Source organism: Citrifermentans bremense R1, assembly GCF_000426865.1.
GTDB lineage: Bacteria > Desulfobacterota > Desulfuromonadia > Geobacterales > Geobacteraceae > Geomonas > Geomonas bremensis.
Genome location: NZ_AUGE01000013.1, coordinates 57,672 through 111,297, shown reverse-complemented (window position 1 = coordinate 111,297; position 53,626 = coordinate 57,672). Strand labels below are relative to the sequence as shown.

Genomic DNA, 53,626 nt, shown 5'->3' with positions numbered 1-53,626 from the left:
ATACCTTATGTCTATTTATCATAGTAAAGCTCCTCAAATGGCTATTGTTTTATGTGGCAGTCATCGCACGTTCTGCCGGCAAACGGAGGATGCACGACGTCCTTGAAAAACTTGGGATCGTTCGAAGCATGCGGGCTGTGGCAGCTGATGCAATCCATGTCGGCGGCCTTGATGCCTATATGAGCTTTGACGAAAGCAGGCTTTTCGACTTCATGGCATTCCGCGCACATCGTCTGCAACGGCTCGACCAGAAGAGACTTCTGCTTGGAGAGATGCGGCAGGTGGCAAGTCGAGCAATCTTTCTGCGCGGGGGGGTGGGGCCTTTGCCGGGCGATCTTATCCTTGATGTCCTTATGGCAGTTGACGCAGAGGTCGGGACTCTGCGCAAGAAGCAGCTTGTTGAGTTTCGCCTTGTGCGGGCTGTGGCACTTGGTGCAGTCCCCCTTGGTGAAGGGAGCATGGTTGCTCTTGGCATCCTTCGCGTTTTTGTTGAGATCGCTGTGGCAGTTAACGCACAGTTCGCTTTGGTTGCTGGTGATCATCCCCTGGATGTTGCTGGCATGGGGATCATGGCAGCCAAGGCAGTCCCCATCGGTGAAGGGCTGGTGGTTGATCCCTTGGCTTATAGGCTTCATGAGTTCGGCGTGGCATGACGAGCACAACTGTGCACCCACACCCTTCAGGAGCTTCTTCTGATCGGAGGAGTGCGGCTTGTGACAGGCAGCACAGTTGGAATCCTGGACCGGCTTGTGGGTGTAATTCTTCTTGAACCGGGTTTCCGCGTCGCTGTGGCAATTGAAGCAGACGGTATCCATGCGGTCCTTCATCATGCCGGTGAAGTTGGAGCCGTGTGCATCGTGGCAACTGCTGCACTCCCCGCCGGAGAAGGGCTCGTGCACGTCCTTACCTTTCAGCGCCTCCTTGGTCTTCGCATGGCAGGTGTAGCAAAGGTCGGCACCCTCAGCGACTAGAAGCTTCTTCTTGGTGGCAGCGTGCGGTTTGTGGCAGGACAGGCACCCCTTGCCATCGGTCACAGCCTTGTGCTTGAAAAGGTGCGATGCCGTTTCCGATGCATGACAGACCTTGCAGAGATCGTTGCCTTCCTGCACCAACAGCTTTGTCTGCTCAGAAGCGTGCGGGTTATGGCACAACAGACAGTCACCTTCCTTGAATGGCATATGCTCGACGGTACCGCCCCCTTTGAGGGAGGCGCTTTCGTGGCACTGGGCGCACAGCTCCCCCTTCTTCAGAGAAACACCGAAGGGATTGGCCGAATTGGGAGGGTTGTGACAGCCGTCGCATCCGGCGGAGGCAACAGGGTTGTGCACGCTGCCTTTGAGCAGCTTGGGTTGATCCGAGGAGTGCGGGTTGTGGCATACAGTGCAGTTTTTCTGGTCGACTGGGTAGTTGCCGTGCGCCTTCTTGAAGGACGCGCTACCCTTGTCGTGGCAGTTCAGGCAAAGTTTCGGCACCTCGGAGGAGAGCAGGTTGTTGTAATCCGAGCTATGGGCCACATGACAGGCACTGCAGCCTTTGTCGACGAGCACCTTGTGCACAATCTTCTTCTCAAACACCGATTTCTTGTGGCACTGGAAGCAGGCTTCGTTCCCGGCGGACTTCATGAAATAACGGAAATCAGACCCATGGGGGTTGTGACAGGTCGTACATTTACCCTTCACAATGGGGGTATGCACCTTGGGCTTGTTCAAACCTATCTTGTTGGCGGGATGGCAGTTCAGGCAGAGTTGGTTACCATCGTGCTTGAGAAGCAGTTTGGGGATAATGCCGTGACGCAGGTGGCAGTCCTCACACTTCTTGTCGTGCACCATCGGGTGCACATACTTCACTGAGGAAAATTTGTCGTCGAATTTTTTGTGACAGTCTGAACAATCCTTACGGACAAACGCCTTTGCGGCGAGGGCTGTCCTGCTACCGGTGAACGAAATCATCACCGTCAGCAGCGCCGTCAGCATAAAAACCAATAATCTCCTGCCCTTACGCATATCGTGCATTTTCATACCATCCCCTTGGCCTAATTTTGGCATTTTAACCAATCCGGCATTACCGCGACTCAAGATAAATCTTCACGGGATAGGCTTCCCTCAGCTTCTTGAACCATTTTTCTATGTCCTGCGTCAGGTTCAGCCAGGCGACTTTCTGGCCGACTTCATCTTTCACCTCTTCCAAAGGACGCGCTTTCGCCTCTACTTTCTCTTTGATAAACAGGGCATAGGCGTACCCTTCCGGACTTTCATACAGCCTGTAGTCTCCTTTGCGGGCATCTTTCACAACCTTCTGCATCGGTTCCGGCATGCTCTGCAGCGTCAGTGACTCCTCGTTAAACTGGAGCAGGCCGCGTGCGTTCTTGGCCACCTGGCCGTCCGCGTTATTTTTTAGCCAGGCGAAATCCACCCCTTCCCTCAACTTGTCGATCGCTTTCTGTGCATCATCCTTCTTCGTGAAAGCGATGCCGGCGATCTGCAAAGTTTCCGGCCCGACGTAATCGGACAGATGCTTCTCGTAATAATCCTTGACCTCGGCCACCGTGAAGGTCACGTCAGGCTTGATGACCTTTTCTATAAACGCCCCGAACAGCACCGAAGTCATATGGTCCTCGATCCTCTTCAGATACTCTTCAGACTTGTCCAATCCTTTATCCAGGGCCGCCTTCTTGAAGACCCGCACCGACTCGAGTTCGTCGAGCGCCAGCAGTTTCTCCCGGTTGAGCTTCTTCTCCTTGACCGCATTCTCGATACCGTGAAAAAACTTGGAGTTCATAGCATCGGCCAGGTCGCTGACGCGAATCGGTTCCTCCCCCTTGATGGACATCACCACCCGCTTATCGGTGAGGAGTTTCTCGAACCCCGGTTTTTTGGCCTCGAAGTCAAGGGACTTCACCAGCTTGGTGTCTTCCTTGGCGTATTTCTTGATTAGTTCGGCCTTATATCCCTTCAGGCTATCGAGCTTCATCTGGCTAAGTACCTTGCTGCGCGCCTGCTCCACGGCTTCAGGATTGTCGACATAGCGGATCTCTTCGACCTTGGCGATGATGAAGCCGTTCGTGATCTCGATGATGGGGCTGATGCCCCCGGCCTTGACGTCGGCGAGCCCGGCGCTGACGACGGGCCCAAGGGCTGCGTTGGTGGCGAACTGCCGCTCGTCCTGCCCTACCGCTTCCGCCCTTCCTTCCTTCAGGACCTTGTCGCGCAGCTCGTCGAACTTCTTGCCGTGCTTAAGTTCATCGAGGAAGGTCTTGGCGTCCTTCTCTTTCAGAAACATTACGCTTTTCAGCTTTGTTTCCTTAATCGCGTCGCGGTATTCCTTTTGGACCTTCTTCTCGTCAGGCTTGATGTCCTTCACCCTTTCAAGGAAAAGAACCTGCCTCAGCTGCTGATCTGCGAACTTTTGGAGGTTACTCTTTATTTCATCCTGCTTGTCGAGTTCCATGTTTTTCGCTTCTTGCACCACAAGTTTGACGTTGATCAGGCGCTCCAGCGGCTCCATGAAATTTTTCTTCGCCGAGACCTCCTTCTCCTCGGTAATCTTTTCATGCAAAGACATCAGTGCTTTTTGCAGATCCCCAAGAGTGATTTTCTCGTCATTCACCGAGGCAAGAGGCACATCGAAGAAAAGCGGGGAGTAAAACGGCGCCTTCAGGTGAATGTAGACCCCCTCGGCCCTGGTCTGGTCGTTAACCGGCTGGCTGACTGCGGCCGCTTCCGTTTTAGCCGTACCAGCCTTGCCAGCTTCCGGCGTTACGCCTTTCGCTTCAGGTACCTGAACCGGCTGCACAACTGCCTGAGGTGCGGGCTGCTCCGAGGCGAAGCCCGAGACCTCCATGCACAATACCATGCCGGCCATAACTGCAACGGTTCCAGTAGTAAGTAACTTAGCTTTCATTGCTCCTCACTTTCAACATTAGTTGAGTAACTTATGACTCCAAAACGGACGATGAATCCTAGATAAATTCGGTACGAATATCAACCTCAAAAATGGCCCTCTACTTCCAGCGGAAAGCCGTGGGACCTATTTCGCCCGCACCACGTTCCGCACCACGCTACGCGCCATCCCCTCAGCCATGACATTGGCATTGTTCTGTTTGCCGTGGTCGAAAAAGTAAACACCGTCTGTCCCCTTATTCGAACTCTTGGATTTGAAGACGACCTTGCGGTCCGACTTCCGCATCAGCAAGGTGGTGAAGTCGACCACAGGGGTTCCACTGCCGCCTTGCGGATCGTAGTAGTCGAACACCGTCCCCGAAAGCACGTACTCAGCCCCAAGGATATAGGTAAGGATGTCAACATCCCTCGCCGAGATGCCTTCGCGCATTATCATGCGGGAATTGAGCATCTTCTCTCGAACCACGCCGGGCTCGATGGGTTCGACGCTCCCCGTCGCCAGCAACTGGCCGATGAAATGGAGCTGCATTATCTCGCCGGAGCGTTTTCTTTGGCTGGCGTTGTACAGGGGGACGACGGCAACCGTCGCTTTTTCCGCCTCCCGCATAGGTGATTCGTTGTACATCAGTTTGGGGCTAAAGCGCCCCTCAACACCGTCGACAGCGACGTGACGCCGCTGCTCGTCAAGCCAATTGCCGAAGGAATCGGCCAAACGCTCCAAAGCCAGCTCCTGCAGCGTCTCGTAATCCCTGACGAGGCCGAGGTCGAGCAGGCCCGGCGTATCGTCGCCTGCCATCCCGACGCTGTCCATCCAGAGGATCCTAGGCGTGTCCTCGGTCGAGACCAGCCTCGCGAACACGGCAAGCTTGGGCGGATACATGTCGCGATAATATTCGAGAGAGGTGATGAATATGGCACCGGCACCGGCCTCCTCCCGAAAGGCTTTCGCGGAGACGGAATCAACGCCAGAGATCGAGCGCAGTCGGTGCTCAGTCAGGATCTTTTCCCGCGTCGTATCGGCGATGAAAGAAATCTCGAACTCCTGAAGCTTCCTAAGCCACGCCTTGCCGAATTCCCTGGTCGGGGCATAGGCTCCGGTCAGGTTGTCGACAGGAAATACGACAAACTTAAACCCGGGAGCGGTCGCGGAACCCGCCGGTTGTACGGCCTGGTGGGCGGCGCACCCTGGCAGGCAGATCAGGGCCGCCGACGCCAGGATGGCGATCTTTCTAAAAAAGTTTGCCCAGGAGATCATAAACCGCCTTTTCCGTTATGACGTTGAGCGGCTGGCCGCCGCCTCCGAACAGGCGGTCAGTCATGCTGATCCCCCCCTGGGTTGTGTCCCCCGACCAGATGACCTTACCTGTCTGCCCTTCGATCATCTGCATGCTCATCGAAAGAACATTGGCGGTGGCTGTCCCCGACCGCAGGTCGCCATATTCACGGATCACCCCGGTAAAAACGGCATCGGTCTTGGTCGCCTTGCAGAACTTGACCACCTCGTCAGCCGTGGGGCTGCTGGGGTTGGCGATGCCGGAATTGACGATACCTCGCATGACTTCGCCGGGGGGGATCACATAGATGCCGCTCTTGGCCATGAGCGCGGTGCTGAAGACGTCACGGATCCTGTCGGCAGCCTGTTGCTCCCTGGTGAGGTTGGCAAGCGGCATGACGGCCACGGAGCGCACCGCACCGAAGTCCATGGCGGAGTCCAGGTAAACACCGGTTTTGCCGCCGCAGCCGGGGAGCAGCAGTGCCGACACTGCCAGCAGCATGCAAAGTACGAGGTTCCAGGCGGTCGTCTTTCTAGGGTTTGTCATATTGTGGAGCTCCTATAAGGCTAGAGTGCTATCCGCAAATGGGCGCTGAGGGCTCTGGAATCGGTTGAGCCGGACAAATCGCTGGTCGTCTGCTGTACGCTGTAGGATATATCCAGGGTGGCGCCCGGGCGGATATTCCACCTGAGGCTGGGCAACATGCTTTTCGTCTTCTGGTTGCCTGTGGAGTCGAGAGCTTCGTTATACCCGAATGCGAACTGCAAGTCGCCGCCCCGGAAGGGGGCCCAGCCGATGCTGTAATTTTGCAGTGTGACGTCAGACCTGTTGTCTTGCATCGTCAGGCCGTACCCGCCGGTAAGATAGAGAGCATCGAAGGGTCGATAGGTCACGTTCGCGGCTGCGGTTCGCGTATACGTTTTGCTTTCGGGCTTCCCGCCACCGCTCTGCTGCCCGGTCTGGTCCTGGTAGCTGAGGGTCATGGTCACGTACCTGTTCGGCACGATATCGGCGCCGAAGGTGAAGGAGACCGAGTCCGACACCTCACCTGTGGACCGGCTGGTGGTGCTGAACCCTGCGGCAAGGACGGATGAGAGCCCCTGGTAGAGTTGGGCCGAGTTATTCAGAAAAATCGAGTTGCTGATTACCGTCCCCTCGGGCGCGAATTCGGTCCTGCCGCCATAGACCAGCGAGTGCGTCAGGGTCGGCAGCGACATCAACGAAAAGGCTGCATTGTACGTCAGCATGTTCCGGACTTCGCCCTCAGGGTCGAGGCTGAACTCCTCGGTCAGACGGCCGTTCAGGGAGGCGGCGTCGCTGACGCGGTAGACCAGGGAAAGCCCGTTGTTGACCAGCGTGGTCGTGCTGAGTGACGCCTGATCTGTCTTGCTGTGGGTAAAGACCAGCCCGAGGTCATAGGAGACGTTGGGCGAAAGCTGCGCCCTGGCGTTGAAGTTGAAAACACCGGCGGAACTGCTGGAAGAAGCGGATTTCCCCGGGGCAGCCTGCAGGACAGTGGACGCCTGCAGACTCACAGCCACGATACTGTCCGGGTTGATGTCCGCGGGAAACGGCGCCGTCAACGGGACCGGTGTCTCGACGATCTTGATGTACCTGGTTCGCACCCCAGGTTTGAAGTCGAAAACGAAACCTGTCTGGTCGCCTACAGTTGCGGGGTTGCTGCCTACCGCGACCGTCGGTTCCATCCCTGCCGGGAGGATCGACCAGTTCACTCCATCTTTGCTGGTGTAGATCTGCCAGGTGAACAGGCGCTCGTAATTCTTAAGACTAGTGACGCTCGGGTGCGTACCACCAAGCGTCGCAGATGTCACGGCGAGGAACAGCGTGTTCACCTCTGTGTCCACCGCGAACGACATCCCGATGTTGTTCTGCTTGGGAACAGCGGGAGGAAGCTCGCTCTGGGGCCTTACCAGGTTGAGAGGCTGGAAGGTTCCCAACTGTCCCTCGGTAACAGTCGGACTGACGTTGCCGGTGATCAGGGCCAACTGCTGTCCAACCTGGGACACGTACGCGCTCCCCGAGGAGACCTGCGAATTCTGGATATTGAAGTTGTAGCTGGTCTGATAGGTGACACTTCGCCACGGGATCTTACCCGAGTAGGCGGCACGTACGGCATTGCTGAGCGAGGTGTTCTCCGACTGGAGCAGACGGTCTTGCATCAAGCTGTAGCCGCCGCCGTAGTTAAGTTCGAGTCCCTGCGTCGATCTGTAGTTGCTGGACCAGGTGAAGTCGTCGAGCGCGATATTCCGCATGGTGCGGTTTTCATCGTACAGATCCCTGTGCCCGTAATTGAAGGACAGTGTGGGCAGGTCCGACGGGTTCAGGCTGAAGTCGAAGGTGTAGAGATCCTGAATTTCCTTGGGAGCGGAGACGCCATTGGCGCTGGACATGTCCTCCCTGCGCCGGTAGCCGATGCCTGAACCGACAAAAGGGGTTCTAAGACTCAGTTCCAGATATGGGCTGAGGCGCTCAGCTGTGGACCTGCTGTCCCGCCCCTCGAAGCTGCCATGCTGGGTGGTTCCTTCAAAAAGCCCCCCCCCCTTGAGCAGCAAAGACGGGTACAGTGACCGGTCGAAAGCCAAGTTGTAGCGTTGCAGGAAGTTGCTGCTACTGCTGTTAGAGGTTGCCCCAGATATGTCTCGGACCTTGTTGGTGCCACTGCCGAAGCCGTACTCCAGGAAGCCGCTGAGGCCATCGGCCAGCGCGGCGCGGGGCGCGCCCAACAGCATCAAGACAAACGCCAAGGGCACGCCGTTCTTCACCACAGGGGGCATCGCCGTCACTTTATGACACCGAATCAGCACTCCCGGTTACCTCGCGCCCATTATGGCAGACCAGTAGGGTGCGCTGCCGGTGTCCATGAGAAAACGGTTTCTCTTGCTAATCAGGTTGATGCTCTGAAGGGCGTTCCTCTCCGGCAGCACCAACAAAAGGTTGTTTTCATCCGCGTCTATGAGCATGTAGGACGCCCACCCTCCCGCTTCAAGGAAATCGATCGGTATTAGGGAAAAAGGATCATAGACCTCGATGATGGCGCTGTCTTTCTTGGCTACGTACAGGCGATCTGTAGCGCGGTCCACCTTGACGGCGCTCACCCCCAGTCCCGTGTAAATCCTCTTCAGCACCGCGAAGGACGCGGTATCGTAAACCAGCAAGGTGGGAGACCATTGGTGAAAGACGTAGAGCTTGTCGCCCTGTCTGTTGAAATCGCCCCGGACCGGCACCGATTCGGTCGACACGGTGGCAAGGACCACCCGCGCATTTACGTCCAGCACGGAAAAATTGCTGGAAAGGGTGTTGAAGACGTAGGCCCTTTTCCCTTGGGGGTCGAGGATTATGCTAGCGGGGCTGTTGCCGACCTTGACCCGGGTCGACTCGAAATTGGAGTTGGGGTCGATGAAGCTCACCGAGTTGGTGCCCTGGTTGACCACCACCAGAGTGGTCCCGTCGGGGGTGAGGAGCGCGTCGCTAGGCTGGTCGCCGTTGTTGAGGCGTATGGTGTTGACGGGCCGACCGGACCGGATGTCAATGACCTCAACGGCATCGTCTGCCGAGGCCACAACGTAGGCGCGCAACTGCTCCTTGTCGAAAACAACCGTCCTAGGGGCACGCCCCGTTGCTATAACTTCGAGAGCGTCGCCCGATCTCTTATCGAAAACGGTGATATTGCCGGAGGCATAATTGGTGACATAGCCGGTCAGGTTCGTCAACGGTTTGGGCAAGGCGCCGAGGACGAAGACAGGGATGAACCCCGGGACTCTCCGCAGTGATTCCCCCACCTTGAAGGACAGGGAAAAAAGCTCCGCCTGTCTACGTTTCACGGTGAAAGGGAATACCTGCATCTCCCGCTTCTCGTCGATGGTCAACTCATTCTCGCCCTTTTCCCCAGCCAGAAACGCCTGTTCCGCCTGGAAGTAAAACCCCTGGTAGGAGCCCGGAGGCAGAAAGCCGTGAGCCAGCAGCCGCTGCCGGTCCGAAGTCCCGGGCCTCACGTCCGCAAGCGTCACGGAGAGCGGCACCTCGGTGCCGTCTCCTTTTACCGCGACCACCTGTTTGAGGCGGAAACGCAGGCCTGTCGCCTCTTGCGGCAGCGGCTGCGCGTACAGGTAGACTTCACCGTCTTCGGTCGACACCGGCTTGAGCCTGGTCACCTGCGATGTGCACGCGCTGCAGAGCATAAGGACCAGAAGTATCGCAAACGTCTTGATAGGCATTCTCATCTCTCTCCACACCGGCGAAAGGGCTTTTCCGGACGTGCACCGATCATTGCGGAAGCGTCGAATGACACTTGTAGCAAAGCTTCTGCTGGTTGGGGTCGAACTTCGTTTCGGGCAACTGGTAGTATCCCTGCAGCGCCTCCGCCTCGGAACGTCCCTGCCCGTAAGGCTGGTAAAGCGCCCCCTCCTCGGAATACTTGCCATTACGTTCGATTTGCGTCGTTTTCGTATTCCACCTGGCGCTCCTGTCCCAGCCGCTCGCATGAGCGCGGTGGCAGGAAAGACACATGACCGAAGGTGTGCCGTCGGCGCTGTCCGGCCCCTTGGTCGGGGCATTCCCCAGGATGCTCGCTAACACGAAATAGCTGCTGGTACCGATCTCGAAGGGAACCAGTGACAGGTAGGCTGTGGCTTGAATTCCCGTCAAGTCGCCGGTCTTGACATAGCTGTTGTAGTAGGCGCTCATTACCGAGTCGAGCGTGCCGGTGGAAGTCCCGGAGGCGGATCCCGATGTGGGATGCTTAAAACCAACGACGCCGTTGTGGATGTTGCCGGTGTGGCAGTTTCGGCACCAGTCCGACATCCCGGAACCGTAGGCCACGCGGGTTTGGGAAGTCGCCTCGGAACGATTGGCGATCAATGGCGCCAACGTGACCGGCGGAGGGTAGATAAATGCCAGGGAGCCCCCGATCCCCTTGGGGGCGTAGCCTGAACCGGCCAGCATGCGATAGGAACCGACCGAAGTCTGGCCGTCCGGTGCGGGACTGACATCAAACGATCCCGAGGACTTGATGGGGCGTCCTCCTGTGGTGACTGTCCCATCCAGGTTACGGCGGTACTTGCCATGCGGATCGTGGCAACTGATGCAGGAGAACGACTGTGATGGGTACCCCCCGCCCGGAGCGGTGAGGTTGGTACCGTCCGGTTGGTATCCGAAATCCAGCGAAACCACGTTGTGGCCGTGGCGTTCGCCGGGGCTGGTGTTGAGCGGTGACACCATGTCCGGATACCAGGTGAAGGTTTTCTTGAGCCAGGCGAAGTCACCTCCGGGGCTTAGCTGCTTTGGGGGGATACCGGCCGGAATTTCGCCATCGGGAGTGCTTACATAGTAGGTGCTCGGGCCGGTGGCGTTATTGACCTGGTGGCACAATAGACAGGTAGAGGTCGGGTCGCTTCCCTTGAGCAGCGACGAGCCGCCTATCCCGACAACCGCCCCCTCCTTTGAGTTATGAACGGAATGGCACCCTTCGCACTCCCCCACCCCACCAGAGTGAAAGCCCAGTACCGGTCGGGAGTACACAAAGCTGCCACATACGGCAAAGATCAGCAGCAGGGCTGGAAGTTTCGATGTCCTCAATGGCGACCTCAGGTTGAAAAGCATAACCACTAGCCTCCCACGCGCGCCTGGCTAAGTCTTTTGGCTGGGTATTGCGCCGCAGCATCCGCCATAAGACCATGTCCGTATGAAGGGACAGAATGAAGGGAGCTCGGTCCAGCCGCTTCGGCGGCCTTTACCGCGACATGAAAAGCGTTGTTTTTCTGTTTGTTGCGGAAACCGGCGCCGAGAAGGAAATCTGCGCCGGCTCCACCGGGAATGAATGGAGGCCGGTATTGGAGCGGCGACATCTGGGTTTTGCAATTTGCATTCCGCCAGAGCAAGCGGCTCGACTTCGCCGAAGACGACGGGCCACAGGTGAGCAGGGACGCCATGTTAGCGGCAACACGCCACAAAGTCAAAGGATTATGGTAAAGAAAAAGCAAAAAAAGGGCCGGCATTGAGCCGGCCCTTCATGGCATGACAGAGCGTCAGACTGAAGTACTAGTCTTTAGCGTGGCACTTGTTGCAGTAGTCGCGTGCGTAGGGTCCGAAGAGGGTTGCCGGACGGCCGTTGTAAGCGTTGGTCTGCTGTGTGATGGAGTAGCCGGTGTTGATCTTGTTCTCGGTGGTGCTGCTGTCGTAGACAGCGGCGTTGGCTGCGTCAGCAACGGTCATGAACTCGTTGCCCAGGTAGTAGCGGGCCATGCTCTCGAAGCCGGAAGCATGAGCGCGGTGGCAGGAGAGGCAGAGCACGTTGTTGGTGGTACCAGCGGCGGCCGGAGCAGTCTGGAACGCCTTGAGGGCCGTGTAGGAAGCCGGGGTCCTGTCGGTCATGCCTACTTCGAACGGAGCCAGGGCGCTGTAGCCGCCGTCGACCGGCGTTATGGTGGTGACGCCGGAAGAAAGGTAGGCGTTGTAGTTGGCAGCGATGGCTGCGGTCAGCTTAGCGGTGTTGCCAGCCGGGTGAACCGAGCCCTTAGCGCCGGAGACATAGGCGCCGTTGTGCATTTTGGCGTGGCAGTTAGCGCACCACTCGGACATGCCCTGACCGTATGCGACGCGGTCAAACGTACCAGCGATGGTGGTGTTGACGCCGTTGTAGCTGCCCGGAGCGACTGCATCCGGGGCCGGGTTGGCGAAGCCGAAGGTGCCGGCAAGCGATTTCGGCTGGTAGCCGACACCTGCGAGGAGGCGGTATACGCCGACTGCGGAAACGCCGGCGATCGGATCTTTGCTGGTTGCGTAAGAGCCGGAGTTGAAGATCGGCAGGCCGGTCGTAGCCTGGGTGCCGTCAGCAAGACGACGGTACTTGCCGTGGGGATCATGGCAGGAGGAGCAGGCCAGGCTGGCTGCCGGGTAGGAGCCGCCAGGAGCCGCGGTCAGAGTTTTGTCCGCAGTGAAGCCGTAGTCGGTTGCGATGACGTTGTGACCGTGGCGGTCGCCTTCAAAGCCAACCGCTTTGCCGCGGATGGAGCCGCTCATGGTCTTCTTCAGCCAGGCGAAGTCGCCGCCCGGGGTCATCTCGACCGGGGTGGTGCTGTCTACCGGGTTTACGCCAGCAGTGGAGATGTGGTAGCCGGTAGGAGCGGTGTCGGCAGACTGGTGGCAGTTCAGGCAGGCGCCGGACTGATCCTGAGCTTTCAGGAGGTACGGGCCGGACGCGTATTGCGCCATGCCGGTTACGTTGGCGGAACCTTCAAACGAGTTGTGCATGGAGTGGCAACCTTCGCACTCGGCGACGCCGCCGGAGTGGAAAGCAAGGGCGCTACCAGCGGTAGCAAGACAGAGGACTGCGGTTGTTGCGAGGATCTTGGTCAGTTTCATCTTTCTCTCCTTTTTTAGTTTGTACTGCCAGTGGATTGGAACTGCATTACATGATGCTACTCGAAACTTTGCTGCTCGACTGTTCTTGCCATCCATATAGCACGTCACATGCCAAGCGTGAAAAAAAATCATATTTCACGTATTTTCATGCACTTAGCACGAAGCGACATTCCACCTCCCCGGGCAGCCCCGCGTTTTACCCGTGCTTTGGCCGGAAGTCACCGGCTATTTCGCCGACCCCAGCCGTACCACCGCTCCCAGGCAGTGCCCCACACCTCCGGGACCCAGCCTACCGAGGGCCGCTGCATCCCCAAACAGGAAAAGCCCCGCCTTTTGGGGCGGGGCTTTTCAGTGTTGAAACGGCGAGAAGTCCGTGATATCAGTCGCTGTAGCTCAACTGATAGATATTCACGCCTCGACGCCTCATCTGGCTGACGTAAACCCTGTTGCTCACGGGGTCCACCGTGATCTCGCTGGGCACGATCACATTACCGGGTTGGGTGCCGCGGAAACCGAACTCTTTAACGAATTGGAACTCCTTGTTAAAGATCATGATCACGGCGCGCAGCTTGTCGGTAACGAGCAGATTGCCGTTGCGGTCCGAGGCGATCCCCCCGGGGACGCCGAACTTGCCCGCGGAGCTCCCCCTCCTGCCGAAAACATCCAGTTCGCCATCGAGGGTACCTCGGCATGCCTTGCCGTAAGTGGACGTAACGAAGAGCATGTGTCCGTCGCGGTCAACGGTGAAGCCCTCCATCCCTGCGTCGGGACGGTGATCATCGGACACACGCATCGATGCCCCGAGATCGTAGCCCCTGACGAATTCACCATCCGCATCAACTACGATGACGTACATCCCTCCCTGATCCACGAGGAAGATCTCGCCTTTGCGCGCAACCATACGGCCGGGGCGGGCGTCAGCGAAATCAGGGGGGACATGTCGCAACGGTACGGAAGAAATGGGCTCACCGCGGTAGTTGCAGGTCACGATGCCATAGGTTCCGTTCTTGAAGGTAAGGAGCATTATGTTGCCACTTTCGGTCATGGCGGCGTCGTACACCCCCCCCAGTTCGCGGTCATAGTCGACATGAAAGGTCAGCATCCCGCTGGGATTGTAGATGTCCAGTCCTCCACTGGTGGAGACGTAGATCTCGCCGCGCACCTCATCCACGAAAGTCCTGGCGGCGTTGTATGGGATAACCCCATCGAAGTCCGACAGGTTGAAGAGATAGGCGGCATTGACGTCCGCAGCCAGAGAAGGCGCCGCGCCAAGTAACAGCAGCGACACCGCCGTCCTGAAGGACCGTGCTAAACGAGATAGTGTGTAGTCCATAACCGTTCCCTTTTCAGGTGAAATCTCCGCGCACCGATGCGGAGTCTAAGCCGACATCCTTCCCTGTGTCAACCACAGAGCTGTTTTAGCCCAGCCGTTACTTCCTGCCGATCCTCTCCAGCCAGTTGCGGGCCGCTACTGTCTCGGGGCGGATGGCGAGAACCCTTTTGAATTCCAGGGCAGCCTCGTCAGGACGGCCCAACCCCGCCAGGGCGACCCCCCTGTTGAAATGGGCCTCCATCGAGGCCGGATCGATGGCGACGGCACGGGTGAATGAATCGAGTGCCTCCGCCAGGCGTCCCTGTTTCGCGAGCGCCACTCCCAGGTTGATCGCCGTCTGGGGCGAAATGGGCTGCAACTGCCGGGCAGCCTCCTCGTGCTCCAGCGCCTCCTCCGGCCTGCCGGCCTTGGCAAGCTCGGCGGCGAGCGCCAGGTGGACCTCGGGAAGCCTCGGGTCGACGACAAGGGCCTGCCGGAACTTGGCAATGGCCTCTTCACTACGGCCAAGCCCCGCCAGGGCCTTCCCCATCCCTTGCAGGGCGACGGCGCTATTGGGCGCGATGTCCAGGGCTTTGTCGTAATACATCAGTCCGTCCTGGTACTTCCCCCAGCGGACGCTGAGCGCACCCAGGTTGCTGTAGGCCATCGCCGAGCGGGGATTGATGCGCAGGGTTTCCTGGAACTGCCGGTAGGCCCCGGCGAGATCCCCCTTCGCGTCGAGTGCTATGCCGTAGTTGTTGGCGATGAGGTAGTTGTCATGGGTGACCGCGAGGGCATGTCGGCAGATGGCAATGCTGTCCTTCCAGTAGTCCAGTTGCCGGATGGTCACCGTGGTCAGCGCGGTAAGGGACACAGCTCCAGCGGCGAAAAGAAACGCTCGCTGCGCATGCCACCCTTTAGTCAGGTCGGCGACGAGACAGCAGATGGCGAGGAAAATCCCGATCAGTGGGATGTAGGTGTACCGGTCCGCCGTGGACTGTCCACCGACCTGGATCAGGCCGATCACGGGGAGCAGGGTCACCAAGTACCACAGCCAGCCAGTAACCAGATAGGGGTAGCTACGGCGCAAGATGAAAACGGCCGCGGTGAGCACCGCAAGGATGAGTAGCGCGGCGGCCGGCTGCCACAATGGTACCGACTGCGGGAAGGGGTACAGGATGGCCAACCCCCGGGGCCAGACCATGAGACCCAGGTATTTCACGTAGGCGACCAGCGAATTTTCCACGCGCAGGTAAATGGGCGCCTTGGCCAGGGTCGCCATAGCCCCGCCATGTTGCTGTCCGTAGATGGTGATGATGGAGGAGAGCGCGGAGAAAAGGAAAAAGGGGATCTTCTCCTTCACCAGCACGGCGAGCGGGGTCACCCTTGCGCTCCCGACGCCCGCCCCGCCCGTTTCCACCTCGGAGAAGAGGCGGCGAAAGGGCCAGTAATCGAGCAGAAGGAGTACCACGGGAAGGGTCACCAGCATCGGCTTCGCCATCAGCCCCGCCACGAAGGCGAGCAGGGCGCCGAGGTACGGACGCGGGGCCGGTCTTTTCACGTAGCTCACCCAAAAATGAAGCGACACCAGCATGAGAAGGCAGCTCAGCACTTCCTTGCGCTCGGCTACCCATGCGACCGACTCCACGTGAAGCGGATGAAGGGCGAAGAGCGCGGCAACGGAGAAGCCGATCCAGACCCCTCCGACGGCCCGGACCAGGAACAGGAACAAAAGGAGCGCCGCCGCGGCATGGAGTACGACGTTCATCAGGTGATGCCCGGCGGGGTGCAAGCCGAAAAGTTGCACGTCGAGCATGTGGGACAGCCAGGTCAAAGGGTGCCAGTTCGACATGGCGGTTGCGGTGAACGCCCAGGAGATGCCGGCGGCGCTGAGCCCTTGCTGGACCACAGGGTTCTTGGTGACGTAGCCCGGGTCGTCGAAGTTTATGAAATCGTTGCCGGCGGTCTTGGCGAAGACCGCGAAGGTGACGACGACGAGGATAACTGCAAGAAGGATCTTTTTGTTCGCATCGTTTTTCAGCATAGGTGCGTCTCCATCAGGGAGCGAGAGTCCGCTCGATCCATGTGCGGTAGGGTTTAAGACTCGTGTAAAGGCCGATATCCTCGCAGATGCCGTATTCGAATCGACCGTCGGCTGCACGCTGGACCGCCTGGGACTGAACGCCCATGACCTGGTAGCGCTCTTTGCCGGAAGCGTCCGGCGTGGTCTTGAAGAGTGGGCTCCCCGAATCGCCGCTGCAGGGGCCAGCCCCCAGGTGCTGCATCTCAATCACCCGCCCGCCTTCCTTCATGACGAGTTTCGCCCAGGGCAGCACCAGTTTGCGCAGCACCCCCGGGTCGTTGCGAAGAAACTTCGAGACCCCGTAGCCCGCGGCTAGGAAGCTGTCCCCCTCGGTGATGGCGTAGTCACTGTCTTCTGCGAACTCCGCGGGAAGGTAACCCGGAGGGGCGGGTTCCGCGAGCCGCACGATGGCAATGTCGAAGCTACTCCGCTCCCGGTTCTGCTCGGGGACGTACTGCTCAGGAATCTTGATTGAGGAAATGTGCAAGACGCGGTCGCCGTGTCCGGGCAGCAGGTTTGTGCCGAAAACCGCAAGGTACTTTTCGGGGTTACGGGAACCGTCGAAGCAGTGGGCGGCGGTGAGGACCGCATCCTGGCGCACGAGTATGCCGGTACAGACCCCATCGGCGGCCGGATTCACGATGCCGACCATGCTTTTCCGGAAGGGCTCGTCGCTGCCGACGAGAGTCCCCCCCACTATGGCGTGGCAGGCACCCGGCCAAATGACGGCCAGCGCCGCCAATGATGCTGTGAGGATCGCTGCACGCTTCATGTGCTCCACCCTGCTGCTTATAGAGATTCGATGTCGGGAAGGCCGACCGCCGACCCCGGTGGTCTAGGACCGGTGGCGCCCGCCGCGATTAGCTTTGCTCCAGAAGCTTGATCCTGCGTTCGGTATCGCCCTTATACTCCATGTAGGTAACGGGAACCGTCTTCATGAACAGACGGTAGTGCTGCAGCGCCTGCTTCAGGTCTCCCCGTTTCTCGCAGATCTTGCCCAGATTCAGGTGGGCCATGGATTTGTTCGGGTCGGTCTGGCCTGGAGGCGTCTGCAGGGCGGCCCGGTAGTAGGCCTCGGCGGTGCGGAGGTCCCCGCCTATGGCAGCCAGCGTCCCCATCTGCATCATCGCCTCGCCATGCCTGGCGTTGAGCGTCAGGGTCCGCTCCCATTCGCGCCGGGCGGCGGCCAAGTCGCCGTTCTCCATGTGGGCGGTCCCAAGGTTGTAGTGGGCGCCAGGGGACTCGGGATCGTTGCGCACGCCGCTGGTGAAAAGCGACAGGGCGTTGCGCCAGTCGAGATTGCGGTGCACGGTGACCGCCGAGGCGGCGACGAGGAGAACCACGACCGCAGCCTTGGCAAAGCGCAGGTTTGCCCGCGCCGAAATCCAGGAGAGCACGGCGCCGAGACCGAAGAAAAATCCGACGGCGGGCATATAGAGATACCGCTCGGTGATCTGGTCGCTCGGTATGGGTACGATATTGGAAATGGGAGCGTAGTTGATCACGAACCAGACAAGTCCGAAAAGCGCAACCCGGTTGCGGCTGCTAAGCGCGAGCCAGACCATCCAGGTCAGGAAAAGCAGCGCGGCGAGGTGCCAGGGAGGGGAGAAAAGCCCGCCCTGCGGCACCTTGTGGAACAGGGTGAGATCCGCCGGGTAGAGAAGCAGGGCCAGGTACTGCGGGATGATGTGGTAATTCTGGGCCACTCTCTCCAGCAACCCCGAAGCTGGGACCGGGGTGCCTACGACCCCCTGCAGCGAATAGAAGCGCATCCCGAAGTACACCAAGGTGAGGATGAAGTACGGGGAAAGCAGGATGATCCGGTCCTTCCAGGAAAGCCGCGCCTCCCCCTCCTGCATGGGGAAAAAGGTGAGCACGAAGAACACGGCGGACATCATGAGCCCCGTCTCCTTGCTGAGCAGACCGCAGAAGTAAAGCAAAGGGGAGACGACCAGCAGCGTATTCCCCTTCATCCTCCCCTCCAGGTAGGCCAAGAGGGAAGCGAGGCTGAAGAAGAGCGCCATGAGGGTGTTGCGTGCGGAGACCCAGTTCACCGCCTCGCTGTTGGCGGGGTGCACCGCGAAGAGCAGCCCCACGGCAAGAGCGGCCCATCGGTCCGACAAAAGGCGCCGGCAGACCAGATAAAGAAGCAGCGCGTTGCCGAGGTGTATGACGATGTTCACGCCGTGATACCAGGCGGGGTTCAACCCGGCGACCTGGTAGTCGAACAGGTAGGTGGCCCGGTTCAGCGGACGATAGTAGGGCTTGATCAGGTCGGGCGCGAACAGCACGTCGGGCACATTGCTCAGGCTGAGCGTCTGCGGGTTGTTTACGATGATCATCTCGTCGTCGAGAACGAAACCGTTGAAAAAGCTGACTGAGTAGACCAGCAGCGTCGCCGCGGCCAGTACCAGGAGAGGGAGCCAAAACCGCCTGTTGGGGCGGCGGGTGCCGATAGTTGCCTCGGTCATTTTGTCTGGTCCTGTGGCGATTGGGTCCCGCCGGCGACTACGATCAGGGTGCCGCCGCGCCCAAGCATTGTGCTAACGGCAAGAGCCGGAAGAGACAAGAAGGTGAGGACGGTGCCGGCGGCCATGGCAAAGAAGCGGCTCGCCGGCCCCGCATCGCACCGCTTACCGGTGAGCAGGTAAAAGAAGAGGTTTGGATGTTTCTGTAGCCGGTTCAGCGCGCTCTGCGACCATCCGAGCAGGTCGTACTCAAACTCCTGGTGACGCCAGACGTGCGGAGTCAGGCCGGCGACGGCAAGGCTGTACTCCAGCGCCTTTCGGTTGAAATGGTAGAGGTGCCTCGGAACGTCGGCATGGAGCCAGGCAGGACCGAAGAGCCGGGCCTGCAGTCCCCCGAAATCGGGAACCGCAACGATCAGTCGTCCCTCGGGTTTGAGCAGTCCCGCCACCTGCGCCAGCATGGAGGGAATGTCGCGCATATGCTCCAGCGTGTGCCACATGGTTATGCAGTCAAACTGCGCGGCCCCGCCGTACTCCTCAACCGCTTCGCGCACATCGAGCCCGGCGGCGCGGGCGGGAGCCGGGTTGAGCTCGGTACCGGCCACCTGCCAGCCGACGGCACGGGCCGCCACCAGAAAAGAGCCGTCGCCGCAGCCGATATCCAGCAGTCTGCCAGGGCTGCCGGGAAGGGCTTGCCGTACGAGCCTCAGACGGCGCGCCGTGCAATAGCCGCCGGTAGCCCCGTGCCGTTTGCCGTAATACTGCGCCGTGTAATAGGGAGCCAAGTCCTGGGGTTGCGGCAGGGTATGCCCCAGTTCGCAGCGGGGACAGGTCGCGATGGCAAACCGTTCACCGGTCATCGGATCCGGCACTTGGGGCATCAGGGGATGCAGAGTTTCGCCGCAGGCATTACATGTGTCCGGCATGTTCATCTCACTTTTCATAAAGAAAATCATCTCATCGGCGGCAGCGCTCACTAGAGGGGCAGAAACATCTCGCAATGTACCTCAAGACGCCAGAAACAGGCAAGTGTTTACCGCCTCTGGAACCAGCCAGGGCTCCAATGAAAAATTCTTCCCTTGCTGGGCGCTTATACAGTATGATGCTTCCCGCGCCGGCCACGCCAGCTATTAGACGCTTCCAAACCCGCATCCGCGAGGCGCAACCGGACATCAACCAGCAAGGAGCCCTTCGCATGAAACTGTCGGTCGTCATTCCGATTTACAACGAAAAGGAAACCATCAGAGCCATTCATGCCGCCGTACAGGCTGTGCCTATGGACAAGGAGATCATCCTTGTAGACGACTATTCAACCGACGGCACCCGCGAAATCCTGAACGAACTCGCCGGCCCTTCCACCCGGGTGCTGCTGCACGAGCGGAATATGGGGAAGGGAGCCGCGCTCAGAACCGGATTCCAGAATGTCCTCGGAGACATCGTAATAATCCAGGATGCGGACCTGGAATACGACCCCCAGGAATACGCCAAGCTGACACGGCCGATACTGGAGGGGAAGGCCGATGTCGTGTACGGTTCCAGGTTTGTCACTGGCGAGTACCGCAGAGTCCTGTTCTTCTGGCACATGCTGGGCAACAAGTTCCTCACCCTTCTCTCCAACATGATGACCAATATGAACCTCACCGACATGGAAACCTGCTACAAGGTGTTCCGGCGAGAGGTCTTGGAAAACATCATCATCGAGGAAAACCGTTTCGGCTTTGAGCCCGAGATCACTGCGAAGATCGCCAAGATGAACGTGCGCATCTACGAAGTCGGCATCTCCTACTCCGGAAGGACCTACAAGGAAGGGAAGAAAATCGGTTGGAAGGATGGGGTTGCCGCGCTCAAGTGCATCCTGAAATACAACCTGCTGCGCTAACGGCTCACGTTAGCCTGCTCCGACCGCTGCGCCATTCCCGAAAAAGCAGCGCGAACATAGCTGCCAATCCGCAAACAAAGAGCGCTCCCCCCAACCTCACTTCGGGATGCGAACCGCCTCCCCCCCCTTTTAAGCTGAGCCAAAGGCGCCTCGTCGCACGCATCGGTTGCAAATCTCTTGGCTCAGGGTTCGACGTCCAGGACTTCGACGTCAAAGACCAATGTGGCTTTTGGTGGGATCTTGCTGCCGCTCCCCTTGTCTCCGTAGGCGAGCAGCGGGGGGATGATGAGCCTGCGCTTGCCGCCCGCCCTCATCGTCTGTATGCCCTCATCCCAGCCGCGGATCACTTCCCCCTTGCCGAGCGTGAAGGTGATGGGTTTGTTGCGGTCCAGGGAACTGTCGAACTTGGTGCCGTCCTGAAGCCACCCGGTATACTGCACCAGGACCTTTTTGCCGTTTACGACCTTCGCCCCGTGCCCCGCCTTCAGATCCTGGTAGGAAAGGCCCGAAGCGGTCTTGACCGTCCTGATCGTCTTGCTGCTGCGCATCTCCGCGAGGAAGGCCTCTTTTTCCTTTGCCTTGCCGGTCTCGTTGAAGGCCTTGAAATCGATTGTGGTCTTGTCAAGGATGCGATACAGCAACGAGGACGGGAGGATTTTTTTCCGCGAGAGCTCTGTCTTCTCGCTGTAAGGCCGCCCCTCGATGATCTTGCCGGCCTCCTCCTCGCCGATCCCAGGCAGGGTCATCAACTGCTCCTTGCTCGCCAAGTTGAGATCAACCAGCCCGGATGCGGCTTCCGCCGCCGACGCAGGGCCCGCCGCCGACGCCCAAACTGCTCCGCAGGAAAAACAAACAGCTATAATCGCAACGATCCATGCTCTCTTCATCTATTCCCCCGTCAAATTACCTCAGCTTCACCAAAGCCTCGCGGGCCTCGGGAACTCCGTTGGCAGCGGCTTTTTCCATGAACGCCAGCCCCATGTTCCGATCGGTGCGGCCTAACTCCCCATTCAGGTACATGACCGCGATGTTGTACTGTGCTTGGCCGTTTCCGCCACGAGCCGCGGCAAGATACCACATGGCGGCAGCGAACTTGTCACGCGGAACGCACCAGCCGTTGTCGTAAAGAAAGCCCAGCAAACCTTGAGCGGCCGAATCTCCGCGCCGCGCCGTGAAGTCGAACAAGCGCGCGGCTTTGCAGTAATCCTGGCCGACCCCGTCGCCGTGGTAGTACATGACGCCTAGACTGTAGGCGGCATTGACGTCTCCCTGCGCCGCAGCCCTTGTATAAAGCCTTGCCGCCTCGGCCTTGTCCTGAGTGACTCCTTCGCCCCTGTAGTTCAGGAGGGCAAGGGTGGTGAGGGCCTTCACATCGTCGCCGTCGGCAGCCCGGTGCAGCCAGGACAGCGCCAGGCCAGGGTCCTTCTTCCCCCCGATCCCGTTGGAGTAAAACTCATACAGACCGCACTGGGCTGGGGCATAATCGTTCTGCGCAGCCTCCAGCAGCCACTGTTCCGCCTGTTGGGCGTCCTTTTTGACTCCATCGCCCTCAAGGTACATTTCGGCAATCCGGGCTTGGCTCGATGCGTCACCCCGCTCAGCGGCGGATAGGTACCACCGAAACTTCACCCCTTGGCTCGCGGAACCGGTAAAGCCCCCGCCCCTGGCGATGCCGTAGTAGCGAGCCGCCAGGTCCGGGTCCCGTGGCACCCCCTGTCCCAGATCGAAGATACGGCCGAGGTAGAAGGAAGCCTCGGGGCTGTCGTCCGCGGCGAACTCACGCCGCGCCGCTTCGAAGTCACCCCTGACGTACGCCGCCACGCCTGCTTCAAAGTCGGCCGCCGCCGGCGACACCCCATAAAGCGGGAACGTGAGTAAAAAGAGGAACCACACAGGCAGAACCAGCCCCCACGCGGCTCCCCCACTTCTCATTTTCCCACCTCTTTCAATTCAGCCACCGCTGTCGGCTCTCCCTGTGCCGCGGCTTTTCGCAGCCACAGGACGGCCTCCTCACTGTCGCGTCGCACTCCAATACCCTGCAGCAAGCATCGGCCCATCTGGTATTGGGCTTCCCGATGACCGGAGGAGGCGGCTTTTCGCAGCCAGGCGACTCCTTCAGCCGGAGCGTTTTGCACGCCGTCTCCTTGCAACAGCATGAGCCCCAGCATGTACTGCGCCGGAACGTTCCCCTGCTCCGCAGCCTTTAGGTACCACTTCGCCGCCTCGCGCTTGTCCTGAGGCACTTCTTCGCCATGATAGTAGGCGTCGGCAAGGTTATACTGGGCCGTGACATGACCGAGTTGGGCATCCTTGCGGTACCAGCGGATCCTTCTCGGCTCACTCTCCGCGCGCAGGCGGTCAAAATCGTGCTGGGCGTCGGGGTCCCCGCCAGCGGCAGCTTTGCCGTACCACTTCATGGCTTCCGCAAGGTCCCTGGTGACGCCATCGCCGGTTTCGTACAGTTGGCCGAGATTGGCCTGCGCTTCCGCACTCCCCAGATCCGCCGCCCGGCGAAACCAATGCAGCGCCTCACTCATGTTCCTGCCGACGCCGAGGCCATTGTAGTAAAGCACGCCTAGTTTGTTAAACGACTCTGGTGTCTCATCGGCCCGGTATAAGGCGAGAGCGGAGGGGTAATCACCCTTGTCGAATGCCCTCTCGGCCTCCTGAAAATCCGCATAGCACGAGCCGCTCCAGCAAACCAATAATGCGATGATGATTGCCCGTAATCGTCTTTTCATTGGCAGCTCCCGTTTTATTTACCGACGCTTCCCCGCAGGGGTTCGGGCGCCAAAGCTTACGCCATAAGCGGAACTTTTACAATTCAAACTTTATATGGTACATTTGGCGCCCTATCCGCCCTTGACTGATTTCGCCTCAGCCAATAACCACTTCCTCACGACAAAGGTATCTACCGGCATGACGTACACGCGCTCCACCCAAAAGCACCTCCTGGTGTTTCTGATTTTGGCCCTCGTGGGCCTCGCCGCTTACGGCAATACCTTCTCCGTCCCGTTCCAGTTCGACGACGACGCCTACATCGTTAACAACCCCGCCATCAGGGATTTCAACGCCTTCATTTCACCGGGCGCCGTCACTGGAGGAGCAGAGCTCTCACCGACCGCCATCCCGCCTGCACTGCGGGTCGCTTTCATGACGCGCATCGTGGGTTACCTTTCGCTCGCAGTCGACTACCACATACACGGCCTGCAGGTCGCCGGGTACCATATCGTCAATCTTGCACTGCATATCATTAACGCATGGCTCGTGTACCTGGTGCTGGGGCACCTGTTCGGGGTCAGGGGGAAGGACGGGCTCGAAGAAGGGTCCGCCGGGATAAGGCCACTGCCACTGCCACTGATCGGGGCAATACTGTTTCTTTGCCATCCGATCCAGACCCACGCGGTCACCTACGTCACGTCGCGCTTCGTCCTCCTGGCCTCATTCTTCTCATTGCTCGCCTTGACCTCCTACCTCGGCTTTCGCAAGGCCCACAATGGTTCCCGAGCGAAGTTCTACCTCGCCCTTTGCGTCGTCTCCGCCTCGCTGGGCATGCTGACCAAGGAATTCACCTTCACCCTCCCCTTCGTCATCGCGCTTTACGAGTTCTCCTTCTTCCCCGGCACCTTTCGCGACCATCTGCGGAAGGTCTGGCCGGTTGCGCTTGCCCTTCCCATCATCCCCGGTCTCATCTTCCTCCAGAAAGGGCAATTCACCGCCCTCAGCGGCACCATGCGAACCCTCACCGCCGCGGACTCGTCCGGCATCGGAAGGCTCGACTACCTGCTAACCCAGTTCAACGTGGTGGCAGGCTACCTGCGCTTATTGCTCTTCCCTTTGGGGCAAAACGTCGACCACGACATCGCGGTGCAGCACAGCCTTGCCGCTCCAGCCGTCCTTCTCCCGCTTCTGCTGCTGCTATGCCTGTTCGGCTGGGCTGCCATCGGGTACGTCCGTTCCCTGCGCGCCGGGGACGCCGCAGCGAGGGTGGTCCCTTTCGGCATCCTCTGGTTTTTCATGACCTTATCGGTCGAGTCAAGCATCATCCCTCTCGGAGAGTTGTCCGCGGAGTACCGGCTTTACCTCCCCTCCCTTGGGTTCATCATCGTGCTGTGTTGGCTCGCTGATCGGGCATGCCTGCGCCTGTCGGTGGGAAGAAGGGCCCGGTTCGCGGTTGCCCTTGCAGTCATCGGGATGCTCGGTACGCTGACCATCCTGCGCAACAGCGTGTGGCAAAGCGAAATTTCATTATGGCGGGACGCGGTGAAAAAGAGTCCGGCGAAGCTCAGACCCCATCAAAACCTGGCGCTCTATTACGGGAAGGCTGGACGGTTGGAGGAAGCGAGACAGGAACTGCAGAAGGCGATCGCCATCAAACCCGACGACTTCGAACTGCACAACAACCTGGGCATCGTCTATCGGCAACAGGGGGCCCTCGATGCCGCGATCCTGGAGTACGAGCGAGCACTGCAGCTCGAACCCGCCGATGCGATGGCGCGCTACAACCTCGGCAACGCCTACCTGGGACGGGGAAGGTATCAGGAGGCGCTTGAACAGTACCAGTCATGTCTCAAACTGATCCCGGATTACGACGATCTCCACAACAACCTGGGCATCGCCTACAACAAAGTCGGGCAAAGCGACGCAGCGATTCAGGAGTTCCAGGAGGCCCTGCGCCTCAATCCGGCAAACGCCCATGCCAGGAGGAATCTGGAGAGCAGCATGAACCGGGATACGAGGTGAAGCGGGCCTGGCCGCTTGGGGAGATACCCCATTCAGCGGCCGGTTGGCACATCGTTGTCCTTTCCGTCCGCGTTACGGGAAAATCCCGCTTTTCACGAGCCCAATTTTCTGAAGCCGAAACTGGAGCGAGGTCTTCAGAACGCCGAGGCCGTAAGTCACGCTGCGGCGGAAATTGATTGAGGACGCATCCTCGAAATACTTGGTGGGACAGGTCAGTTCACCGATACGGTAGCCGTACCAGATGATCTGTGCCAGCATCTGGTTGTCGAAAACGAAGTCGTCGGAGTTTTGGTCAAGCGGCAATTGCGCGAGGATGTCCTTGGAGAAGGCACGATAGCCGGTGTGGTACTCGGAGAGCTTGTGCCCCAGCATCAAGTTTTCAAAAAGGGTGAGAAAACGGTTGGCGACGTACTTGTACAGCGGCATGCCCCCCTTCAGCGCTCCGATCCCTAGAATGCGGGAGGCCAGGACCGCGTCGAACTCGTCATAGGCTATGAGTGAGGCCATGGCGGGGATGAGCTTGGGGGTGTACTGGTAATCGGGATGGACCATGATGACGATGTCGGCGCCGAGCCCGAGGGCCGCGCGGTAACAGCTCTTCTGGTTCCCACCGTACCCCTTGTTGTCGGTGTGGACTATGGTGTGGATACCGAGACGCTTGGCTATGTCCGAGGTCCGGTCGCGGCTTGCATCATCGACGAGCACCACTTCGTCCACGATCTCGAAGGGGATCTCGTTGTAGGTCATCTCGAGGGTTTTTTCGGCGTTGTACGCCGGCATCACAACTACAATTTTTTTTCCATTTAACATATCAGGTCCTCGTCAGCATTGGTGTGACCAGCCGTGGCAAACTGCGGGCGATGATAGCAAGAACAACCATTGAATGCATAGTAAAAAGATCGACATGCCCCCTCCCCCGCTCCGAGTCGCGCCGGGGCTCCACAATATCGTTGAAATAGCCGCGCGCCAAGGCTATAGTACCTCGACACTTTATCCTTATGCCACCGAGGGGTTTGCAATGACCACTTTGACGCGAAACCTGTTCTTCTTTCTCATCACCTGCTTCCTGTTGGGCCCGTTCACCGCCTGGGCAGCGGAGCCCCACAAAGAGATTCCGCCCATCGTAGACATGCTTCAGGGGGGAAGCGCCAAACCCAGCTCCGACAAGAAGTACATCGTCAACGACAAAGGAGAGATCATCGCGAAAGAAACTGCGAACAGTTACAAGAAGGAGAGTGCCTCCGAGACGGCGGTGACGCTCGCTTCCGAGCCGGGAAAGGAAGGCGTACCGGCCGCACCCAAGGTGGTTTTCTGTAATAAGAAATGCGGCCTGATTCAAAAGCGCTGCTACACGGACAGCGACGGCAACATCGTCTGCATCAACAACTGCGAGAAAGAGCTGATGATCTGCGATTGACGTATCCCCCTCCAGTGCCCGACCGGTTTTTGGGCGATCAAACATAACAGAAGGAGAAATGGATGAATGCTTACGTGAAAATTCTGGTTGCGGTCCTTGCCCTTTCACTCCCAGCCGTCGGCCAATGCGCCGACAAAGGCGCAGCAAACGACAAAGCTGCCGCAGGCAAGGTATATCGCGTCAGTGATGTATTCAAGAACAAGGCGCAGTTGAACAAGCAGTCCGTCACCGTGAAAGGTAAGATCGTCAAGATCTCCGCCGGTATCATGGGCAAAACCTGGATTCACCTGCAAGACGGCAGCGGCAACGCAGCCGCCAAGGACAACGACCTGACCGTGACCACAACGCAGGACGCGCCGTCGACGGGTAAGACCGTTACCGTCACCGGTACCGTGGCGAAGGACAAGGACTTCGGCAGCGGGTACTTCTACCCCGTCATCCTCGAAAACGCCACCATCAAGTAACACCCATCACCGCTGCCCCCAGCCCCCTGCCCCGCAGGGGGCTTTTTAATGTCGCAAACGCGATAAGCAAAAGTAGGCTTCGTATCACTTCCGCGCTCGATTTCGGATGAACTTCAGCAAGTAATTTATGGCCTGGCACCAATATGATCGGCTCACCTGGTTTCTCTATACAGTTGCGATCTCCAGCGGTCCGGATGCGCCATGCCGATGTCATGGAGCGGCGACTGCGAGTTAGCGCGCGAAGGCGGCAGGCCCGGCAGGGTTATGCATGAGCTAACCATCGGACAAAGCTAACGATGTTCTTGACAAAGAAAGTTTCGTTGGTTATAGATTTAAGCCATTCTTTTCGCCATGCGGCATGTTATCGGGAACCCTGTTATGTCTTTTATGCGGATTTCAATGCTGGTTATTGCTGCGGTAATGCTCTGGGCTGCCGCGCAAGCCTCCGATGTGTTCGATATCGTGTTCAAGCCGCGCTACGGCGGCGAAATCGTCTTCAGCCACGACATTCACACCAGCAACCCCAAGATCGCAGACAACTGTCCGACCTGCCACGAGAAAATCTACAAGACCAAGAGCAAGAAACCAGTCACTATGGCGCAGATGGAGAAGGGAAAGTCCTGCGGCGCCTGCCATGGACGGATCGCCTTTCCTCTCTCAGCCTGCGGACGGTGTCACGGTATCAGAACCATTACCTTCGCCGTGCCCTACGTGGGTAATGTCAACTTCCTCCATAAGCCGCACACCGACAAGTTCCCGTGCGGCGAATGCCACAACAAACTGTTTTTCCCGGGCAGAAACCCCCATGCCACAATGGCCGAGATGGAAAAGGGAAAGTCATGCGGTGCATGCCACCGCGGCAAAAAGGCCTTCGCTCTCAGGGAGTGCTCCCGGTGCCATTTGGCGGGAAACCTACTCATGAAGTGTGTAAACGCCGGCCCCGTGACCTTCAGCCACGGCTATCACACCAAGCTCTACCGCTGTACCGATTGCCATCAAAAGATCTTCCCTCTCGACTACAGCACTCCGAGGGTGAGCATGCATGAGATGGAAAGTGGGAAGTCATGCGGAGCATGTCACGACGACTACACGGCATTCACCATCAGGGAAAACTGCGTCAGATGTCATGACATGTGAGCCGTCGGCGGAGCTTGACCGAAGCCCTTGTAACCGGAGATACCCTTGAAATACCGCAACGCAGCTCCAGCCCTTATCATCCTGACGGCCCTATCGGCAGTAGGCGCCGCCGCACAGGACAAGGCCTGTTCATCCCTGGAGGGGATGGGGTTGGCAGATCTGCGCAAATCAAAGATAGTCGACGAAGCCCATCCGGCCGGCACACCCCAAAACGACCGTTTCTTCTCAGAGCTGGCCGGGGACGGAAACGCCGCCGTCACCAACAACACCGGTGTCGACCGCGCCACAGGCAACAACATAGAGAGAAACGTTGCCGAAGCGTTGAACTGCTTCTCCATTTCGGCACGGCAATCCCAACTGGAGGCTGCGTACAACCTGGGGGTCATGTACGCATCCGGTCTGGGCGGAAAACGTGATTACGCACAGGCAGTGCCATGGTTCAAGGAGGCGGCCGATCAAGGCGACTCCCAATCCCAGTACTTCCTGGGAAACATGTATCGTGAAGGGTGCGGCGCACCACGAAACATCGCCGAGGCACTGAAATGGTACCGGCTCGCGGCGGAGAAATGGCACATTGGGGCACAGGAAGGAATCGCGCAGATCTACCTCGCCGAAAATGGTCCTCCGGACTCCGGGCAAGCAACGAAGTGGCACGCTCTTGCCGGCTTGCCCCCTGCCGAGGCGGCCTACCAAGTGGCGCTACACTGCGGCAAAGGTCCCGGGAACGCGTGCCGCCCGATCGATATCGCCGTGTGGCTGCGCATTGCAGCGAACAGCGGTAACATTGCGGCGGCTTACGATCTAGCGCAACTATACGAGCAACATGCCGCGAAGTTCGCCACAGGCTCCGAGGCGGTGAAATGGTACCTCGTCGCGGCCATGCACGGCCATGCGAACTCCCAGTTGCATGTAGGCCTTTGGTACAACAGTCAGGGGCCCTCCCGCGACATGGTGCAGGCCTGGGTGTGGCTGGATTTCGCGGCCCGGCAGGGCGTGGAAAAGGCTGCCGAAGTAAGGGATGCCTTGGCAAGGGAAATGACGCGTAGGGAGTTTTACGCGGCACAAAGGCTTAGAAGGGACATGGAGCAGGTTGCGGGGATCCTTCCCCGCGAGTCGCGCTAATAAAAGTTCCGTTAGGTCAGTAACCTAAGTACTTTCCTTTGCAATTGGCGTGGCCTCAACTAGTTCACTTTCTTAAACGAGGTCACCAGTCGCTGGAAACCTGGAGATGAGCGTATAGGATCAAGGTCCTTGTCTGTCTTTATGATATTTTGATTGGCAAACCCACTGGCAATAGCATAGTTGAGATAGCGGACAGCTTCTTCTGAGTTATTCAACTGTGCCTCCACGCACGCTAGATTATAAGCTATATCGGTATCGCTGGGAGTTAGCGACAATGCAAGCTTAAGATACCGTGTCGCAGCATCTAGCTCCCTAGTTCTTAAAGATATAATCCCAAGGTGTTTCAACGCTTGGACTGAGTTTGGCTGCAAGACAAGCGTCCTTTCAAGGTTTTTCTTTGATTCCCCCAGTTCGTCTGTTAAGTAATAGTTTACCCCTAGATCGAGGAATCCTTGCGCGAAGTCTGGATAGTACAGTGTAAGTTGGAGAAGATAGGGCCGTCCTTGAGCAGGAAGGTTCTTTAACCTGTACAATGAAGCTAAGTGGAGCAAGGTGTCAGCATGGTGTGGAGCTATTTCCAGCACCTTCAGGTATAGTGGCAGTGCGGCATCCAAGTCGCCAATGTTCTGATGTGCCTGAGCCTCGCCGTACAGTGCTACAGGGTGGTTTGGAGCCTTTTTCACTGTATCTGACCACAGGGTAAGGTCATTTTGCCAAATTGCAGTTCTCGAGGTTGTAAACAAGAGCAGCATGGTAGTAATGGCTAGTGCGATGGAAGCCGCGGTTTTATTGGGCAATTTGTACATTATTAAATTGCCTAACAGCGGCGCTGCGCCTAACATTGGAAAGTATAAATACCTGTCATTCATCAAAGTAGCGAGTGGGACGATCTGGGACACGGGCAGGAGCCCGACAAAGAAAACAGCGTACCAGAAAAAATATTGGCGGGAGCGGATATAAAGTAAGACGCCTAAAACTATAAGAAGCCCGCAAAGGACTCCGCCTAGCAGTACCGCTGCATCTAATCGGACTCTTATTGCTGGATCGTAGATGGCACTCAAGTTGGTCGGCCAAAACAACAGCTTCAGGTATCTTGGCAGCACGGTGAGCATTGTGAGGCCGGTGGCTAAGGGGGAGCCTCCGTGGTACGCTGTTCTTCCCCCTCCCGCACCAGGAACATCGCCATGCGCCTGAAACTCAATTGTAATAATTGCCATCGCCGCAGCAGCAACAAGAAAAGGAACCTTGCCGAGTAGAAGTTGGCGCCACGACACCCGTTTAATCATACAGACATCATACAGGATGAAAATACAAGGGACCACAACAGCCACAGACTTGCTAAGTAGCGCTAAAGTAAAAAAAACAAAACTAGCCACATAAAATTTTTGTCTTCCACCTGAGCCTGTCTTTATGTGAATAACATAACTGATAAAGGACAGCAGCGAGAAAAACATTGCTAGCAGGTTCTTCCGTTCGGAGATCCAGGCAACAGATTCTACCTGTACCGGATGCAGTAAAAAAATCATGACTGAGAATAGGGTCGCCGGCCTAGACCAGTCAAGAATTGAAAGTAGACGGTATAGGAGAATTCCATTCAATGTGTGTAGGATGATATTGCTCAGCAGGAATCCTTTTGGATCAGCTCCCCATATTGTATAATCCAGCATGTAAGATATTATGTGTACAGGAGCAAAGTTGCCAGCATAATTGGTGGCGAATGCCTTTATAAGGTGATCGAGTGAAAGACCTTTTGCGGCATCGTTCAACGTTATGTACATTGCGTCGTCCCAGAAGATCTGGAAACTATGACTTAAAATACTGCAATAGGCTCCCATAGTCACAATAACAATGACCACAACCGGTACTAAATTAATAAACAGAGCACTAGATAGTCTTTTGTTCATTTCAATCTCTAGCAAAAAATGAGGTGTTTACGTGCCGGCCCCAGTTCACGGAGCATCCCCAGCAGCGGAGCTTCCTCCGTACACATGGGCCGCTTGCCAATAGCACATTTCATAATTTTTCAGTACAACCTAAAAGACACCAGCAAGCAACTTTCTGGATTAGTAGGTTAACAACCTAAGAAGGGCAGCCCGGAAAAGGCTGCCCTTCTTTATTTCAAGACGGGACGGCGTGAGTTTCTAATGACAGCCGAAGCACCACGATTTGAAGGTTGCCTGCACCTGGACCGAACCGTTCGCATGGAGGCTGGGGTTGGTGATGGTGTCACCGATACCGTTGCCCGGACTGGACGCGTCCGGGTGGCAGAACTGGCACTGGTTAGCCTCTCCTGTTGGCCCTTGGTTGGCATGGTTGCCGCTGTGCCAGACATTGCTCCCATTGGAGCCATTACGAGGAGGATCGTCGTGGCAGGCTGTGCAACCGGCGGGACCGATCGAGTACCAGGAGGGCGTGGCTCGCGGCACCCCGCCGCCGTAGGTCAAGGTGCGGAGAACCATAGCATCCATAGCCCAGTCATAGGTGTAGTAGCTGAAGGTACCGGATATGTTGTGGCATGCCACGTTGAGGCAGGTCTTAGCGCTGGCGTCAAAAGTTGGAGCAGGCTTGCCCGCCGCATAGGCAGGCCCATTTTTATCGAAGACAAGCCGGCCGCCGACCTTGTGGCACACAGAGCAGTCAAATGTGTAATGACCAGCTACTGCCATGCCTGGCGCGCCGTGGGCACCGGTTGGGGTACATGAAGGATCCCCGTCCGCACAGACTTCATCCTGCGTCATCAGGGCAGCAGTCTTAGACAGGGTAGTGCCTTTCTTCACGTAATAGCTTTCGACGGTGCTGTCATGCGGCACCCACATCCTGCCGTCGTAGATGAACTCCTTCCCGATGGTGGTATCGAAATAGGTCATGCCGAACACAGCAACCGGGGGGGGGGCAGAAAGTCTCTGCCGCGCTTGCACTGGAAGCTTACTGACATCCACGGTGGAGGCCGCAGATATCGTCTGTTTACCTTCAGATGCGCCGGTTTGGGGCGCCTCCTGGGTAACAGTGGAGACATCGCCGCAGCCGGACACCAGTGACAGCACCAACGCAAATGCATACCGGCTAAAATCCAGGCTCTTTAGGTTTACACATCTCCCAGACATGAGTCCTCCTTTTGCAGAGAATTCTGCAGGATACGGCTGCCACGTCGAGGGATCGCCCCTCATTGCACTCCAAGCAGGTCCTACTACAGATCCACGGCAGTTGTTGTGATCAAAGCAATCTCAATGGCAGCCGTAGCAGGCAGATGTGAAGACTGCAGACACATTGGCCGTCCCGTTTGCGTGCAAAGCCTTGTTGGTAATGGTATCACCGATGCCGTTTCCGGGGCTGGAAGCATCAGGGTGGCAGAACTGGCATTGGTTGCGCTCACCGGTCGGCCCCTGGCCGCCATGGTTACCGCTATGCCAGACGTTGCTTCCGGTGGAACCGTTGCGGGGCGGATCGTCGTGGCAGGCGGTGCATCCGGCAGCCCCGGTGGAGAACCACGACGCCGTGGGGCGGGGGGTCGAACTGCCGTAGGTAACCGTTGTCAGGACCGTGGTGTCGAGCCCCCAGTCGTAGATATAGTAACTGTATGAGCCGCTCACGACGTGACATGCCACATTGGAGCAGGTCTGAGTGGTAGTGTTGTAGGTTGGAGCCGCGAGCCCAGACGCATATGCCGGACCAGTTTTTAAAAAGGATACACGCCCGCCAACCTTGTGGCAGACCACGCACCCATAGGCGTAATGTCCAGCAGGAGTCGAGCCGGGACCTCCGTGGGCACCGGAAGGGGTGGCGGCAGGGTCTCCATCGGTGTAAACGTCAGACTGGACCATGGATGCCGCCGTTTTCGCACCAGTCTTTGCAGCGCTTTCCGCCTTGCGCGCGGCATAGAAACTATCCACGGTATTGTCGTGTGGAACCCAGGAATTGCCATCAAAGATGTATTCCTTGCCTGTGTTGGCATCGATGTAGATCATCCCGAAAACAGCTACGGCGGGAGGAGCGGAAAGCTTTTGTTTTCCTCGGGCGGGGAGGGCGCTCACTTCAGCGCTTGTGGCCACCCTGGTGGTCACTTTGCCTAACGTGGTTGCAGATTGACCGTCAGCCGGTCCGGCAGACGATGTAGTATCCTGGTTGCATCCAGCGACCACTAGCACAGGCAAAGCAAAAGTGCCAAAAACAAGCCCCAAGTGAAGACGCCTGACGGACATGATGTCACTCCTTTGCATATCATCGATATTTGTTCATTTTTAGGCGAACAGTTTCACCCTGTCGGGATACTTGAAACAGGAGTTCCACTATACCACTACGTCACTTACTAACTGTAACGTTGATGCACCCAAGATAAAAAAATCTAGTCAGCCTATACCATAGCCGCACTTAGGTGTCAAAAAACATTTGGAATTTTATAAATTAATTTTAAAACATTAACAATAAAATATCTTAACAGAGTGCAACCATTTACTGAGTTTGTTATTAGGGTTTTTAATGATGAGAGCTTACTGAATCCGTAGTGTCCCGATGAGGTAAAGGGACGGTTCCGTAGGGAAGATGTTGAAGTCTGGATGCAGGCAGGGCAGGAACTGCGTTGGGATACTGATCGGGTAGGAGGCGGGATTCCCCCCCGCCATCTTCCCATTCCGGTGCAGCCACCGGTCGAGTCCCTCAAACGGCCTCTTTAACCGCCCCTCGAACGCGGAGCGGCATATAGATGACCCGATAACCGAAGAAGCCTTCCTTTCATTTATCGCTAGCCACTAAGGCTAACTGGTTCGTCTCCAACAGTTCCAACTTTTTTGCACGGCGTAAAAAGCCCACCGACTCTTCTTTATTTTGTGCTACCCCCCACCCCATTCCGTACATAAGACTAAGGTAAAAGTTGGCTTTCGCGCTATCACACTTTTTGAATTCTGCGGCTGCCTCGGCATAGCGTTGCTGACGGAAGGCGTTCAAGGCAGTATCGAAATCAGCCACAACCGGTTGAATAGAAGTCAATACAAGAAACATCGCTAGGAAGAGCCTGCACAGTCCTTTCATGGTTACCTCCAACTCGAATTTCACTTGGTGTGGCATGCTCTGAAGTTCAGCAACGGGCGTGCCAAGACAAGCCTCAGCATAACCGCCTGATTTACCGTCGGTGGCGTGCCAAGCCCCGTGAGTGGCAGTACATCAATAATTGAACACTTGGCCGAACATTCAACGGAAAGCACCGGTTTAACGAAGTAAAAATTCGAACAGGAGGGGTGAGCAGAACTAGAACAGCCGAAGTGAAATCACTCCCCCGGCCATTAGGAAAGGGCGAGGAAGGTGCCCTTAAGTCAGAAGGAGAAGATGGAGAACATACACGCAAGGTGAAGGTACTCCCCCCGACTGGATACGGAAAGAGATCTTCCACCGTTCTGGCGGAAACATGGCGAGGGGTGTGGATGGACGTGCGAGGCGAGGAGGGCTGTGCGTTATCCCTCCGGGTAGTCGGAAAGCGCCAGGAAGGTTTCCTTCAGTTCAAAGGAGAATATGGAGAACATCCTCTCGGCGAGGCGAGTGGTGAGAAGGGGGGGGAACAGCGGAACGGCCAGCCGGTAGATCAGGTCCAGCATGCCGTCGTGGGGGTTTTCCTCTAGGAACAGCGCGCCGTACTGCAGGACTGGCGCGAACAAAAGCGCCTCTTCCATGACCGCGTCGTCCTCACTGAAGTAAGGGAGGATCATTTCCAGTGAAAAGCAAAGGCCGGATCCGCCTGCATCCTCTGAGATGCTGAGCAGCAGTTCGTCCTGCGGCGAACCGAACTCCAGCGATTCGGGGGAAACGTTGCCGGCGGGAAGCACCAGTACCTTGCCGTGGATGGGATCGATCCCGTAGGGCGCACCCCTTCCGGCCAAGAAACGCTCCAGTGTCTGGTATCCCTTGGTCTGCAGTCTCCCCATACCGCGGTAGAAAGCGGGCCGGAACAGGTCACGGTTGGCGATCAGTTCCTCCAGCGGCACGAATTCCTGCTCGGCAGCGGAAGGCCTGCCGCTCCGGATCTCCTGGTTGTTCACTACGAGCTTGAGGTGAGACCTCTTGCGTTCGTCTTTGTCCTTGGTCATCGATTCTCCCCTGATGCTGCTCGCCTATGTTTAATACACCGCTGGAAGGACGGGTGTCAAGAAATGCCTCGAACTGGTGCCGACGGCGCAAAGGAGGGGAAAGGGTGGCGGGTGGGGAGGCAATTGCTCCCCCCGACCGGCGGTGGCCGCAGCGGGGGGGGCAATTGCCCAGCATGTGGAAGGCTTAGAAGAAGCGCCCCCCGGCCTTGAGGTCGTCAACCGTGATGCTGACGTTGGCCGCGTCGATCTTCGCCGGGAGGTGGGATGGGTTGCAACCGCCGCTGCTGGCCGCGCCGATGCGTGCGGACGCGAACTTCATGCCGCAGTTCTTGCAGACCATCTTGTCCCCCAGTTGCTCATACCCTTTTTTCTCGCGATAGCAGACGTCGCAGGCGTCAAAGGCTGTGTGGAGTATTCCGTCGCTCCCCTTCACTACGAAGAAGTTGATCTCCTTCCCTCCTTCTACGATCTTGAAAAAATGCGCCTTGCCGTCGCTTACCTTGGACACTGGGATGGTTACGCTGCCGTTTACCGGCTTCACCTTGTCGTATTTCCCCATTCCGGGGAGGTTGAAGGCGAAGGCAACCGTGGCCGCCATGAGCAGCAACAGGGTTACGAGCAAGAGGGACTTGAGGCCTTTTCTGCATTTACAAACCATGAATTACTCCTTTTCGCCCCGTCGAGCCGGGGCTTTTGGGCTGAAGCACTCTAGCAAGGCTCTACCAAAGGTAGCTACCGGCGGATCACTGCGCGCTGCCGCAACCGCGCCGGCCACAGCAGCCTCCAGAGGCCTGCCCCCCCAGGTCCCGCCCCACAATCGACTTGAACTGTTGAGGGGTAAGCACCTGTGCGACCTCGGATTTGAACCCCGCTGCGGCGACGGTCCGTGCCAAACTGTCGGGCGCCACCTGCTTGGAATCATAACCGGCAAGGACCACCCCGCCGGCCAAATCGACCTCGGTGGCGGCCACTCCGCGCTGGGACTGCAGCGCCTTGGTTATCTTGCTGACGCAACTGCTGCAGGTCATCCCGGAGGTGCGCAGCACCACCACCTGGTCGGCAGTTGCGCCAACCCGCACGTAAAAGGCCGAGACCACGAGGATGACCACCACGGCAACAACCAGCGAGCAGTTGACGGCAGTGAACTTTATGTTTTTCATGCGATTGCTCCATTGCCCGGGCACCCGAGAGGGTGCGTGACCACAGTGAACGGTCAAGGCAAGTACAAGGAGCGTGCCACCCCTAGGTGCGGTGACAACTACAAGGTATCATTGGCGGCGGTAGCGGGAGCGCCGGCAGCTGACGGCGCAGTCTGTAGAATATCCGGCAACTGCCGTAGAATTTTCCACAGCCGCCACTCAGGTTTCCGCCGGCAGCCTAGCCCGAAAGCAGGCCCCCTCGCCCGGCGTGCTCTCCACTTCCAGCGTCCCGCCATGTCCTTCCAGTATCTTTTTGGTGATGGAGAGCCCGAGGCCTGTGCCGCTTCCCTTGGTGGTGAAGAAGGGTTCGAAGATCTTCCCGATAGCCTCGGGGGCGATGCCGGGGCCGTTGTCGCTGAAGCGGATCTCAATGCTGCGGCTTTGGCGGTCGTAGCTCGTCGTCACCAGGACCCGCCCCCCCGGAGCGGAAGCCTGGATCCCGTTGAGGATGACGTTCATGAAAGCTTGGCGCAGCTTTTCCGGATCGGCGGAAAGCGTCGGGACCTCCCCCGGGGTAAACCGCAGTTCCACCTCCTCGCCTCGGGCCTGGGCGGAGAGGAGCGTGACCATGTTGGCAAGCTCGTAGTTGATGTCGCACTCTTTCTTGATCGCCGGCTCGGGGCGCGCCATGCGCAGGAAATCCTCCACCACGTGGTTCAGGCGGTCAGATTCCTTCACCAGTATCCCCAGGAACTCGTCGCGGTTGGCGGCCGCCCCATCCTCCCTGAGGATCTCGGCGGTACCGCGTATCGAGGCCAGCGGGTTGCGTATCTCGTGGGCCAGGATGGCGGAAAGCTCACCAAGAGCCGACAGGCGCTCCGCCCGGCGCAACTGCTCCTCAATCCTGATGATGAGTTCGGACTGGGTCCTCAACTGCCGGTAGGAATCTTCCAGCCCCTTCGCCGTCTCCTCAAGCTGCTCCCTGCGGGCCCGTTCCTGCTGCGAGAGCATCCCGGTGATCCCCCCAACCACGTTGTAGAGGATCACCTCGAGGTACTTCTCCATTTCCATGGCGATGTGCCCCCCCCACTGGAACAGGATGTGCGGGGCGTAACAGAAGGTGACCAGCAGGGCGCAGCCGATGCCGCCGCGAAAGCCGAACCAGTAGGCGGCGAGGATGATGGGGATGTAGTAGAGGCGCTGGAAGATATCGTGCAGCATGGCAAGCCGCAGCGGGGTGAGGTAATGCAAAAGGCTGATGCCTATGACGCAGGCAACGAGCGCCGTACCCCGGGCAAGGTCGGTTCTCTTGATGGTGTTCCCCGTCATTCCAGCCACACGATGCAGGAGACCGGGCAGAGCTCCACGGCCTGGGACTGGATGGTCTCGGTGTCGGCTCCTTCCGGGTCGTAGCACTCAGACTTGCCGTGCGAGTCGAAGCGGAATACCTGCGGCAGGTTGCCGATGCAGATACCGCAGCTTATGCATTGATCCTTGTCCACCCATGGTTTGCCTGCCACCGTGTCCCCCTTCAACCCCTTGTTACTGCAGGATCTTCCGCCTGAATGCAGGAAGCAGACACTATATATCAGAAGCCAGCCATCTTCCCAATGAAAAATCGCGCTTGACTTTTAACCCCGGCCCAAGAGAATCAATTAGTGCTTTTTAACTTATCGTGAAAAATGGTTCGCCGGATTTAGTTGGAAGCAGAGAGGAGCGTCAACCTCGGATGTCTCACATCCTGAGGAGGTTTCGTAAGAGCGGGGGTGCCTATGAACAGACACGGAAGCGCGGCAACAGTCGCCGCCTTGCTGGTTCTCTCCAGCAGCGGCCCGTCCCGGGGGGCCTTCTATACCTACTACCCTTACCAGATGTACGAGGAATACCACAGGCGCTACACCGAGCCCCGCCAGCCGGAGCCGCAGGCAAACGGCCGCAGGGATGCAAATGGGGTAAAGCAGCCGCAGCCGGTGAAGCCGGCGGTAAAGCCCGCGCCGGAATTCCTGTTTCCTGAGCGGCTGGGGGTCGGGGTCGCGGTGGGGGTGCCGCAGGACCTGTTCTACCTCCCCCAGGGGTACTACCTGTGGCGCCAAGGGAGCTGGTACCGCTCCAGCTCCTACGACGGCCCCTGGGGAATGGTCCGGAAGGGGGAGGTTCCCGCGCAGCTGGTGAAATACGACTTGGCCACGATGAGGGAACTCAGGAACCAGGAGTACCGGCGCTACTGGGAAGAGCGGGAAAAGTACCGGGGAAAACGGTTCCGGCCGGCCAGGAAGCCGTCGCTATTATCCAAGGAGCCGGGGAAGCGGCCTAACTAGGCCACGATACTCCCCCCTCAGGTGAAGCCGGCGCCTACGGTGCAGGCGAAACAGTGGTCGGCGGTCGGAATCGTAGTCCCCGGCGCCGGCAGCTCGGCGAGCGTCGAGATATGGGTCTCCTCCCCCCCGTACCACACCCCCTGCGCCAGATGGAAATCGCAATCATAAAGCCTGCCGCGCCAGTCAACGGAGAGCTGGTAGCGGCACATGAGCCCGGCGACGCTGCACGGGTTGAAACCGTCGGTCAGCTGCGCCAGGTATCCGTCGAGGTTCCCCGAACGCTCAAGAAAAGAGCGGAAGCGCCCCAGCGGCACGTTGGCGAAGGTGTACAGGGAGTTGAAGCTGATGCCGTGCCTGCGGGAGAGATCGCTTCTGAACTTCTGCTCGGCCTGCTGCTGGGGGGGAGGAAGAAAGGCCCCGGAAGGGTTCGAGACCAGGTCGAGCCTAAGAGGGCTCTCCGGCATCCCGTAGCCCAGCGAGTTCAGCCTCTTCAGGGCCTCGACGCTCCGCCCCCATACCCCCTCACCGCGCTGCGCCTCGGTCTGCGCGGCATTGCTGGCCGGCAGGGAAGCCACCAATCCCACCCCCAGTTCGCGGTAGAGCTCGCACAAGGCTGATCCCTCTCCGCTGTTCAGCGCCACCAGGTTGGTCCGGACCATGAGCCGGTTGGTAAGCGGGGCGAGCGAGCGGACCAGGCGGTCGAGGTCCGGGACCAGCTCAGGAGCTCCGCCGGTCAGGTCAATGCTTTGGAACCGGAAGCGGCGGGCGCAGTCGATCACCGCGTCCATGGTGTCTCGGTCCATCATCTCGACCCGCTGCGGCCCCGCCTCCAGATGGCAGTGGCGGCAGCTCAGGTCGCAGGCAAGCCCCACGTTCACCTGCAGCACGCGGGTCTCCTCCCGGGTCAACTGCAGGCCGTGCCTCGCCAGCGCCTCGCCAAAGCTTCCTCCTCCCAACGGATTTGCAGCCATCGGCATCCCTCTCCTCTACAGCGAGAGCTTCTCGGCGATCTTGCGCATCTGCACCGCATGCACCAGGGATGCTCCCCCCCTGATGGCGGTCGCCACATGGACGGCCTCGGTCATCTCGCCCAGATGGGACCCCTTTTCCAGGCAGGCTCGGGTGTAGGCGTCAATACAGTAAGGGCACTGGACGGTGTGGGCCACGGCGAGCGCTATCAACGCCTTCTCCCGTTCGGTCAGCTCCCCCTCGGCGAAGACCTCGTTGTAGTAGGCGAAGAACTTCCCGGCCAGTTCCGGCGCGTCCTTTCCTATTTCGGCGAAATTCCCGAGATCCTTGGGGGCGTAATAGGTTTCCATGCTCTCTCCTTTTTCTTTCGCGTCGCTTGTCGACACCGGGCGTCCGGCGGCGCGAGCCGCGAAAGAATACCTAAATTCCGGCACCCGGTAAAGCACAATCCCGCACTTCCCCCTGCCACCGAGAAGCATCCGATTCATTTTCATTAGGAACATCGAGCCCTTCCATCCCCTGTAACCCGCGCGTAGGGCGACTTCAAGGGATCAAAGCCGGAGGTGAGACTGTGGCAAAAGCCATTTTCATGAACATTACGCACTTGAAATGGCAGGGGCAGTCATTATACTTGAGCCGGGCCAGAAAAGGCCGACCGGGGGAGGGTGCATGGATAGTGACGGCAGGAGGAAGTTTCTCGGGGTATGTCTGGCCGGGACAGCGGCGGCGGCAGCAGTTGCCGCAGGCTACCCGGTCTTTCGGTTTCTGGCTCCCAGGTCCGGCGCGACCGGGCTGCAGAAGCTGGTCATCTCCGCCTCGGATCTGCAGGAGGGTGAGGCAAAGTTCTTCGAGTACGGCGGATCTTCCGCGGTACTGGTAAAAACCAAGGGGGGGGAAATGATCGCCCTTTCCGCGATCTGCACCCACCTAGGCTGCATCGTGCAGTGGGTAAAGGAGCAGCAGCACTTCCTCTGCCCCTGCCATGGCGGGCAGTTCGCCACCGACGGAACCGTTCTCGGCGGCCCCCCTCCCAGGCCGCTGGCGAAAATCCCGGTGACGGTCAGCGGCGGGAACATCACCATAGGGTAGTCCTTTGCCGCACATGGAGGTGCAATGTCTTTGTTTAAACGTCTGTACCGTTGGGTCGACCTGCGGGTAGGCATCGGCGAGATCGCGGATAAGGAGCTCACGGGCTACCTGCTCCCCCGCAACATAAACGCTTGGTATTCCCTGGGAAGCGTACTCATGGTCGCCTTCGCCATCCAGGTGGTGACCGGGATGCTGCTCCTGGTCTACTACGTGCCGGACGCGGAGAAGGCCTTCAAAAGCGTCAATTTCATCATGAACGAGGTCCCCTTCGGCTGGCTGATCCGGCTCTGCCATGCGGTCGGGTCCAACACCATGATCGCCGCGCTCATCTTGCACATGCTCTCCACCCTGGTGATGGGAAGCTACAAGAGCCCCCGGGAACTGAACTGGCTCAGCGGTTTCCTGCTCTTCTCCCTGGTGCAGGGGATCTCACTCACCGGCTATCTCGCCCCCTGGAGCCAGCTCTCCTTCTGGGCCACCACCGTCGCCACCAACTCGGTGAGCGCTCTTCCGGTGGCGGGTCCCGGCATGGTGGAATTCCTGCGCGGCGGGAAGCTGGTCGGGCCCGCGACCCTGGGGCGTTTCTTCGCGCTGCACGTAGCCTTCCTGCCGCTGGTGATCGGCGTGGTGATCGTGGTGCATATCTTCCTCCTGAAGCGCACCGGCATCTCGGCCCCGCCCTTTGGCAGAAGCGACACCAAAACGCCTTGGCAGGCCGAGCGCTACCGCTACCAAAGCCACCCGGGCGGCATCCCCTTTTTCCCCAACTACATGCTGGAGGACACCACCTCGATCTGCATCTACCTGGCCATTTTCCTGGGCGTTGTCTTTTTCTGGCCCTCGATGCCGTTCACCCCGGACGCCTTCGTACCGGCGGACCCTTTCAAGACTCCGGCGCACATCAAGCCTGAGTGGTACTTCCTGGCCAACTACCAGACCCTGAAGATCTTCCCCAACGAGCTTCTGGGGCTCACCGTGCAGGGAGCGGCCATGACCTTTTTGGCCCTGCTCCCCTTTGCCGATCGCTCACCGGAACGGCACCCCCTGAAGCGCCCGCTTTTCCTGTCGCTGGTGGCCGGTGGAATCCTGCTCTGGATCGCTCTTTCCGTATGGGGGCACCTGTCATGACCCGAAATTTAACAAGCCTCCTCATCCTGATTCCCCTGGCCCTCGTCCTCGCCTCCTCCGCCTGGAGCGCGGAGGCGCCGGAGAGCGCCTGCCTGCAGTGCCACGCTTCCCTCCCGGACCGGCTGGGCGCGCCGGTGAACCTCTGGCAAAAGAGCGTCCATGCCCAAAACGGCATTTCCTGCAACAGCTGCCACGGCGGCGATCCGAAGGACGCCCCCACAGCCATGACCCCCGCCAAGGGTTTCCTGGGAGCGCCGAAGGAGGGAGCCATCCCCGACTTTTGCGGTCGCTGCCATCCCGGCGTGCTCAAGGATTACCTCTCCAGCGCCCATGGCAGGGCTCTGGGCAAGGGAGGTCCCACCTGCGTCACCTGCCATGGCAACCATGAAGTGCTCAAGGCCTCGCTCACGCTTATCAACGAGAAGAGCTGCAGCCGCTGCCACAGCTTCGAGAGGGCGAGGATCATCAGGGAGGCCATGCAACAGACCGAGGCGCACATCCAGGGTATCGAGCTTAGGCTCGGCGGATACCGCTCCATCGGGGTGGACATCGAAAGGCTTGGCAAGGAGCTCTTCTCGGTCCGCAACAGTTTCCACTCCCTCTTTCACGAAGTGAACACGGCGCGGGTGAAGTCGGAATCGGGGAGGATCAACGCGGAGCTTTCCAAACTGGACAGGGAACTGCAGCTCATTGATGAAGAGCAGGTAAGGCGGAGGGTCATGGGGGGGGTCGCCGTAGCGGCCCTACTGGCGATAGCGCTTCTGGCCTACCTGTTGAGGAGAACCTTCCGGGACTAGAGCTTTTTGAGGCCGAAGACGAACCGGTCGTAGTCCACCCGCCCGTCGCTGGTGAGAGGATGGGTGATGCGCGCCAGCGGCGCCGCGGGGGTGTGTCCGAAGAGGACCCCCGGGGGGACCGACTTGGTCACCACGCTCCCCGCTACGACCACCGATCCAGCTCCGATGGTGACGCCGTTGAGGATAGTGCAGTTGGGGCCGATAAAGGCGTCTTGCTCGATCACCACCCTCCCCGTCCCGGTGTCCAGCGACCGCTCGCCCAGGTAGAAATGAGCGAAAATGGTGCACCTAAGGCCGATGGTGACGTTATCCCCGATGGTTATCTGCTCGGGGTGGATCTCGTCGATGTAAACCAACTGGCTGATCCAGACGTTTTTGCCGATCTGGACGCCGCGCATTCTATGCAGCCATGGCCTCAGGGAGAACCCCCCTGGGGCCACCATGGCCATTTTGCCCAGTATTCTTTGCAGCGTTTTCCTGACCATCGTCCGCTCCCGCTCAGACCGCGCCGTCGGCGCCGCCTACCGCCACCTCGAGCTCCTCGCCCACCAAAGCCGCCATCTTCATCTTGTTCTCGATGAAAGCCGCCACCTTGCTCACCGAATCGAGATTCTCCGGGATAAGTTCCTCGTCCTCCACAACCACCCTGTACTGTTCCTGAATGAACGCCACCAGCTGCAGTATGCCGGTGGAATCCACGATCCCTTCTTTGATGAAGGAGCTGTCGTTATTAAGCGTTCCGGCGTCCCCGAAGAGGAAATTGTCGACGATGAAGCTTCTGATTTCTTCTTGCAGGCTCATGTGCGTCTCCTTTTTGGTCTCAATATGCCGGCCTCACTGCCAGTCGACTGCCTCCACCAGCAAGGGAGGCAGGTGCAGGTACCGGGTGCTGCTCCTTTTTACTTCAATGTCCTGGAATACCAGCCGGACCTGCTCTGGGGTGAGCCCGAGGGCTGCCGCCACGCTTTCAGGCGCGACTCCATTGTTTTTGGCGAAAAGGCAGAGATCCATCTCCGGGTAGGGAAGCGAGAAGTAGAACTCATCCTGCCCTTGCGCCAGGGAATAGGTGTCCGTGGTGGGCTTTCTACGGCGGATCTCCGCAGGCACCCCCAGGTATTCGGCCAACTGGTACACCTGCGACTTGTACAGGTGCGCGATCGGCTTGATGTCGGCCGCGCCGTCCCCCAGTTTCACGAAAAAGCCCTGGTCGTATTCCAAACGGTTGGGAGTGCCGGCCACGGCGAAGTTGAGCCGATCGGCGTGGTAGTACTCCAGCATCTTGCGGATGCGCTGTTTGAAATTGGTGGCGGCAACAATCTGCAAGTAGGGCTTGAAGGGGAGGCGGACCCGGGTGGTGCCCTGGGCCCCGTCCTGGGCCACCAGGTAAAAGGAGGTAAAGCCGGGATGCTCCATGTTGTTGGAGATAACGATCTTGGACTTCCACCCCTCCCCATAGCCGGGGACGACCATCCTGACCGCCTCATCGTACTTGCGATAGCACCCCACCGCTTCCAGGGCTGCAGAGATCTCCTCGAAGACCGTCTCGATGCCGAGGGAGGCGGCCAGCTTGCCGCTTAGCCTCTGGCTCTCGCCGGACGAGTACCGCTCGGGCATCTCGAGTCCGATCACCCGCTCCTTACCGATCGCCCGCACCGCCAGGGCCGCAGTAACGCTGCTGTCGATCCCTCCCGAAAGCGCCACCACCAACCCGCGCCGCTTTACCTGGGTCAGCATCAGCTCTCTCACCCTGCCGCAAATACGCTCCACTTCCCGTTTCGGGTCCAGACGGAGCACTTCTTTGGAAAACTCCCCACTTTTCATATGTCACCCTTTTCACCCTTTTTCAGTCTCCCTGGCGGCCGTTACAACTTGGGTCGGCCAGGGGTGACGCCTCTAAACAGGCGGCGCGGTCAATCTTGCCGCTGGCGTATTTGGGGAGCGCTGCGACGAACCTGATCTCGGAAGGGATCTTGTGCCGTGGGAGCCTGGACAGACAGCGGGAGAGGAGCACCTTGTCGCTTGGGTTTTCCTGGAGCGACACCGCGATCGCCACGAGTTTTTTCCCCAACAGGTGGTCGTCCACACCCAGTACCGCCACCTCAAGGAGCTCCCCCGTCGCCATCAGCGCGTCCTCTATCTCCTGGGGGTCGAGGCGGTGCCCTCCCACCTTGAGCAGATGGTCCTTTCTGCCGGTCACGTAGAGGTAGCCGTCCCCGTCGCGGTACCCCATGTCGCCGGTGTGGTAGCCGTTGGCGTCAAGAACCTTCCCGGTGGCAATCTCGTCCCTCCAGTACCCCAGCATGATGTTCGCCCCGGAGGCCACCAGTTCGCCGATCTCCCCCTCGGCGACTTCTTCCCCCTTCTCGTCCAGAACCCGAACGGTTACTCCTGGAATAGCCCTGCCGATAGAATCAATTTTCTCGACAAGCATTTCCGGCTCGACATAGGTGAGCCGGGCAGCCGCCTCGGTGGCGCCGTACATGATGTAGAGCCTTGTGTGCGGCGGGAGCACCTCCATAAGCCTCTGCTTGATCTCACGCGCCATGTGCCCTCCGGCCTGGGTGCAGTAGCGCAGCGCCGGAAGCTTGTCCCGGAAAGCCGCCAATGGCGACCGGTGCAACAGGTAAGCGTAGGTGGAAGGGACCCCCGAAAAGCCGGTGACTCCCTCCTGCGCCATCTGCCTTATCACCGGCGCGCTGTAGGCGAACTCGTTGTTGACGACCACGGTTCCGCCCACCGCCACGTGCGTGTTCAGAAGCGATTTCCCCATCACGTAGAAAAAGGGGAGCACCACCATCTGGACGTCGTTCTCGTTCAACCCGAGGTACTGGATGATGGAGCAGGTGTTGCTCACGATGTTGCGGTGGGAGAGCATGACCCCTTTCGGGGCGCCAGTCGACCCGGAGGTGTAGATGATCCCGGCGAGGGCGGAGGCGTTGGTGGCTAGGCCGTGATCGGGAAGATCGGCGTCGGTCACTACCTCGTCCCAGGCAAACACCCTGGCGCCTCGGGGTGTACGGGAGCCGCTCGCGTCCTTGATCAGCAGGAGGCGAATCCCGAAGAGGTCGCTGTCGATCCCATTCAAGAGTTGTTCGCCTTCACTGCCGCAGATCACGGCTACGGGGTGCAGGTCGGCCAGGAGCTCACGAAGCGCATCAACCCGCAGATCGCAGTTGAGCGGCACCGCGACTGCCCCTGCCTTGAGAATCCCGTAATAACCCGCCAGGTACTCGATGCCGTTTTTAAGCAGCATCACCACTCGCTCGCCGGGAAGTACACCTTCATCTATGAGCCAGCCGGCAACTCGGTTGGCACGGATGTTCGCCTGGCGGTAGGTGATGCGCAGGTCCCCCTGCACCAGTGCGACCTTGTCGGGGCGAATTCTTGCGCTGTTTTCTAAGAGGTTGTGTACCGCGGGCTCCATACCAGACTCCTTTTTCAGAGGCTCCCGTACCGTACCAAGTCCGGTTGCAGCACGGAGCTCCGCCGCAAGGGAAACCCGGCGATGAACTGCCGGTGCAGTATCTCGGTTGAAAGTGCGCCGATGAGCGCCATGTTCTCGAATTCGCCGATGGCGCCGGGTTGCGCACCCTTGACCTTCAAGTAGAGGCGGCCGATCTTTTCGGCATTGAAATACCCGCTTTGCTTCAGGCTCTGCTGCGACAGCAACTCGTCCACGTAATCGAGAGGAACCTCGCCCTGGAAGAGCTCGCTGATCGGGGCCCGGTACGGGTGCTTTGCCCTGCTGGCGATTCCCTCTGGCAACATTCCCCGGAAGGCATGCCTTAGCAGGAACTTCTCATTCAGGCCCCGCACCTTCCATTTGGCCGGAAGACGGAAAGCGAAATCCACCACCCGGTAATCCAGAAAGGGGTGACGCATCTCGACCGAATGGGCCATGGCGACCCGGTCTCCTTGCGAGGAGAGAAGGAAGTTGGAGAGAAAGATCTCCATCTCCAGCACCTGGGCCCGGGACAAAAGGTCACGGTGAAGGAAATTGTCCGGGAGCCACCGGCCCAGTTCCTCCATGGGCCGGTATTGCGACAGGGCGGCCAGACAGTCCGGCGCCAAGAACGCGAGGTTGCGCTCACCGGCATGCCAACGCACCGCATGGGAAAAAAACGGGTCGTGCATCTGCTCCCGCGACACAGCGAAAAACCCCTGCAGGAAGCTACGGCCGCGCCCGGGGTTCCTGAAGATGTAAGGGTAAAGCCTCTCCAAAAGCAACGGGCGCCGGGAAGAGTCCGGGCATTTCGCCCAGTACTGTCGGATCTTCGCTTCCTTGAAGATGTTGTACCCCCCGAGTATCTCGTCCGCCCCCTCGCCGGAGAGCACCACCTTGTAACCCTCCTCACGCACCAGCCTCGACAGCAGAAACATAGGCACCGGCGAGGTCCGCAGCATCGGCTTTTCACAGTGCCATACCGTCTCCGGAAAAAAGCGGCGGATGTCGCCGTTTTCCACCAGCACCTGCCGGTTGTCGCTCCCCAGGAAACGCACCATCTCCCGCTGCGCGGCGCTCTCGTCAAAAACGCCGTCCTGGAAGGCAAGCGAGAAGGTCTTCAGATGGCTGTCGCAATGGCGCTGAATGAGCGTTGTGATCACGGAAGAATCGAGCCCGCCGCTTAGATACGCCCCCACCGGGACGTCTGAACGCAGCCTGAGGCACACCGCGTCGCTGAGAAGCTCCCGCAGCGCTTCAGCCGTCTCCGCAAGCCCGAAGGCGCAGCACTCCTCGGGAGCATGGAACGGGATGCGCCAATAGGGACGCGGCACCGACTCACCTTTGCCGACGACAAGGTAATGCCCGGGGGGAACTTCCTGAATCCCCCGGAAGAATGTCCTTCCCGGCAGCGTGGTCCAGAAGACGAAGAGCTGGCCAAGAGCCTCGAGGTCCAGCTCCCGGCTACCGTCTACCGCCAAAATGGCTTTCACCTCGGAGGCGAACAAGAAGCTCCCTTCGCGAGACCAACCGTAGTAAAGAGGCCTGATGCCGACCCGGTCCCTGGCGAGGAAGAGTTCCTCTTTCCCGCTGTCCCATATGGCGAGCGCGAACTGGCCGTTGATCCTGGACAGGAAATCGGCGCCGTACTCTTCGTAAAGGTGCAGCAGCACTTCGGTATCGGTCCGGGTGGTGAAGCGGTGCCCTTTCGCCTCCAGCTCTTCCCGAAGTTCCAGGTAATTGTATGCTTCGCCGTTGTAGACGATCCAGAGCTTGCCCGTTTCGTTGCCGATGGGCTGCCCCCCCCCGTCTATGCCGATAATGCTCAGGCGCAGGTGTCCCAGCGCGGCGCGGCGGTCCAGGTAGACACCCGACTCGTCCGGGCCGCGATAACGCAACGGCGAGATCATGGCGACGATCCGCTCCAGGTCCGGTGCCGCTTTACCCGCCCCAGCAACTATTCCGGCGATACCGCACAAATTCGACCTCCGATGCTGCCGGGAGCAGCGAACAGCAGGCGAATCCTGCCAGGAATATCAGCAACTTCCGCCTCCCGAAAAAACGAACGTTAAACTATACCAATGTAGATTTCAGAATCAACCCGACGCTGCATTTATCGCCCTGCGGTATCCTGCCCCTCCCGGTGCCCTGCAGGGCGGGAACGTCCGCTACTGTGACGGACGTCACAAAGCTTTCGCAACCGCTGTGTTACCGTCTCCCAGACAGAACGAATAGCGATACACGACAATACTAAAACTTTCGCGAGGAAGTGACGGAAAGCCTATTGGGTCTCACGAAGACAGCCGGGTCGCCGAAATATCGAAACCAAAACGATATCGGACCCGGCTTTTTTGCGTCCTGCCGGGATGAGCGCATGGCTAGGCACGCTCCTGAAAGCGCTGACGGCTTTGGGAGCAGAACAACCAAGATGGCGCCGGCAAGAAGGAAACGCGGAAGCGACACGTTAACCGGAAGCGGCAGCAGATGGCGCCCAAATCAAGGAGGCAGCAAAGCTTTATGAAGAGAAGACCCTGTAGCAGCATTTTTACCCGCATCGCGCTCGGCGCGCTGCTCGTCATGACCGTCATGACGTCGGCGCAGTTGGCACCGAGCGCGGCCCAGGCAGCCCAGGCAACTCTGACTTGGTCAGCCCCCACCACCTACACGGACGGCAGCAGCCTGACCGGCCTCAACGGCTACACCGTTCACGCCGGGATCGCCTCCGGCAGTTACACGCAACACTTCACCGTCGGCAACCTGACCTCCTACACGGTGAACAACCTAAACGATGCGACCAAGTACTACTTCTCCGTATCGGCAAACGATGCGGCAGGTAACGCCAGCGCCCCCTCCAACGAAGTCGCCTTCACGACGCCGGCGCCCCCGCCGCCGGCAGCACTGTACACCCTCACGGCCTCTGCCAGCACCGGGGGAACCATCAGCCCCACAGGTTCCATCGTCGTATCCCAGGGAACCAGCCAGACCTTCAAGATCGCCCCTGCCACCGGGTACCAGATCGCAGCGGTGACGGTTGACGGCGTCTCGGTCGGGGCCGCCGCCAGCTACACCTTCAATAACGTCGCCGCCAACCACAAAATTGCCGCCAGCTTCGCGGCCGCGGCACCGGCACCAACACCAGGCACCACCACGGCAACCTGGCAGAATCAGTCCATCGCGGCTCAAACAGGCACTTTCTCGGCGGTCTTCGACCTCACCCCGAGTTTCGTCAACATCAACGCGGTCGCCGGCTTCTCCGGAGTACAGGCAGCAGGGTACACCGACGTCGCCGCCCTGGTCCGCTTCAACCCAACCGGCACCATCGATGCGCGCAACGGAAGCAGCTATGCGGCCAAAGTGGCTCTCCCTTATTCCGCAGGAAAGAGCTACCGGGTCAGGATGCAGATCGACGTCCCGAATCACCGCTATGACGTCTACGTCACCCCCGCCGGCGGGACCGAGACGCAAATCGCAGCAGCCTACGCCTTCAGGACGGAACAGGCGGCGGTGAGGACGCTTAACACCTTGAGCCGCTACGCCAGCACCGGGACGCTGCAACTGCAGAACCTGTCCGTAACCTCTGCCAGCGCCCCGATGACGAGCTCCGCGCTCTGGCAGAACCGGGCCATAGCGCCGAAAACCGGAACCTTCACCGCAACCTTCGACACCATACCCAACGCCGCCAAGATCAACGCGGTGACCGGCTTCTCTGGGCTCGCCGCATCCGGCTATCAGGACGTGGCCGCGCTGGTCCGCTTCAACCCGACCGGCACCATCGACGTACGAAACGGAAGCACCTACGCCGCGAAGGTGGCCGTCCCCTACGCCGCCGGAAAAAGCTACCGGGTGCGGATGGTGATGAACATCCCCTACCACCGCTACGACGTCTACGTCACGCCGGCGGGAGGAACCGAGACTCAGATCGCGGCAGCTTATGCCTTTAGGACCGAGCAGGCGGCAGTGACGGTTCTGAACAACATCAACCTCTTCGCCGGCACGGGAAGCCACCAGGTGCTGAACCTGTCACTGCTGTAACCATGGATCCTCCGGTTGTAGCCGGTGGGGCCGTAACGCCGCGGACGCACCAAGCACCTGACCCGCGGACTGATCCCGAATACAGCACGGCAACCGACACTGCCTTACCTTGATCGGAGTGCCGACTGCGCAATCAACCTGCCTTTCCGGGCGTAGTTACGCTATATTGTTTACGGAAAGCTGTGGAATGAGGACCATACATGACGCAAGAAAAGCTTACCCATAACCTTTTCAAGAACCTGGTTACCAGCCTAGCCCTAGTACTAGCTCTGGGCGGGTTCACACAAGTGGCACATGCCACCTACGCCATCCCGTCTACCCGTGCCATCAGTTGGATGGGCAACGCCGGCGTTCAAGGCGAGATCCCGGTGCGCAGCACCATCTACACCACCTTAAAGCCTTCGGGCGGTGACGATGCAGCTGCCATCAAGAGCGCCATAGCCAACTGCCCCGCAGGGCAGGTGGTGCAACTGAGCGCGGGCACCTTCAACGTGAGCAGTCCCATCGTGGTCAAATCCAACGTCACCCTCAGGGGGAACGGCATGGGTAGCACCATCATCAAGGGGAGGTCCGGGATGTCGGGGACCTCTGTGGTCGGTATCGGATCGCGCCCCACCGTCGGGTCCGCAATAGCGCTGACCGGCGGGCTCAACAAGGGTTCCACCACTATCACCACGGCAACCGCCCACGGCTGGACCCCCGGCACTATCATCGTCATCGACCAGTTGAACAACGTCAACGACGATCCGCCGGTGACCAACGTCGGCAACAACGGGACCTGCTCCTGGTGCGGCAGGCTCTCCGGAACCAGGTCCCTGGGGCAGACGGCGAAGGTGGTTGCAGTCCCCTCTCCCACCACGGCGACCCTGGAAATTCCGCTCTACTGGAGCTACGACACCTCCCTCTCGCCGCAGGGGGTGAAGTTGAGCGGCGTGACCATCCAGGCAGGGATCGAGAAGCTCACGGTCGACAACAGTCTGAGCGGCAGCAGCGCGCAGAAAAGCAGCGGGACCCTGTTGCTCCTTGGAACCTCCAACTGCTGGGTACAAGATACGGAGGTCATCGGCGCTTACGAGGCGATATTGCTGCTGAACTACGGTGCCTACCGGAACACCATCCGTGCCAACAAGCTTCATGAAGGATTCCCGACCACAGCAGGAGACGGCACCACTTCCTATGCAACCAGCCGCGCCTATGGCATCAACTCGCAGATGTACTCCTCGGCGAACCTCATCGAGAACAACCAGATCTACCACCTCTCGACAGGGCTGATCACCGCCGGTCCCTTTTCCGGCAACGTCTTCGCCTACAACTACATCACCTCGTTGTATCTGAACGTGCTCAACTTCAACCCGTACGCCATCTCGTTCCACGGCAGCCATGCCTTCATGAACCTGATCGAGGGGAACTACATCGACAGCAGGGTCGCCTCCGACTGGGTATGGGGCACCAAGAGCCACAACACCTTCTTCCGCAACAAGATCGCCTTGGCCCCGAACCGGACCGGCGGGGCCTGGGATATCGACCTGCAGGTCAACAGCCGCTACTACAACATCATCGGCAACGTCCTGGGTAGAAGCACGGAAAGCCTGTACACCCTCGAAGCGCAGGACGCGAAAACATCTGCCATCTACCGGCTTGGCTACAACAACGACGGCGACGGCAGTGCGACCGGCAACGATATCAACGTCGCCAATTCGGTGGTGCGGCACGGCAACTGGGATACCTACAGTAACGCCGTCACCTGGAACCGCAGCGACGACCAGACACTCCCGCTCTCGCTCTACCTCACCGGAAAGCCGACCTGGTGGGGCGGGCTGCAGTGGCCCTGCATCGGACCGGACGTATCCCCAAAATATCCTGCGGCACCCGGCGCCGGCAAAGGAACTCCGTGGGCTAACGGCTCCGTCAAGGTAGTCTCCTCCCCCTCCCTGACTTCCGTGAAATAAGGCGCCGCAAACAGCAGCGCAGCAACTGAAAAAAGCCCTGCACTAAAAAGTGCAGGGCTTTTTCTGTCAAACGGAGGTACCGGTGTTGGCGCTGCGAAAAGAGAAAGCTCTGGCTACTTTACCTGGTTCGCCAGTGCTGCAGTCGGGTTGGAGCGAAGCTTCCAGACCGCCGCCGCCCAGATAATGACCGCATAGAGACTGTCGGAAAGGAGGCTGGCCCAAGCCGAGCCACGCCACGAATAGAGCGGTATAAGCCAGAGGTTAAGGGAGATATTGACGAAAGCGGTTCCGACAAGCAGGGCACTCCTCAGCCCCTGGAAACCAGCACCGGTGAGAGCGTTGGCGGGGAAGTAGTGGAGCACCTTCAGGAAAGGAAGCAACGACAGCCAGCGCAGGGCGTCGGTCGCCTCCTGAAACTCCCGGCCAAAGACATAGGGAAGCAGCGGTGCGCAGAGAAATAGCACTAATGACGAGGCCAGTCCGTAGCCGGCGGCGAAAGGAAGGAGCTTTGCCACCAGCGCGAGAGTCCCCTTCATCCCTTGGGCGCCGCTGCGGAAAAAGCGCGCGTAGGAGGCCGAGATTAGGGAGCGAACCGGTATGAAAGCGACGTCGACCAAGCGATAGGCGGCGGCATAGATACCAGCCGCCTGCAGGGTCGCCAGGCGGGTCAACATGGTCTTGTCGATATCGTTGAAGATGGTGGAGGAACAAAGTGCGACCGAGAAGTATACCCCCTCCCTAATCTCACCGTCCAATATCCTGCCGTTGTAAGTCGGCCTCCCCAGTTCCCGCGTCACCAGGTATCCTCCGACAAGGAAAGCCACCCCCGTGCTGACCAGGTAGAGATACCCCAGGTCCAGTGGGGTGGGTTTCTTCAACAGTATCAGGACAATCAGGGCCAAAAGGCGCGTGGCGTTGGGGAGGATCAGCAGGAACGATGTCATGGACAGACGCTCGAACCCCTGGAATGCCTGCGCGCAGATGTTAAGTGAGGAGAGAAAAAGCAGGTCGGCGATCGAGACTGTGATCACCAACATCAGCGAGATGCTCCTTGGCAGGATGAAATGGGCAAGGATGACGGTGGCCAGGGTAAGCACTATGCCGCTGAACCAGGTCAGGAACAGGGTCCTTCCCCAATAACGGGAGAATTCGGAGCGGTCGCGCGCCACGTGTTTGATCAGTATGTTGCCGGCCCCCATGCTCGCAAAGGGAGCCAGCACGCTGACCAACGCGGTCACGCCGATAAAGGCACCGTAACCTTCTGCGCCGAGCCACCGGGCGATCAGGACGAAATAAACAGCACGGATCGGGAGCTGCGCCCCATGTCCCATTAGCATCCAGAGCGTGTCCCGCGAAAGCTCGCTTTTCTTGATCTTGTCCCAGAGCACTGGCCTCTCCTCTTTAAGACCTAAACCTAGTCCGCCGGCTGCAGCACCTCGTTTTTGCGGGGCTGGTACAGCGCGGCGAGGCTCAGCATGATCCAGATCAGGTTTGGACCGACGAAGCGCGCT

At 59.0% G+C, this 53,626-nt stretch carries 48 protein-coding genes and 1 riboswitch (1 of these 49 running past the window's edge); of the genes, 13 read left to right on the top strand and 35 right to left on the bottom strand.

From position 1 onward, the window contains the following. Positions 1-41 precede the first annotated feature (41 nt). The 7 genes from K419_RS0110115 to K419_RS0110085 form a co-directional block, all read right to left on the bottom strand. Complete coding sequence (locus tag K419_RS0110115) at positions 42-1,973, bottom strand: cytochrome c3 family protein (RefSeq protein ID WP_084154186.1); 1,932 nt, start codon at positions 1,971-1,973, stop codon at positions 42-44. Between the two features lie 88 nt (positions 1,974-2,061). Further along, positions 2,062-3,900, bottom strand: coding sequence for a peptidylprolyl isomerase (locus K419_RS21920; protein ID WP_084154184.1), 1,839 nt, complete (start codon positions 3,898-3,900; stop codon positions 2,062-2,064). Positions 3,901-4,026: 126 nt separating this feature from the next. Further along, entirely contained in the window at positions 4,027-5,154 is a 1,128-nt protein-coding gene (locus tag K419_RS0110105; protein WP_026841481.1) for a hypothetical protein, read from the bottom strand. Then, positions 5,129-5,719, bottom strand: coding sequence for a GNA1162 family protein (locus K419_RS0110100; RefSeq protein ID WP_026841480.1), 591 nt, complete (start codon positions 5,717-5,719; stop codon positions 5,129-5,131). Before K419_RS0110100 ends, K419_RS0110105 begins: the two co-directional genes overlap by 26 nt. Before the next feature lie 20 nt (positions 5,720-5,739). Continuing rightward, positions 5,740-7,977 carry a discoidin/SUN/FTP domain-containing protein gene (locus tag K419_RS0110095; RefSeq protein WP_156912201.1) on the bottom strand — a complete coding sequence of 746 codons (2,238 nt, stop codon included), beginning with the start codon at positions 7,975-7,977 and terminating at the stop codon, positions 5,740-5,742. Positions 7,978-8,004: 27 nt separating this feature from the next. Then, positions 8,005-9,408: a YncE family protein gene (locus K419_RS0110090; protein WP_051292971.1), complete on the bottom strand. Its 1,404-nt coding sequence runs from the start codon at positions 9,406-9,408 to the stop codon at positions 8,005-8,007. A gap of 49 nt (positions 9,409-9,457) precedes the next feature. Next, a complete protein-coding gene (locus K419_RS0110085; RefSeq protein ID WP_226377674.1) occupies positions 9,458-10,711 on the bottom strand; it encodes a cytochrome c3 family protein in 1,254 nt (417 codons plus the stop codon). A gap of 176 nt (positions 10,712-10,887) precedes the next feature. Here K419_RS0110085 and K419_RS23530 point away from each other — a divergent pair, with 176 nt between their 5' ends. Continuing rightward, positions 10,888-11,190 carry a hypothetical protein gene (locus K419_RS23530; protein ID WP_156912200.1) on the top strand — a complete coding sequence of 101 codons (303 nt, stop codon included), beginning with the start codon at positions 10,888-10,890 and terminating at the stop codon, positions 11,188-11,190. A 40-nt stretch (positions 11,191-11,230) separates the two neighbouring features. Here K419_RS23530 and K419_RS0110075 read toward each other — a convergent pair whose 3' ends face one another. The 6 genes from K419_RS0110075 to K419_RS21905 all read right to left on the bottom strand — a co-directional run bounded on the left by K419_RS0110075 (position 11,231) and on the right by K419_RS21905 (position 19,342). Continuing rightward, positions 11,231-12,553 (bottom strand): hypothetical protein, encoded by a 1,323-nt coding sequence (locus tag K419_RS0110075; RefSeq protein ID WP_026841476.1) that lies wholly within the window; start codon positions 12,551-12,553, stop codon positions 11,231-11,233. A 379-nt stretch (positions 12,554-12,932) separates the two neighbouring features. Further along, a complete protein-coding gene (locus K419_RS21915; RefSeq protein WP_051292968.1) occupies positions 12,933-13,886 on the bottom strand; it encodes an NHL repeat-containing protein in 954 nt (317 codons plus the stop codon). A 97-nt stretch (positions 13,887-13,983) separates the two neighbouring features. Further along, positions 13,984-15,909: a tetratricopeptide repeat protein gene (locus K419_RS21910; RefSeq protein WP_051292965.1), complete on the bottom strand. Its 1,926-nt coding sequence runs from the start codon at positions 15,907-15,909 to the stop codon at positions 13,984-13,986. 13 nt (positions 15,910-15,922) lie between these two features. Beyond that, complete coding sequence (locus K419_RS0110060) at positions 15,923-16,720, bottom strand: S1 family peptidase (RefSeq protein WP_026841475.1); 798 nt, start codon at positions 16,718-16,720, stop codon at positions 15,923-15,925. Between the two features lie 88 nt (positions 16,721-16,808). Further along, positions 16,809-18,419 carry a tetratricopeptide repeat protein gene (locus K419_RS0110055; RefSeq protein WP_051292963.1) on the bottom strand — a complete coding sequence of 537 codons (1,611 nt, stop codon included), beginning with the start codon at positions 18,417-18,419 and terminating at the stop codon, positions 16,809-16,811. Next, on the bottom strand, positions 18,416-19,342 hold the full coding sequence (locus K419_RS21905; RefSeq protein ID WP_198013107.1) for a class I SAM-dependent methyltransferase: 927 nt from the start codon (positions 19,340-19,342) through the stop codon (positions 18,416-18,418). Before K419_RS21905 ends, K419_RS0110055 begins: the two co-directional genes overlap by 4 nt. A 269-nt stretch (positions 19,343-19,611) precedes the next feature. On the opposite strand from K419_RS21905, the gene K419_RS0110045 reads away from it, so the two are divergent. Then, a complete protein-coding gene (locus K419_RS0110045; RefSeq protein WP_026841473.1) occupies positions 19,612-20,295 on the top strand; it encodes a glycosyltransferase family 2 protein in 684 nt (227 codons plus the stop codon). 182 nt (positions 20,296-20,477) lie between these two features. Here K419_RS0110045 and K419_RS23110 read toward each other — a convergent pair whose 3' ends face one another. Genes K419_RS23110 through K419_RS21895 form a run of 3 tightly spaced genes read right to left on the bottom strand, consistent with a single transcriptional unit; the run spans position 20,478 to position 23,036 of the window. Beyond that, positions 20,478-21,182 carry an FKBP-type peptidyl-prolyl cis-trans isomerase gene (locus K419_RS23110; protein WP_084154179.1) on the bottom strand — a complete coding sequence of 235 codons (705 nt, stop codon included), beginning with the start codon at positions 21,180-21,182 and terminating at the stop codon, positions 20,478-20,480. A gap of 16 nt (positions 21,183-21,198) precedes the next feature. Then, a complete protein-coding gene (locus K419_RS21900) occupies positions 21,199-22,227 on the bottom strand; it encodes an SEL1-like repeat protein (protein ID WP_026841471.1) in 1,029 nt (342 codons plus the stop codon). Further along, on the bottom strand, positions 22,224-23,036 hold the full coding sequence (locus tag K419_RS21895; protein ID WP_051292959.1) for a tetratricopeptide repeat protein: 813 nt from the start codon (positions 23,034-23,036) through the stop codon (positions 22,224-22,226). Before K419_RS21895 ends, K419_RS21900 begins: the two co-directional genes overlap by 4 nt. Before the next feature lie 178 nt (positions 23,037-23,214). Here K419_RS21895 and K419_RS0110025 point away from each other — a divergent pair, with 178 nt between their 5' ends. After that, positions 23,215-25,038: a tetratricopeptide repeat protein gene (locus tag K419_RS0110025; RefSeq protein ID WP_026841470.1), complete on the top strand. Its 1,824-nt coding sequence runs from the start codon at positions 23,215-23,217 to the stop codon at positions 25,036-25,038. 72 nt (positions 25,039-25,110) lie between these two features. Here the strand turns inward: K419_RS0110025 and K419_RS0110020 are convergent, their stop codons facing one another. Further along, positions 25,111-25,848, bottom strand: a complete 738-nt coding sequence (locus K419_RS0110020; protein ID WP_026841469.1) for a glycosyltransferase family 2 protein — start codon at positions 25,846-25,848, stop codon at positions 25,111-25,113. A 208-nt stretch (positions 25,849-26,056) separates the two neighbouring features. Here K419_RS0110020 and K419_RS0110015 point away from each other — a divergent pair, with 208 nt between their 5' ends. The 4 genes from K419_RS0110015 to K419_RS0110000 all read left to right on the top strand — a co-directional run bounded on the left by K419_RS0110015 (position 26,057) and on the right by K419_RS0110000 (position 29,178). Further along, complete coding sequence (locus tag K419_RS0110015; protein ID WP_026841468.1) at positions 26,057-26,455, top strand: hypothetical protein; 399 nt, start codon at positions 26,057-26,059, stop codon at positions 26,453-26,455. A gap of 62 nt (positions 26,456-26,517) precedes the next feature. Next, positions 26,518-26,919, top strand: coding sequence for a hypothetical protein (locus tag K419_RS21890; RefSeq protein WP_051292957.1), 402 nt, complete (start codon positions 26,518-26,520; stop codon positions 26,917-26,919). Between the two features lie 399 nt (positions 26,920-27,318). Next, positions 27,319-28,056, top strand: a complete 738-nt coding sequence (locus K419_RS0110005; protein WP_198013105.1) for a cytochrome c3 family protein — start codon at positions 27,319-27,321, stop codon at positions 28,054-28,056. A gap of 45 nt (positions 28,057-28,101) precedes the next feature. Beyond that, complete coding sequence (locus tag K419_RS0110000; RefSeq protein ID WP_026841466.1) at positions 28,102-29,178, top strand: tetratricopeptide repeat protein; 1,077 nt, start codon at positions 28,102-28,104, stop codon at positions 29,176-29,178. 59 nt (positions 29,179-29,237) lie between these two features. On the opposite strand, the gene K419_RS0109995 is transcribed toward K419_RS0110000, so the two are convergent. The 9 genes from K419_RS0109995 to K419_RS0109955 form a co-directional block, all read right to left on the bottom strand. Continuing rightward, positions 29,238-31,082 carry a tetratricopeptide repeat protein gene (locus K419_RS0109995; protein WP_026841465.1) on the bottom strand — a complete coding sequence of 615 codons (1,845 nt, stop codon included), beginning with the start codon at positions 31,080-31,082 and terminating at the stop codon, positions 29,238-29,240. A 237-nt stretch (positions 31,083-31,319) separates the two neighbouring features. Continuing rightward, entirely contained in the window at positions 31,320-32,282 is a 963-nt protein-coding gene (locus K419_RS0109990) for a CxxxxCH/CxxCH domain-containing protein (protein WP_026841464.1), read from the bottom strand. Positions 32,283-32,402: 120 nt separating this feature from the next. Further along, entirely contained in the window at positions 32,403-32,768 is a 366-nt protein-coding gene (locus K419_RS24110) for a hypothetical protein (RefSeq protein ID WP_226377673.1), read from the bottom strand. 1,138 nt (positions 32,769-33,906) lie between these two features. After that, positions 33,907-34,203, bottom strand: coding sequence for a hypothetical protein (locus K419_RS0109980; RefSeq protein WP_026841462.1), 297 nt, complete (start codon positions 34,201-34,203; stop codon positions 33,907-33,909). Positions 34,204-34,622: 419 nt separating this feature from the next. Continuing rightward, entirely contained in the window at positions 34,623-35,252 is a 630-nt protein-coding gene (locus tag K419_RS0109975) for a hypothetical protein (RefSeq protein WP_026841461.1), read from the bottom strand. Between the two features lie 184 nt (positions 35,253-35,436). After that, positions 35,437-35,910 carry a DUF2318 domain-containing protein gene (locus K419_RS0109970; protein ID WP_026841460.1) on the bottom strand — a complete coding sequence of 158 codons (474 nt, stop codon included), beginning with the start codon at positions 35,908-35,910 and terminating at the stop codon, positions 35,437-35,439. An 85-nt stretch (positions 35,911-35,995) separates the two neighbouring features. After that, entirely contained in the window at positions 35,996-36,412 is a 417-nt protein-coding gene (locus tag K419_RS0109965; RefSeq protein WP_026841459.1) for a heavy-metal-associated domain-containing protein, read from the bottom strand. A 198-nt stretch (positions 36,413-36,610) separates the two neighbouring features. Next, positions 36,611-37,720 (bottom strand): two-component system sensor histidine kinase NtrB, encoded by a 1,110-nt coding sequence (locus K419_RS0109960; protein ID WP_035497118.1) that lies wholly within the window; start codon positions 37,718-37,720, stop codon positions 36,611-36,613. Further along, on the bottom strand, positions 37,717-37,911 hold the full coding sequence (locus K419_RS0109955) for a ferredoxin (RefSeq protein ID WP_026841457.1): 195 nt from the start codon (positions 37,909-37,911) through the stop codon (positions 37,717-37,719). The genes K419_RS0109960 and K419_RS0109955 overlap by 4 nt, the downstream gene beginning before the upstream one ends. A gap of 252 nt (positions 37,912-38,163) precedes the next feature. Between K419_RS0109955 and K419_RS0109950 the strand changes: the two genes are divergently transcribed. Next, positions 38,164-38,709 carry a YXWGXW repeat-containing protein gene (locus K419_RS0109950; RefSeq protein WP_026841456.1) on the top strand — a complete coding sequence of 182 codons (546 nt, stop codon included), beginning with the start codon at positions 38,164-38,166 and terminating at the stop codon, positions 38,707-38,709. Between the two features lie 17 nt (positions 38,710-38,726). Here K419_RS0109950 and arsS read toward each other — a convergent pair whose 3' ends face one another. Both arsS and K419_RS0109940 read right to left on the bottom strand, forming a co-directional pair. After that, positions 38,727-39,686, bottom strand: a complete 960-nt coding sequence (gene arsS, locus K419_RS0109945; RefSeq protein WP_026841455.1) for an arsenosugar biosynthesis radical SAM (seleno)protein ArsS — start codon at positions 39,684-39,686, stop codon at positions 38,727-38,729. 9 nt (positions 39,687-39,695) lie between these two features. Next, the gene (locus K419_RS0109940) at positions 39,696-40,028 is read right to left on the bottom strand and encodes an arsenosugar biosynthesis-associated peroxidase-like protein (protein ID WP_026841454.1); all 333 of its coding nucleotides are present in this window, start codon (positions 40,026-40,028) and stop codon (positions 39,696-39,698) included. 319 nt (positions 40,029-40,347) lie between these two features. On the opposite strand from K419_RS0109940, the gene K419_RS0109935 reads away from it, so the two are divergent. Genes K419_RS0109935 through K419_RS0109925 form a run of 3 tightly spaced genes read left to right on the top strand, consistent with a single transcriptional unit; the run spans position 40,348 to position 42,692 of the window. After that, positions 40,348-40,767, top strand: a complete 420-nt coding sequence (locus K419_RS0109935) for a QcrA and Rieske domain-containing protein (protein ID WP_026841453.1) — start codon at positions 40,348-40,350, stop codon at positions 40,765-40,767. A 24-nt stretch (positions 40,768-40,791) separates the two neighbouring features. Then, entirely contained in the window at positions 40,792-41,895 is a 1,104-nt protein-coding gene (locus tag K419_RS0109930; RefSeq protein WP_026841452.1) for a cytochrome b, read from the top strand. After that, positions 41,892-42,692 (top strand): cytochrome c3 family protein, encoded by an 801-nt coding sequence (locus K419_RS0109925; RefSeq protein ID WP_026841451.1) that lies wholly within the window; start codon positions 41,892-41,894, stop codon positions 42,690-42,692. Before K419_RS0109930 ends, K419_RS0109925 begins: the two co-directional genes overlap by 4 nt. Here the strand turns inward: K419_RS0109925 and K419_RS0109920 are convergent. From K419_RS0109920 to asnB, 5 genes are read right to left on the bottom strand one after another with little or no spacing between them, the layout of a single operon-like run. Continuing rightward, positions 42,689-43,177 carry an acyltransferase gene (locus tag K419_RS0109920; RefSeq protein ID WP_026841450.1) on the bottom strand — a complete coding sequence of 163 codons (489 nt, stop codon included), beginning with the start codon at positions 43,175-43,177 and terminating at the stop codon, positions 42,689-42,691. The genes K419_RS0109925 and K419_RS0109920 overlap by 4 nt on opposite strands. A gap of 13 nt (positions 43,178-43,190) precedes the next feature. Then, the gene (locus K419_RS0109915; RefSeq protein WP_026841449.1) at positions 43,191-43,493 is read right to left on the bottom strand and encodes an acyl carrier protein; all 303 of its coding nucleotides are present in this window, start codon (positions 43,491-43,493) and stop codon (positions 43,191-43,193) included. A gap of 33 nt (positions 43,494-43,526) precedes the next feature. Then, a complete protein-coding gene (gene nadE, locus K419_RS0109910) occupies positions 43,527-44,513 on the bottom strand; it encodes an NAD(+) synthase (RefSeq protein WP_026841448.1) in 987 nt (328 codons plus the stop codon). 22 nt (positions 44,514-44,535) lie between these two features. Continuing rightward, the gene (locus K419_RS0109905) at positions 44,536-46,116 is read right to left on the bottom strand and encodes a class I adenylate-forming enzyme family protein (protein WP_026841447.1); all 1,581 of its coding nucleotides are present in this window, start codon (positions 46,114-46,116) and stop codon (positions 44,536-44,538) included. Positions 46,117-46,130: 14 nt separating this feature from the next. After that, positions 46,131-48,113 carry an asparagine synthase (glutamine-hydrolyzing) gene (gene asnB / locus K419_RS0109900; RefSeq protein WP_026841446.1) on the bottom strand — a complete coding sequence of 661 codons (1,983 nt, stop codon included), beginning with the start codon at positions 48,111-48,113 and terminating at the stop codon, positions 46,131-46,133. Positions 48,114-48,373: 260 nt separating this feature from the next. Then, a riboswitch (cyclic di-GMP riboswitch) is annotated at positions 48,374-48,450 on the top strand. A gap of 201 nt (positions 48,451-48,651) precedes the next feature. Here asnB and K419_RS0109895 point away from each other — a divergent pair. Continuing rightward, positions 48,652-50,166, top strand: a complete 1,515-nt coding sequence (locus tag K419_RS0109895; protein WP_226377672.1) for a fibronectin type III domain-containing protein — start codon at positions 48,652-48,654, stop codon at positions 50,164-50,166. Positions 50,167-50,366: 200 nt separating this feature from the next. Continuing rightward, positions 50,367-52,115 (top strand): glycosyl hydrolase family 28-related protein, encoded by a 1,749-nt coding sequence (locus tag K419_RS0109890; RefSeq protein WP_026841444.1) that lies wholly within the window; start codon positions 50,367-50,369, stop codon positions 52,113-52,115. Positions 52,116-52,228: 113 nt separating this feature from the next. Here K419_RS0109890 and K419_RS21885 read toward each other — a convergent pair whose 3' ends face one another. Next, complete coding sequence (locus tag K419_RS21885; protein ID WP_035497116.1) at positions 52,229-53,503, bottom strand: oligosaccharide flippase family protein; 1,275 nt, start codon at positions 53,501-53,503, stop codon at positions 52,229-52,231. Positions 53,504-53,529: 26 nt separating this feature from the next. Further along, on the bottom strand, positions 53,530-53,626 hold the final stretch of the coding sequence (locus tag K419_RS0109880) for an O-antigen ligase family protein (protein WP_026841443.1). 1,232 nt of this gene lie beyond the right edge of the window; 97 of the gene's 1,329 nt are visible here — the last part of the coding sequence; its start codon lies off the right edge, out of view — the gene reads right to left on this strand; it ends in the stop codon at positions 53,530-53,532.

What these genes read in the sequence shown, in the direction of transcription:
- K419_RS0109995 (WP_026841465.1), bottom strand. Translation starts at nt 31,082, where the DNA reads ATGAACAAAAGACTATCTAGTGCTCTGTTTATTAATTTAGTACCGGTT.
- K419_RS21910 (WP_051292965.1), bottom strand. Translation starts at nt 15,909, where the DNA reads ATGCTGAAAAACGATGCGAACAAAAAGATCCTTCTTGCAGTTATCCTC.
- K419_RS0109915 (WP_026841449.1), bottom strand. Translation starts at nt 43,493, where the DNA reads ATGAGCCTGCAAGAAGAAATCAGAAGCTTCATCGTCGACAATTTCCTC.
- K419_RS0109990 (WP_026841464.1), bottom strand. Translation starts at nt 32,282, where the DNA reads ATGTCTGGGAGATGTGTAAACCTAAAGAGCCTGGATTTTAGCCGGTAT.
- K419_RS0109905 (WP_026841447.1), bottom strand. Translation starts at nt 46,116, where the DNA reads ATGGAGCCCGCGGTACACAACCTCTTAGAAAACAGCGCAAGAATTCGC.
- K419_RS0109980 (WP_026841462.1), bottom strand. Translation starts at nt 34,203, where the DNA reads ATGAAAGGACTGTGCAGGCTCTTCCTAGCGATGTTTCTTGTATTGACT.
- K419_RS0109965 (WP_026841459.1), bottom strand. Translation starts at nt 36,412, where the DNA reads ATGAAAAACATAAAGTTCACTGCCGTCAACTGCTCGCTGGTTGTTGCC.
- K419_RS21915 (WP_051292968.1), bottom strand. Translation starts at nt 13,886, where the DNA reads ATGGACTACACACTATCTCGTTTAGCACGGTCCTTCAGGACGGCGGTG.
- K419_RS0110025 (WP_026841470.1), top strand. Translation starts at nt 23,215, where the DNA reads ATGACGTACACGCGCTCCACCCAAAAGCACCTCCTGGTGTTTCTGATT.
- K419_RS0110015 (WP_026841468.1), top strand. Translation starts at nt 26,057, where the DNA reads ATGACCACTTTGACGCGAAACCTGTTCTTCTTTCTCATCACCTGCTTC.
- K419_RS23110 (WP_084154179.1), bottom strand. Translation starts at nt 21,182, where the DNA reads ATGAAGAGAGCATGGATCGTTGCGATTATAGCTGTTTGTTTTTCCTGC.
- K419_RS0110105 (WP_026841481.1), bottom strand. Translation starts at nt 5,154, where the DNA reads ATGATCTCCTGGGCAAACTTTTTTAGAAAGATCGCCATCCTGGCGTCG.
- K419_RS0109925 (WP_026841451.1), top strand. Translation starts at nt 41,892, where the DNA reads ATGACCCGAAATTTAACAAGCCTCCTCATCCTGATTCCCCTGGCCCTC.
- K419_RS0109975 (WP_026841461.1), bottom strand. Translation starts at nt 35,252, where the DNA reads ATGACCAAGGACAAAGACGAACGCAAGAGGTCTCACCTCAAGCTCGTA.
- K419_RS0109920 (WP_026841450.1), bottom strand. Translation starts at nt 43,177, where the DNA reads ATGGTCAGGAAAACGCTGCAAAGAATACTGGGCAAAATGGCCATGGTG.
- K419_RS0109960 (WP_035497118.1), bottom strand. Translation starts at nt 37,720, where the DNA reads ATGACGGGGAACACCATCAAGAGAACCGACCTTGCCCGGGGTACGGCG.
- K419_RS0109930 (WP_026841452.1), top strand. Translation starts at nt 40,792, where the DNA reads ATGTCTTTGTTTAAACGTCTGTACCGTTGGGTCGACCTGCGGGTAGGC.
- K419_RS21890 (WP_051292957.1), top strand. Translation starts at nt 26,518, where the DNA reads ATGAATGCTTACGTGAAAATTCTGGTTGCGGTCCTTGCCCTTTCACTC.
- K419_RS21900 (WP_026841471.1), bottom strand. Translation starts at nt 22,227, where the DNA reads ATGAGAAGTGGGGGAGCCGCGTGGGGGCTGGTTCTGCCTGTGTGGTTC.
- K419_RS0110045 (WP_026841473.1), top strand. Translation starts at nt 19,612, where the DNA reads ATGAAACTGTCGGTCGTCATTCCGATTTACAACGAAAAGGAAACCATC.
- K419_RS0109970 (WP_026841460.1), bottom strand. Translation starts at nt 35,910, where the DNA reads ATGGTTTGTAAATGCAGAAAAGGCCTCAAGTCCCTCTTGCTCGTAACC.
- K419_RS0110060 (WP_026841475.1), bottom strand. Translation starts at nt 16,720, where the DNA reads ATGAAGCGTGCAGCGATCCTCACAGCATCATTGGCGGCGCTGGCCGTC.
- arsS (WP_026841455.1), bottom strand. Translation starts at nt 39,686, where the DNA reads ATGCCGATGGCTGCAAATCCGTTGGGAGGAGGAAGCTTTGGCGAGGCG.
- nadE (WP_026841448.1), bottom strand. Translation starts at nt 44,513, where the DNA reads ATGAAAAGTGGGGAGTTTTCCAAAGAAGTGCTCCGTCTGGACCCGAAA.
- K419_RS0110020 (WP_026841469.1), bottom strand. Translation starts at nt 25,848, where the DNA reads ATGTTAAATGGAAAAAAAATTGTAGTTGTGATGCCGGCGTACAACGCC.
- K419_RS0110090 (WP_051292971.1), bottom strand. Translation starts at nt 9,408, where the DNA reads ATGCCTATCAAGACGTTTGCGATACTTCTGGTCCTTATGCTCTGCAGC.
- K419_RS21920 (WP_084154184.1), bottom strand. Translation starts at nt 3,900, where the DNA reads ATGAAAGCTAAGTTACTTACTACTGGAACCGTTGCAGTTATGGCCGGC.
- K419_RS0110100 (WP_026841480.1), bottom strand. Translation starts at nt 5,719, where the DNA reads ATGACAAACCCTAGAAAGACGACCGCCTGGAACCTCGTACTTTGCATG.
- K419_RS0110115 (WP_084154186.1), bottom strand. Translation starts at nt 1,973, where the DNA reads ATGCTGACGGCGCTGCTGACGGTGATGATTTCGTTCACCGGTAGCAGG.
- K419_RS0109935 (WP_026841453.1), top strand. Translation starts at nt 40,348, where the DNA reads ATGGATAGTGACGGCAGGAGGAAGTTTCTCGGGGTATGTCTGGCCGGG.
- K419_RS0109940 (WP_026841454.1), bottom strand. Translation starts at nt 40,028, where the DNA reads ATGGAAACCTATTACGCCCCCAAGGATCTCGGGAATTTCGCCGAAATA.
- K419_RS0110075 (WP_026841476.1), bottom strand. Translation starts at nt 12,553, where the DNA reads ATGAAACTGACCAAGATCCTCGCAACAACCGCAGTCCTCTGTCTTGCT.
- K419_RS0109895 (WP_226377672.1), top strand. Translation starts at nt 48,652, where the DNA reads ATGAAGAGAAGACCCTGTAGCAGCATTTTTACCCGCATCGCGCTCGGC.
- K419_RS0110005 (WP_198013105.1), top strand. Translation starts at nt 27,319, where the DNA reads ATGCTGGTTATTGCTGCGGTAATGCTCTGGGCTGCCGCGCAAGCCTCC.
- K419_RS0110055 (WP_051292963.1), bottom strand. Translation starts at nt 18,419, where the DNA reads ATGACCGAGGCAACTATCGGCACCCGCCGCCCCAACAGGCGGTTTTGG.
- K419_RS0109950 (WP_026841456.1), top strand. Translation starts at nt 38,164, where the DNA reads ATGAACAGACACGGAAGCGCGGCAACAGTCGCCGCCTTGCTGGTTCTC.
- K419_RS21895 (WP_051292959.1), bottom strand. Translation starts at nt 23,036, where the DNA reads ATGAAAAGACGATTACGGGCAATCATCATCGCATTATTGGTTTGCTGG.
- K419_RS0109890 (WP_026841444.1), top strand. Translation starts at nt 50,367, where the DNA reads ATGACGCAAGAAAAGCTTACCCATAACCTTTTCAAGAACCTGGTTACC.
- K419_RS21905 (WP_198013107.1), bottom strand. Translation starts at nt 19,342, where the DNA reads ATGCCGGACACATGTAATGCCTGCGGCGAAACTCTGCATCCCCTGATG.
- K419_RS23530 (WP_156912200.1), top strand. Translation starts at nt 10,888, where the DNA reads ATGAAGGGAGCTCGGTCCAGCCGCTTCGGCGGCCTTTACCGCGACATG.